The 53,641-nt window shown below is 58.6% G+C and carries 61 protein-coding genes and 2 pseudogenes (1 of these 63 cut by a window edge); 47 read left to right on the top strand and 16 right to left on the bottom strand.

Translation table 11 applies throughout. The features are described from left to right. The 6 genes and pseudogenes from UCMB321_RS09750 to UCMB321_RS09775 all read left to right on the top strand — a co-directional run. Positions 1–552: pseudogene (locus UCMB321_RS09750) on the top strand (urocanate hydratase); the annotation flags it as partial. A gap of 295 nt (positions 553–847) precedes the next feature. Continuing rightward, positions 848–1,612 carry a transporter substrate-binding domain-containing protein gene (locus tag UCMB321_RS09755; RefSeq protein WP_209437152.1) on the top strand — a complete coding sequence of 255 codons (765 nt, stop codon included), beginning with the start codon at positions 848–850 and terminating at the stop codon, positions 1,610–1,612. A gap of 67 nt (positions 1,613–1,679) precedes the next feature. After that, positions 1,680–2,396: an ABC transporter permease gene (locus UCMB321_RS09760; protein WP_040065879.1), complete on the top strand. Its 717-nt coding sequence runs from the start codon at positions 1,680–1,682 to the stop codon at positions 2,394–2,396. A gap of 18 nt (positions 2,397–2,414) precedes the next feature. Then, complete coding sequence (locus tag UCMB321_RS09765; RefSeq protein WP_040065882.1) at positions 2,415–3,152, top strand: ABC transporter permease; 738 nt, start codon at positions 2,415–2,417, stop codon at positions 3,150–3,152. A gap of 18 nt (positions 3,153–3,170) precedes the next feature. Then, positions 3,171–3,962: an ABC transporter ATP-binding protein gene (locus UCMB321_RS09770; protein WP_040065884.1), complete on the top strand. Its 792-nt coding sequence runs from the start codon at positions 3,171–3,173 to the stop codon at positions 3,960–3,962. Between the two features lie 300 nt (positions 3,963–4,262). Continuing rightward, positions 4,263–4,535 carry a DUF2790 domain-containing protein gene (locus UCMB321_RS09775; RefSeq protein ID WP_040065886.1) on the top strand — a complete coding sequence of 91 codons (273 nt, stop codon included), beginning with the start codon at positions 4,263–4,265 and terminating at the stop codon, positions 4,533–4,535. Positions 4,536–4,600: 65 nt separating this feature from the next. Here the strand turns inward: UCMB321_RS09775 and UCMB321_RS09780 are convergent, their stop codons facing one another. From UCMB321_RS09780 to UCMB321_RS09800, 5 genes are all read right to left on the bottom strand, one after another. Continuing rightward, entirely contained in the window at positions 4,601–5,536 is a 936-nt protein-coding gene (locus tag UCMB321_RS09780; RefSeq protein WP_040066080.1) for a LysR family transcriptional regulator, read from the bottom strand. 103 nt (positions 5,537–5,639) lie between these two features. Continuing rightward, positions 5,640–6,581 (bottom strand): aldo/keto reductase, encoded by a 942-nt coding sequence (locus tag UCMB321_RS09785; RefSeq protein ID WP_040065889.1) that lies wholly within the window; start codon positions 6,579–6,581, stop codon positions 5,640–5,642. 74 nt (positions 6,582–6,655) lie between these two features. Beyond that, positions 6,656–8,122, bottom strand: a complete 1,467-nt coding sequence (locus tag UCMB321_RS09790; protein ID WP_040065891.1) for an efflux transporter outer membrane subunit — start codon at positions 8,120–8,122, stop codon at positions 6,656–6,658. Positions 8,123–8,141: 19 nt separating this feature from the next. Beyond that, positions 8,142–9,641 (bottom strand): MFS transporter, encoded by a 1,500-nt coding sequence (locus UCMB321_RS09795; protein ID WP_040065893.1) that lies wholly within the window; start codon positions 9,639–9,641, stop codon positions 8,142–8,144. Further along, the gene (locus tag UCMB321_RS09800) at positions 9,638–10,777 is read right to left on the bottom strand and encodes an HlyD family secretion protein (RefSeq protein WP_040065896.1); all 1,140 of its coding nucleotides are present in this window, start codon (positions 10,775–10,777) and stop codon (positions 9,638–9,640) included. The genes UCMB321_RS09795 and UCMB321_RS09800 overlap by 4 nt, the downstream gene beginning before the upstream one ends. A 254-nt stretch (positions 10,778–11,031) precedes the next feature. Between UCMB321_RS09800 and UCMB321_RS09805 the strand changes: the two genes are divergently transcribed. From UCMB321_RS09805 to UCMB321_RS09845, 9 genes are all read left to right on the top strand, one after another. After that, on the top strand, positions 11,032–11,655 hold the full coding sequence (locus tag UCMB321_RS09805) for a TetR/AcrR family transcriptional regulator (RefSeq protein ID WP_040065898.1): 624 nt from the start codon (positions 11,032–11,034) through the stop codon (positions 11,653–11,655). Positions 11,656–11,700: 45 nt separating this feature from the next. After that, complete coding sequence (gene mug / locus UCMB321_RS09810; RefSeq protein WP_052451122.1) at positions 11,701–12,258, top strand: G/U mismatch-specific DNA glycosylase; 558 nt, start codon at positions 11,701–11,703, stop codon at positions 12,256–12,258. A 177-nt stretch (positions 12,259–12,435) separates the two neighbouring features. Beyond that, positions 12,436–13,854 carry an efflux transporter outer membrane subunit gene (locus tag UCMB321_RS09815; protein ID WP_052451118.1) on the top strand — a complete coding sequence of 473 codons (1,419 nt, stop codon included), beginning with the start codon at positions 12,436–12,438 and terminating at the stop codon, positions 13,852–13,854. After that, positions 13,854–14,987, top strand: coding sequence for an ABC transporter permease (locus UCMB321_RS09820; RefSeq protein ID WP_040065902.1), 1,134 nt, complete (start codon positions 13,854–13,856; stop codon positions 14,985–14,987). The genes UCMB321_RS09815 and UCMB321_RS09820 overlap by 1 nt, the downstream gene beginning before the upstream one ends. Positions 14,988–14,996: 9 nt before the next feature. Then, complete coding sequence (locus UCMB321_RS09825; RefSeq protein ID WP_040065904.1) at positions 14,997–15,749, top strand: ABC transporter ATP-binding protein; 753 nt, start codon at positions 14,997–14,999, stop codon at positions 15,747–15,749. Further along, complete coding sequence (locus tag UCMB321_RS09830; protein ID WP_040065906.1) at positions 15,746–16,648, top strand: HlyD family secretion protein; 903 nt, start codon at positions 15,746–15,748, stop codon at positions 16,646–16,648. The genes UCMB321_RS09825 and UCMB321_RS09830 overlap by 4 nt, the downstream gene beginning before the upstream one ends. Positions 16,649–16,742: 94 nt before the next feature. Then, a complete protein-coding gene (locus tag UCMB321_RS09835; protein ID WP_040065908.1) occupies positions 16,743–17,933 on the top strand; it encodes a cyanate transporter in 1,191 nt (396 codons plus the stop codon). Between the two features lie 140 nt (positions 17,934–18,073). Further along, a complete protein-coding gene (locus UCMB321_RS09840; protein ID WP_040065910.1) occupies positions 18,074–18,994 on the top strand; it encodes a LysR family transcriptional regulator in 921 nt (306 codons plus the stop codon). A gap of 202 nt (positions 18,995–19,196) precedes the next feature. Then, on the top strand, positions 19,197–19,409 hold the full coding sequence (locus tag UCMB321_RS09845; RefSeq protein ID WP_040065912.1) for a DUF1059 domain-containing protein: 213 nt from the start codon (positions 19,197–19,199) through the stop codon (positions 19,407–19,409). A gap of 27 nt (positions 19,410–19,436) precedes the next feature. Here the strand turns inward: UCMB321_RS09845 and UCMB321_RS09850 are convergent, their stop codons facing one another. Both UCMB321_RS09850 and UCMB321_RS09855 read right to left on the bottom strand, forming a co-directional pair. After that, positions 19,437–19,802 carry a nuclear transport factor 2 family protein gene (locus UCMB321_RS09850; protein ID WP_040065914.1) on the bottom strand — a complete coding sequence of 122 codons (366 nt, stop codon included), beginning with the start codon at positions 19,800–19,802 and terminating at the stop codon, positions 19,437–19,439. A gap of 53 nt (positions 19,803–19,855) precedes the next feature. Next, the gene (locus UCMB321_RS09855; RefSeq protein WP_040066084.1) at positions 19,856–20,488 is read right to left on the bottom strand and encodes a glutathione S-transferase family protein; all 633 of its coding nucleotides are present in this window, start codon (positions 20,486–20,488) and stop codon (positions 19,856–19,858) included. A gap of 159 nt (positions 20,489–20,647) precedes the next feature. Here UCMB321_RS09855 and UCMB321_RS09860 point away from each other — a divergent pair, with 159 nt between their 5' ends. Beyond that, positions 20,648–21,586: a LysR family transcriptional regulator gene (locus tag UCMB321_RS09860; protein ID WP_040065916.1), complete on the top strand. Its 939-nt coding sequence runs from the start codon at positions 20,648–20,650 to the stop codon at positions 21,584–21,586. 182 nt (positions 21,587–21,768) lie between these two features. On the opposite strand, the gene UCMB321_RS09865 is transcribed toward UCMB321_RS09860, so the two are convergent. The 3 genes from UCMB321_RS09865 to UCMB321_RS09875 all read right to left on the bottom strand — a co-directional run bounded on the left by UCMB321_RS09865 (position 21,769) and on the right by UCMB321_RS09875 (position 25,171). Further along, positions 21,769–23,133, bottom strand: a complete 1,365-nt coding sequence (locus UCMB321_RS09865; RefSeq protein WP_052451119.1) for an ArnT family glycosyltransferase — start codon at positions 23,131–23,133, stop codon at positions 21,769–21,771. Positions 23,134–23,382: 249 nt separating this feature from the next. Beyond that, positions 23,383–23,901, bottom strand: a complete 519-nt coding sequence (locus UCMB321_RS09870) for a GNAT family N-acetyltransferase (RefSeq protein WP_040065919.1) — start codon at positions 23,899–23,901, stop codon at positions 23,383–23,385. Between the two features lie 367 nt (positions 23,902–24,268). Beyond that, positions 24,269–25,171 carry a helix-turn-helix transcriptional regulator gene (locus tag UCMB321_RS09875; RefSeq protein WP_040065921.1) on the bottom strand — a complete coding sequence of 301 codons (903 nt, stop codon included), beginning with the start codon at positions 25,169–25,171 and terminating at the stop codon, positions 24,269–24,271. Positions 25,172–25,303: 132 nt separating this feature from the next. Here UCMB321_RS09875 and UCMB321_RS09880 point away from each other — a divergent pair, with 132 nt between their 5' ends. Continuing rightward, entirely contained in the window at positions 25,304–25,792 is a 489-nt protein-coding gene (locus UCMB321_RS09880) for a hypothetical protein (protein WP_040065924.1), read from the top strand. 175 nt (positions 25,793–25,967) lie between these two features. On the opposite strand, the gene UCMB321_RS29950 is transcribed toward UCMB321_RS09880, so the two are convergent. Beyond that, positions 25,968–26,663, bottom strand: a complete 696-nt coding sequence (locus tag UCMB321_RS29950; protein ID WP_084614868.1) for a transposase — start codon at positions 26,661–26,663, stop codon at positions 25,968–25,970. A gap of 330 nt (positions 26,664–26,993) precedes the next feature. Between UCMB321_RS29950 and UCMB321_RS09885 the strand changes: the two genes are divergently transcribed. Then, complete coding sequence (locus UCMB321_RS09885) at positions 26,994–27,560, top strand: hypothetical protein (protein ID WP_040065926.1); 567 nt, start codon at positions 26,994–26,996, stop codon at positions 27,558–27,560. Between the two features lie 228 nt (positions 27,561–27,788). On the opposite strand, the gene UCMB321_RS09890 is transcribed toward UCMB321_RS09885, so the two are convergent. Then, on the bottom strand, positions 27,789–28,256 hold the full coding sequence (locus UCMB321_RS09890) for a cupin domain-containing protein (protein WP_209437150.1): 468 nt from the start codon (positions 28,254–28,256) through the stop codon (positions 27,789–27,791). 1,193 nt (positions 28,257–29,449) lie between these two features. Between UCMB321_RS09890 and UCMB321_RS09895 the strand changes: the two genes are divergently transcribed. Next, on the top strand, positions 29,450–30,199 hold the full coding sequence (locus tag UCMB321_RS09895) for a hypothetical protein (RefSeq protein ID WP_040065928.1): 750 nt from the start codon (positions 29,450–29,452) through the stop codon (positions 30,197–30,199). A 44-nt stretch (positions 30,200–30,243) separates the two neighbouring features. After that, the gene (locus tag UCMB321_RS30655) at positions 30,244–30,681 is read left to right on the top strand and encodes a hypothetical protein (protein ID WP_157015889.1); all 438 of its coding nucleotides are present in this window, start codon (positions 30,244–30,246) and stop codon (positions 30,679–30,681) included. A 47-nt stretch (positions 30,682–30,728) separates the two neighbouring features. Here UCMB321_RS30655 and UCMB321_RS09900 read toward each other — a convergent pair whose 3' ends face one another. From UCMB321_RS09900 to UCMB321_RS09910, 3 genes are all read right to left on the bottom strand, one after another. After that, a complete protein-coding gene (locus UCMB321_RS09900) occupies positions 30,729–31,523 on the bottom strand; it encodes a DNA adenine methylase (protein ID WP_040065932.1) in 795 nt (264 codons plus the stop codon). 156 nt (positions 31,524–31,679) lie between these two features. Further along, a complete protein-coding gene (locus tag UCMB321_RS09905; RefSeq protein WP_040065934.1) occupies positions 31,680–32,732 on the bottom strand; it encodes a phage portal protein in 1,053 nt (350 codons plus the stop codon). Next, complete coding sequence (locus UCMB321_RS09910) at positions 32,732–34,489, bottom strand: terminase ATPase subunit family protein (protein ID WP_040065936.1); 1,758 nt, start codon at positions 34,487–34,489, stop codon at positions 32,732–32,734. The genes UCMB321_RS09905 and UCMB321_RS09910 overlap by 1 nt, the downstream gene beginning before the upstream one ends. A 151-nt stretch (positions 34,490–34,640) precedes the next feature. Here UCMB321_RS09910 and UCMB321_RS09915 point away from each other — a divergent pair, with 151 nt between their 5' ends. The 27 genes and pseudogenes from UCMB321_RS09915 to UCMB321_RS10035 all read left to right on the top strand — a co-directional run bounded on the left by UCMB321_RS09915 (position 34,641) and on the right by UCMB321_RS10035 (position 53,444). Then, positions 34,641–35,519 carry a GPO family capsid scaffolding protein gene (locus UCMB321_RS09915; RefSeq protein ID WP_040065939.1) on the top strand — a complete coding sequence of 293 codons (879 nt, stop codon included), beginning with the start codon at positions 34,641–34,643 and terminating at the stop codon, positions 35,517–35,519. 45 nt (positions 35,520–35,564) lie between these two features. Beyond that, entirely contained in the window at positions 35,565–36,572 is a 1,008-nt protein-coding gene (locus UCMB321_RS09920) for a phage major capsid protein, P2 family (protein ID WP_040065940.1), read from the top strand. An 11-nt stretch (positions 36,573–36,583) separates the two neighbouring features. Further along, on the top strand, positions 36,584–37,291 hold the full coding sequence (locus UCMB321_RS09925) for a phage terminase small subunit (protein ID WP_040065943.1): 708 nt from the start codon (positions 36,584–36,586) through the stop codon (positions 37,289–37,291). A 104-nt stretch (positions 37,292–37,395) separates the two neighbouring features. Further along, complete coding sequence (locus UCMB321_RS09930) at positions 37,396–37,857, top strand: head completion/stabilization protein (protein WP_040065946.1); 462 nt, start codon at positions 37,396–37,398, stop codon at positions 37,855–37,857. Then, positions 37,857–38,069: a tail protein X gene (locus UCMB321_RS09935; protein ID WP_040065947.1), complete on the top strand. Its 213-nt coding sequence runs from the start codon at positions 37,857–37,859 to the stop codon at positions 38,067–38,069. The genes UCMB321_RS09930 and UCMB321_RS09935 overlap by 1 nt, the downstream gene beginning before the upstream one ends. A gap of 45 nt (positions 38,070–38,114) precedes the next feature. Beyond that, a complete protein-coding gene (locus UCMB321_RS09940; RefSeq protein ID WP_209437151.1) occupies positions 38,115–38,438 on the top strand; it encodes a phage holin, lambda family in 324 nt (107 codons plus the stop codon). Then, positions 38,435–39,277: an N-acetylmuramidase domain-containing protein gene (locus UCMB321_RS09945; protein WP_040065951.1), complete on the top strand. Its 843-nt coding sequence runs from the start codon at positions 38,435–38,437 to the stop codon at positions 39,275–39,277. The genes UCMB321_RS09940 and UCMB321_RS09945 overlap by 4 nt, the downstream gene beginning before the upstream one ends. After that, a complete protein-coding gene (locus tag UCMB321_RS09950; protein WP_040065953.1) occupies positions 39,274–39,480 on the top strand; it encodes a hypothetical protein in 207 nt (68 codons plus the stop codon). The genes UCMB321_RS09945 and UCMB321_RS09950 overlap by 4 nt, the downstream gene beginning before the upstream one ends. Further along, positions 39,477–39,842 (top strand): annotated as a pseudogene (locus UCMB321_RS09955) (Rz-like lysis system protein LysB); the annotation flags it as partial. The gene UCMB321_RS09950 and the pseudogene UCMB321_RS09955, both read left to right, overlap by 4 nt. Then, entirely contained in the window at positions 39,808–40,020 is a 213-nt protein-coding gene (gene lysC, locus UCMB321_RS31375; protein ID WP_342430216.1) for an Rz1-like lysis system protein LysC, read from the top strand. The pseudogene UCMB321_RS09955 and the gene lysC, both read left to right, overlap by 35 nt. Further along, positions 40,017–40,493: a phage tail protein gene (locus UCMB321_RS09960; RefSeq protein WP_040065957.1), complete on the top strand. Its 477-nt coding sequence runs from the start codon at positions 40,017–40,019 to the stop codon at positions 40,491–40,493. Before lysC ends, UCMB321_RS09960 begins: the two co-directional genes overlap by 4 nt. Further along, positions 40,490–40,951 carry a phage virion morphogenesis protein gene (locus UCMB321_RS09965; protein ID WP_040065959.1) on the top strand — a complete coding sequence of 154 codons (462 nt, stop codon included), beginning with the start codon at positions 40,490–40,492 and terminating at the stop codon, positions 40,949–40,951. Before UCMB321_RS09960 ends, UCMB321_RS09965 begins: the two co-directional genes overlap by 4 nt. A 232-nt stretch (positions 40,952–41,183) precedes the next feature. Further along, complete coding sequence (locus UCMB321_RS09970) at positions 41,184–41,447, top strand: CopG family ribbon-helix-helix protein (RefSeq protein WP_040065961.1); 264 nt, start codon at positions 41,184–41,186, stop codon at positions 41,445–41,447. After that, positions 41,410–41,700: a type II toxin-antitoxin system RelE/ParE family toxin gene (locus tag UCMB321_RS29955; RefSeq protein WP_084614870.1), complete on the top strand. Its 291-nt coding sequence runs from the start codon at positions 41,410–41,412 to the stop codon at positions 41,698–41,700. The genes UCMB321_RS09970 and UCMB321_RS29955 overlap by 38 nt, the downstream gene beginning before the upstream one ends. Positions 41,701–41,795: 95 nt before the next feature. After that, positions 41,796–42,368: a phage baseplate assembly protein V gene (locus tag UCMB321_RS09975; protein ID WP_040065963.1), complete on the top strand. Its 573-nt coding sequence runs from the start codon at positions 41,796–41,798 to the stop codon at positions 42,366–42,368. Continuing rightward, positions 42,365–42,709, top strand: a complete 345-nt coding sequence (locus UCMB321_RS09980; protein ID WP_040065965.1) for a GPW/gp25 family protein — start codon at positions 42,365–42,367, stop codon at positions 42,707–42,709. Before UCMB321_RS09975 ends, UCMB321_RS09980 begins: the two co-directional genes overlap by 4 nt. Then, complete coding sequence (locus tag UCMB321_RS09985) at positions 42,706–43,617, top strand: baseplate assembly protein (RefSeq protein WP_040065967.1); 912 nt, start codon at positions 42,706–42,708, stop codon at positions 43,615–43,617. Before UCMB321_RS09980 ends, UCMB321_RS09985 begins: the two co-directional genes overlap by 4 nt. Beyond that, positions 43,617–44,237, top strand: a complete 621-nt coding sequence (locus tag UCMB321_RS09990) for a phage tail protein I (RefSeq protein WP_040065969.1) — start codon at positions 43,617–43,619, stop codon at positions 44,235–44,237. The genes UCMB321_RS09985 and UCMB321_RS09990 overlap by 1 nt, the downstream gene beginning before the upstream one ends. Beyond that, positions 44,230–45,789 carry a phage tail protein gene (locus tag UCMB321_RS29960; RefSeq protein ID WP_084614872.1) on the top strand — a complete coding sequence of 520 codons (1,560 nt, stop codon included), beginning with the start codon at positions 44,230–44,232 and terminating at the stop codon, positions 45,787–45,789. The genes UCMB321_RS09990 and UCMB321_RS29960 overlap by 8 nt, the downstream gene beginning before the upstream one ends. A 9-nt stretch (positions 45,790–45,798) precedes the next feature. Then, entirely contained in the window at positions 45,799–46,224 is a 426-nt protein-coding gene (locus tag UCMB321_RS10000; RefSeq protein WP_040065972.1) for a phage tail assembly chaperone, read from the top strand. A gap of 130 nt (positions 46,225–46,354) precedes the next feature. Beyond that, positions 46,355–47,524: a phage tail sheath protein gene (locus UCMB321_RS10005; RefSeq protein WP_040065974.1), complete on the top strand. Its 1,170-nt coding sequence runs from the start codon at positions 46,355–46,357 to the stop codon at positions 47,522–47,524. 56 nt (positions 47,525–47,580) lie between these two features. After that, positions 47,581–48,096: a phage major tail tube protein gene (locus tag UCMB321_RS10010; RefSeq protein ID WP_040065976.1), complete on the top strand. Its 516-nt coding sequence runs from the start codon at positions 47,581–47,583 to the stop codon at positions 48,094–48,096. Positions 48,097–48,144: 48 nt separating this feature from the next. Next, positions 48,145–48,474, top strand: a complete 330-nt coding sequence (locus tag UCMB321_RS10015) for a phage tail assembly protein (protein ID WP_040065978.1) — start codon at positions 48,145–48,147, stop codon at positions 48,472–48,474. An 8-nt stretch (positions 48,475–48,482) separates the two neighbouring features. After that, positions 48,483–48,602 carry a GpE family phage tail protein gene (locus UCMB321_RS29965; protein ID WP_040065981.1) on the top strand — a complete coding sequence of 40 codons (120 nt, stop codon included), beginning with the start codon at positions 48,483–48,485 and terminating at the stop codon, positions 48,600–48,602. Continuing rightward, positions 48,592–51,696 carry a hypothetical protein gene (locus UCMB321_RS10025; protein WP_040065984.1) on the top strand — a complete coding sequence of 1,035 codons (3,105 nt, stop codon included), beginning with the start codon at positions 48,592–48,594 and terminating at the stop codon, positions 51,694–51,696. The genes UCMB321_RS29965 and UCMB321_RS10025 overlap by 11 nt, the downstream gene beginning before the upstream one ends. Before the next feature lie 6 nt (positions 51,697–51,702). Continuing rightward, complete coding sequence (locus UCMB321_RS10030; RefSeq protein ID WP_040065986.1) at positions 51,703–52,143, top strand: phage tail protein; 441 nt, start codon at positions 51,703–51,705, stop codon at positions 52,141–52,143. Then, complete coding sequence (locus tag UCMB321_RS10035) at positions 52,140–53,444, top strand: phage late control D family protein (protein ID WP_052451120.1); 1,305 nt, start codon at positions 52,140–52,142, stop codon at positions 53,442–53,444. Before UCMB321_RS10030 ends, UCMB321_RS10035 begins: the two co-directional genes overlap by 4 nt. Positions 53,445–53,452: 8 nt before the next feature. Here the strand turns inward: UCMB321_RS10035 and UCMB321_RS10040 are convergent, their stop codons facing one another. After that, positions 53,453–53,641 carry the end of a hypothetical protein gene (locus UCMB321_RS10040; protein ID WP_040065989.1) on the bottom strand. It continues 270 nt past the right edge of the window, so 189 of the gene's 459 nt are visible here — the last part of the coding sequence; its start codon lies off the right edge, out of view; it ends in the stop codon at positions 53,453–53,455.

Raw genomic sequence — 53,641 nt, forward strand, 5'->3', positions numbered from 1 at the left:
AAGACCGACGCCAAGGTCAAGGAACTGATCCCGGACGACGCCCACCTGCACAACTGGCTGGACATGGCTCGCGAGCGCATCAGCTTCCAGGGTCTGCCGGCGCGGATCTGCTGGGTCGGCCTGGGCCTGCGCGCCAAGCTCGGCCTGGCGTTCAACGAAATGGTCCGTAGCGGCGAGCTGTCGGCGCCGATCGTGATCGGCCGCGACCACCTGGACTCCGGTTCCGTGTCCAGCCCGAACCGCGAAACCGAGTCGATGCAGGACGGTTCCGATGCCGTGTCCGACTGGCCACTGCTCAACGCCTTGCTCAACACCGCCAGCGGTGCGACCTGGGTCTCGCTGCACCACGGCGGCGGCGTCGGCATGGGCTTCTCCCAGCACTCGGGCATGGTGATTGTCTGTGACGGTACCGACGAGGCGGCCGAGCGGATTGCCCGCGTACTGCACAACGACCCGGCCACCGGGGTCATGCGTCACGCCGATGCCGGTTACCAGATCGCCATCGACTGCGCGAAGGAGCAAGGCCTGAACCTGCCGATGATCACCGGTTGATCGGTCGGCCAGGGGCACATGGAGAGGGGACAGCCGTCCGGGCTGAGTCCCTTATGGGTGCGAATTAACCGGCTGAACAGGCAGGTTGGCTTTTAGGGTTTTGTCCGGTGTGCACGGCAACCGTTGTGCACACCGGCAAAGGAGATTCGGCCTGAGCCGGATCAGTTCGCAACATTCCATTGATTAGGCAGGAAGTATCAAGATGTCGAAAAAATCAAGCTGGTTGGGTTCTGTAGCGCTCAGTGCACTGGTTCTGGCCTCGGCTTCGGCTGTGCAGGCCAAGGAATGGACCTCGGTGAATATTGCCACCGAGGGCGCCTATGAGCCCTGGAACCTGACGCTGCCAGGTGGAAAGATCGGCGGCTTCGAACCGGAACTGATGGATGTCATCTGCCCGCGCATGAAGCTCAAGTGCAACTTGGTCGTACAGAACTGGGACGGGATGATCGCCAGCCTCAATGCCGGTAAATTCGACGTGCTGATGGACGCCATCGTCATCAACGAAGAGCGCCAGAAGGTCATGGCCTTCTCGACACCTTACGCCCAGACACCAGCCAGCTTCGTCGCGCTGAAAACCGATCTGTTGCCGGGCAAGACCGGTGCCGAATCCGCCATCACCCTGGGGACCGATGCCAAGGAAGTACGTGCCGGCGTTGAAGAGCTGCGCAAGGCGCTCAAGGGCAAGACCATTGGTATCGCCTCCGGCACCATCTACACCACATTCATCGATCAGAACTTCAAGGATGTGGCGACCATTCGTGAGTACGGCAGCTCGGCCGAAGCCATTCTCGACCTGCTCGCCGGCCGCATCGACGTCGCGTTCGACGATGTGACCTTCTTCAACTCGGTAATGGACAAGCCTGAGAACAAACCGCTGGTCTTCACCGGCCCGGTCATCAAGGGCCCGATCTGGGGTGAAGGCGAAGCGCTGGGCTTCCGTCAGAAGGACCCGGAGCTCAAGGCCAAGTTCGACGCCGCTCTCAAGGAAGCCATGGCGGATGGCACGATCAAGAAATTGAGCGAAAAATGGTTCAAGGCAGACCTCACCCCTAAGCAGTGATTCTGGATGGCCCGGCACCCTGAAGGTTGCCGGGCCGTGTTAACCCTTTTCATAAGTGGGACCCTCTATGAACCTCTTGCAGCTACTCAGTTTCGGTGACTCAGGCTGGGGAATGGCGCTGCTCCAGGCAGCGGGCATGACCGTGGTATTGACCCTGGCAGCCCTGCTGGTGGGTGCGGTATTCGGCAGCCTGGTCGCGGCTGCCAAGCTCTCCCGTCGGCGCAGCCTGCGCTGGCTGGGGGACCTGTATTCGATCCTGTTCAGGGGCATCCCCGAGTTGCTGGTGATCTACCTGTTCTACTTTGGCGGAGCCAGTGTGGTGACGGCGGTCGGCCACTGGTTCGGCGGTGAAGGCTATATCGACGTACCGCCCTTCCTGGTCGGTGCCTTGGCGGTCGGGCTGATTTCCGGCTCCTATCAGGCGGAAGTCTACCGTGGCGCCTTTCTCGCGGTATCGCGGGGCGAACTGGAAGCCGGACTGGCCATCGGCATGAGCCGGGCCATGCGTTTCAAACGGATTCTGATTCCCCAGGTGCTGCGCTTCGCCTTGCCCGGGCTGGGCAATGTCTGGCAAATGAGCCTGAAAGACTCGGCACTGATTTCAGTCATCGGCCTGGTGGAATTGATGCGGGCCAGCCAGGTCGCGGCCGGGTCCACTCGTCAATATTTCACGTTCTATATCATCGGGGGCGCCGTGTACCTGATTCTCACCGGCCTGTCCGGTCGGCTTTTCAACATCGCCGAGGCTCGCGTGCGTCGCACGCGGCAACGCAGCCCAGTCTAGGTTCGAGGAGCGCCACCCATGATCGATTTTCCGTTCCTCGCTGACACCATGCTCAAGCTTCTGGCAGCGCTGCCCACAACGCTGACACTGTTTTTCAGTTCATTGGTGATCGGCCTTACCCTGTCGGTAGGCATTGTCAGCCTGCGGGTCAGCCGCTGGTGGTTTTTCAGCTATCCGGCGCGCTTCTACATCATGTTGTTTCGCGGTACGCCGCTGCTGATTCAAATGTTCCTGATCTACTACGGCCTGGGCCAGTTCCCGGCCATTCGCGACAGCTTCGCCTGGGTCCTGCTCAAGTCGCCCTACGGCTGCGCGGTGATTTCACTGGCCTTGTGCACCGCCGGCTACACCGCCGAAATCATTCGCGGCGGGCTGCTCAGCGTGCCACAGGGGCAGATCGAAGCGGGCAAGGCCGTCGGCATGTCGCCCTGGGAACTGCTGCTGCGGATCATTGCACCGGTCACCCTGCGCCAGGCCCTGCCGGCCTACTCCACCGAAGCGATTCTGCTGGTCAAGTCCACGGCGCTGGCCAGCCTGGTGACGGTCTGGGACGTCACCGGCGTCGCGCAACAGATCATCCAGCGCACCTATCGCACGATGGAAGTGTTCATTTGCGCGGCCCTGATCTATCTGGTGCTGAATTACCTGGTGGTCCGCGCCGTCGCCTGGCTCGAATATCGTCTCTCGCCGCACTTGCGCGAGCGGCCGGTCGACGTCATCAAAAAAGCCAGCCCTTCGCTGCCTACCCATTCCTGATTTGATACGGAGCATGCCATGAGCACTCAGCCCGCTTCAGCCTTGTCGCTGACCAATATTCAGAAGTCCTTCGGCAGCGCACACGTCCTCAAGGGTATTTCCCTGGACGCCCACAAGGGCGACGTGATCTCGATCCTCGGTGCCAGCGGATCGGGTAAAAGTACCTTCCTGCGTTGCATCAACCTGCTGGAAACACCCGATCAAGGCATCATCAGCGTCAACGGTGAAGTGATCGAAATGAAGCAGCATGCCGACGGCCGCCAGACCCCGAGCAACGCCCGCCAGGTCGAACGCATGCGCAGCTGCCTGGGCATGGTGTTCCAGAGTTTCAACCTGTGGTCGCACATGACTGTGCTGCAAAACGTCATCGAAGGCCCGATGCGGGTGCTCAAACGCTCCCGCGCCGAATGTGTCGAGGAAGCGGAAGCCCTGCTGCACAAGGTCGGCCTGTACGAGCGCCGCGATTATTACCCGGCCCACCTGTCCGGTGGTCAGCAGCAGCGCGTGGCGATCGCCCGCGCGCTGGCCATGAACCCCCAGGTGATGCTGTTCGACGAACCGACCTCGGCACTCGACCCAGAGCTGGTGGGCGAAGTGTTGCGCGTGATGCGCTCCCTGGCCGAGGAAGGCCGCACCATGCTGGTGGTCACCCACGAAATGGGCTTTGCCCGCCACGTGTCCAACCGGGTGGTGTTCATGCACGGCGGCCTGATCGATGTCCAGGGGACCCCGACCGAGCTGTTCGAGGGCTTGCCTACCGAGCGCTTCCGGCAGTTCGTCTCCAGCCATCACGAGAGAAGCGCCGAGTAAGCAAACCCGGCGAAGCCGACTCGCGGAAAAGACAACGGCCCCTGCTTCGGGGCCGTTGTCTTTTCTGCGCGGTCACTCCGCATAGGCGGTCAGTGCACGCCTGCATTCAGGTGGAATCCGGCAACAGTGTTTGTCCGGTGAGCCGCTATATCAGCGGGTGCCAAACACCTAGCATCGTCTCTACCCAAGGAGAAAGTCGAGAATCCCTCAACTGACTCACGAGGTAAAAAATCGGAAACCCGATATGCGCTTTACGATCATTTCGATCGCCAAGCCCCCCCAGACGATACGGTGAATATCATGAACTTCTCGAAAATGGCGCTGACTCTTGTTCTTGGCAGTGCAACTGCGCAGGCGTTTGCCGACGACAGTCATTCAACGGCAGCGACCAGCAAGATCGCCGTCGAAACCTACACGTACGAAGCGAAACCCGATATCGAAAAAGTCATTGCCATCACAGACGCCGCGGATCAATGCGCACCAACGCCCGTGCAAATGACCTATGAAGACTCCCACGGCCAACGCCACATCCTGCAATACGACGTGATGGGGACAGGCTGCTCTAACGGCTGAGTGCTCTTGTGGACGATGGAGGGTCGACACTCCTTCCCCGCAGCACCGGACACACTCAAAAAACCTTATCGCTTTTGTGAACCTGCAACTGCCTCATCGGATGCCAACAAGCGTGGCATCGCGTCTTTAAGAAACTCCACCCAGGTCTTTATCTTCGCATCGACGAATTTCCTGGAAGGGTAGATTGCAAACAGACTCAACGCCTCAAGGTGATAGTCTGGCAGTACCCGCACCAACGCTCCGCTCCTCAGCCCCTCGACGGCAGAAGCAATCGGTTGTATGCCAATCCCCATCCCGCTTCTTATCGCCACGGACATGCCGTCTGCGGTATTGATATGAAAGGGAGACAAGGGGGTATTGACGATCTCCATGCCTTCGGGCCCTTCAAATGTCCAGCTTTCCCCCGGCATGACGGTATTCACGATTCTCAAGCAATCATGTGCGCAAAGATCGCCCGGCACATTGGGGCGCCCGCGTTTTTCCAGGTAGGCTGGCGAGGCACAAAGAATGCTGTAGGTGCTACCGAGACGCTGAGCGACAAACCCTGAGTCGGGTAGATCCCGCGCCAGAACAATCGACATGTCATAGCCCTCCTCCAACAAATCCGGCAATCGATTGGTCAGTACCAGGTCAAACATGACCGAAGGGTGCGTCTCTCTATATTTGGCAATGGCCTGGATCACATAGTGATTGCCAATGGCCGACATGGCGTGAATCTTGAGCCGGCCGACCGGCATGACTTGAGCCGTACCGGCCTCGTCTTCCGCCTCACGCACCTCCTCGAGAATTTTTTCGTAGCGCTGCAGATAACGCAGGCCGGCTTCGGTCAATGCCAAGCGACGGGTCGTGCGGTTGATCAGCCGTGTCTGCAGCCTGGCCTCAAGGCTGGAGATGGCCTTGGAGACGTTGGCGGTGGTGGTGTCCAGTATCCCGGCCGCCGCCGTGAAGCTACCACTCTGCGCGACCACCATGAAAAAACGCATGGTCTGGAACACATCCATCATTTTCCCCTCGGCAATCCAGTCAAAAATTATAGGCCCGGCCTGAAGCGTTGCTCGCATGAAAAAGGGGCGGCCCTGGAAAAGGCCGCCCCTTGCGCATGGGTCACTTCTTGCGCGGAATAAACCCAGGCACCCCGGTTTCCACCACCGAATTGAAGCGTATCCGGGTCTGGATCTCCTCCCGAATTTCAGCCATGGCCCGGTGAGGCAAGGTAGAAATATCGAAGTTCTCCTGGATATGAGCCGGTGTCGCAGAAGTGGTCAGGAAAGCCGTCCCCCGCTGTACCGACCAGGCCAATGCGACTTGAGCCGGGGTCTTCTGCAAGCGCTGGGCGATGCCGGTAATCACCGGTTCCTCCAACACGTTCGGTTCCATGCCATGTCCGAGTGGCGCAAAGGCCAGGAGGATAATTCCATGCTGCTGGCAAAACTCGAGCAGTTCCCACTCAGGCAGGTAAGGGTGGGACTCGACCTGCACGACGGCCGGTTTTATCCGGGCCACAGCCACCAGCGCTTTCAACGCCTCCAACGTGATGTCCGACACGCCGATGGACTTGCATCGACCTTCATCCACAAGGCGCTCAAGCGCCCTCCACGTCTCGATCAAGGTCACGCCCGAGTCGTAGATGACTCGCCCCTGCTCGTCTCGCGGGTCCTGGTCATCGCCGGGTTGAAAGGCAAAGGGCGTATGGATCAGGTAGCAATCGATATAGTCGACTTGAAGACGTCGGCAGCTGGCTGCCAAAGCCGGTTCGACCCGCTCGGGACGATGGTTGGTATTCCACAGCTTGGTGGTGATGAACAGCTCTTCTCGTCGAACCTGGCCGGCCTGCAGTACTTCCTGCAGGGCAATGCCCACCTGTTCCTCGTTTCGATAGCGTTCCGCACAATCGAAATGACGAAACCCTGCCTCCAATGCAGCCTTGACCGCTTGGGTGGTCACCGACAGGTCTCGAAACAGTGTTCCAAAGCCCACCGCGGGCATCTCACCCGTTCCGTGAGCAAGAGGAAACCGGGTATCGCGAAGCGTATCGTAATAGGTCATGCCTTTACTCCATTGCCTGGGGCCACAACCGCAACCGCGCCGGTGACCGTTCATAAAATGTCGGGAGGCCGCGCTCAGCGAGAGGCCACTTTCTGCTCGAGAACACCCACAGAATTACCGCCGAGCGCCACGAACAAGCGCACCGTGTCGAGATACTGCGCGGTCTTCACGCGGATCTGTCCCAGCAACGCCTGCTCATAGGCGCGCTCCGCCTCCAGCACCTGCAGAATGCTGTTCTCGCCTTGCGCGTAGGCTTGCTGGTTCAAGCGCAAACTGGTTTCGGCAGCGCCCAATGCGTCTTGCTGCGCCTGGTTTTCCTGCGCGTCATGGTTGATCGCCTGCAGCGTGTCGGCGACCTGACCGAACGATTTGATGACGGTCTGCTGGTAGCCGGCGAACGACGCCTTGTAGCCATCAACGGCGGCCTGGCGTTCGGCCCTGAGGGTTCCGCCATCGAAGATCGGCCCCGCCAGGCCCGCGGCGAAGCCCCAGAGCGCGGCGCCGCCATTACCCGAAGCCGCCTGCGCCAGGGACGCGGAAAGCGACACGTGCGGATAAAGGTTCGCGGTCGCTACGCCAACGGCAGCACTGGCCATGTGCAAGTCCGCCTCCGCTTGCAGGATATCGGGCCGGTCATGGGCCATTTCAGAGGGCAAGCTGACCGGGACGTTGGCCGGCAATACGAATTCGGCCAGCGCGAAGTCAGGTGCAATCCAATCCGCCGGGCCTTTTCCCGCCAGGATCGACAGTGCATGGCGTGCCGAATCGCGTTGCTGGGCCAGTGGCGGCAATAGCGTGCGGTCCTGCGCCAAACGCGTCTCGGCCAGTGAAACATCGATCTGCGTGGTGCTGCCATTGAGGTGGGCCATGCGCACCAGCTCGAGATTCCTGGCGTCATTGGCCAGCAGTTTCTCGACGGCTTCCATCTGCGCGTTGGCAGAAGCGAGCAACAGCGCCTGGCTGGCAACATCGCCGGTCAGGGTCAGGTAGGCCGCCTCGTAGCGATGCTTCTGCAGATCGGCAAACGCCTCTTGCTGCTCGACCCGCCGCTTGTTACCGCCAAACGCATCGAGGTCGAAGTCGACCTGCGGCCCGACCGTGTAGAAATTGGCCACCGAAGGATCGGCGGCCACGTGTACCCGCTGGCGACCGGCCTGGGCGCCGAAACCGACCTGCGGATACAACGCCCCCTCCGCCGCCGCCACGGACGAAGCCGCTTGCCGCAGGGTGGCATCCGCCGCCACCAGCTCGAGATTGCCGTCGATTGCCCGACGGACAAGCTGGTCGAGCTTGGGTGAATGAAAGGCCGACCACCAGTCACCGTTGAGCTTCTTGCCCAGGTCGATGTGCTGCTCACCGGGCGGGTTGCCAGCCACGCCAAGACGCTGCTCGGCCTGTTGGTCATAGTGCTGCGACAGGCTGGCCGACGGCGCCTTGTAGTCAGGGCCGACAGCACAGGCGGCCAGGAAAAGAACCGCCGATACCGCACCGACCTTGGCGGGGAACAGGTGTCTGTTGAGGACGAATGCATTGGGTTTCATTTGCCAGACTCCACGAAAGCTAGTTGGTCGGAACGGGTTTGCGAAGAAAAATCACCAACGGACTCACCAGCAGCATCGCCCACATCAAAATCTTGAACTGGTCGATGATTGCGATAAGGGCCGCCTGGCCGGTGATCATTTCGTTGAGCCCGGCCAGTGCCGGCAAGGACATCGATGCCGTCACCGAGTGGGCCGCCGCGCGGTACGCGGTCAGGTGGCTGGCCAGCGCCAGGTGCATCGCTTGCGTGCTGTTGAAGAAGAACAGCTGCACCACCGCAACACCGAGCGTGCTGCCGTAGACACGGGTCAGATTGAAAAAGCCGGTGCCTTCCGGGCGCAGCTTCGGGTCCAGGGTGCTGAACGCCACTTTGCCCAGCGACGGCATCAACACACCGAGACCGGCGCCCTGGAGTGCGCCGGCAACCGCCACCGACCGCCAATCCATCAAGGGCGAATAGCCCAGCATCCGCCAGTTGGCATAAATCACCAGGGCTACGCCTGCCGCCACAAAAGCCCGGTGATCGAGCCCCTCGCGCACACGGCCCATCAGGATGAAGGCGCCGACCAGCCCTACACCCCGCGGTATCGTCAAACTGCCGGTCATGATCGGTGGAAAGCCGAGCAACTCATCCAGCATCGGCGACGTCAGCGCCATGGTCGACAGCAGCACGAAACCGAGGGCGAAGAAGATCAGCGTCGACAGCACGAAGTTGCGATCCTTGAGCAAGCCCTTGCTGACGAAATGCACCTTCGCGGTCAGCACATGCACCACGAACAGGTAGAGCCCCAGCGCACAGGCCAGCGCTTCCAGCCAGATCTCGGGCGAGGCAAACCAATCGAGGCGTTCACCACGGTCGAGCAGCATCTGCAACCCGATCATGCCCAGGGTGAAGGTGCCGAAGCCGAAGAAGTCGAACGGCGGGCTTTTCTCGGCCTTCTTCTCCTGAAGCAGGCGGTTCACCACGAGAAAGATGAAGGCCGAGAGCGGAAGGCTGATGTAGAAGATCGAGCGCCACCCGTAATACTCGCCAACCCAACCGCCGATACTCGGGCCACTGGCGATCCCCAGGAGCACGATGGCCGTCAACACCGCGCCAAATTTTCCTCGCCGCGCAGGCGCCAAGGTCTCCAGGGCAATGCCCATCGAGAGCGGTGCCAGCACCCCACTCGCGGCGCCCTGGACAATACGCGCACCGACGAACGCCAGCGGCGTCGTTGCCAGCGTAGTGAGCAGCAGGCCGAGGACGAAGATGGCGATTGCCGCTTGATACACCACCTTCAAGCCATGGCGCCCGGCAAGCCACTGCGCGATAGGCAGGGTGATCGCGCTCGCCGCCAGGTATGAGGTGAACACCCAACCTGCCTGGTCATCGCTCATCGACAAGGCGCCCTGAATAAACCTGAGTACCGCGTTCGGCAAAGGCAGGTTCGCCGACTGCATATAGGTCGCGAGCAGAGCGGCGAGCCTCAACGTGCGCGTCCCCCCTCCCCCGGCACTTCCCGCTGGCTTGGCGTTCATTGGTCAGAACCTGCGGTCAGCAGCGCCTTGAGCGGGTGCCACCAGGGCGCGCGATAACCGGTATCGACCTTGACCGTGGCGCTGGTGCCGGAGAACAGCGGCAGGTGCGGATCGACTTCATCGAGTTCGAGGCGAACCGGTACCCGCTGCACCACCTTGACCCAGTTGCCGGTGGCATTTTCAGGCGGCAGCAGGGCGAAGTCCGAACCGGCGCCCGGGCTCATGCTCGTGACGTGGGCCTTGAACAGGTGATCAGGGTAGGTATCGATGCTGATGGTCGCTGCCTGGCCTGGACGCATATGGGTCACCTCCGTTTCACGGAAGTTGGCCTCGACCCAGGTCCGTCGATCGGCGATCAAGGCAAAGGCCGGCGCACCGTTGCTGACGTAGTTGCCCACCTGCAAATCGTCGACCTTGGCCACGATGCCGTCGTCCGGCGCATACACCGTCGCGTACGAAAGATAGAGCTGCGCCTCGTCGAGCTGAGCCTTGGCCTCACGGATCGCCGGGTGGCTGTCGACTTCGATGTCCGGGTTACCGTTCAACGCAACTACGGTGCTGGCCATCTGTTGTTCAATCGAGGCGACGTGTTGCCGGGCCACTTTGAGGTCGGTGTCCGCACGCTCGTAAGCCGAGCGCGAGACGAACTCGGTCGCCACCAGCGCCTGCTTGCGGGCCAACTCCTTCTGGTCGAAGCCGGCCGACTCCTTGGCCGATTGCAGTTCAGCCTGTTGCTGCCGGTAGCTGGCCTTGAGCCCCTGGATACGCAGCCGCGCCACGCTCAGTTGGGCTTCGGCCCGGTTGACCGCGATCTGGAACGGCTCCGGGTTGATCCGAAACAACACCTGGCCCTTGCGCACCGGCTGATTGTCCTCGACCGCGATTTCCACGACCTGCCCGGAAACGCGAGCGTTGATCGAGGCTTTCGCCACCCGGGCGTAGGCGTTATCGGTCGAAACATAGGGTTCGCCCGCCAGATAGCGTGCATACCCGACCACCGCGAAGAGCGCCGGGACACCCACCATCAGCAGGGGCCGTACTCGCTCCTTGAAGGGTTTGCGGATCCGCACGCCGGCCGGGTTCGGCCCTGGGTGCTCGAAAGTCTGCGAAGCGGGAATGTCGAACGGTTGAGTCATGATCGAAGGCACCTTTAAACCGGGAATCGAGTCCGCAGAAACGGACCTGCGGCCTTGAGATCGATAGTTGCTATGAGAAAGCAGTCCATGCGCGGTTGAGAGGATCGCTCCACCGCACCTGTTTCATCGCAGCACCACCCGGTTCGAGCTCCGCCACAACAAACCTGAAATCCAGGAACTTCTGGTTCCTTAATTTTGTGCGATGGTGTAAGAATATCCCCACACCGGCTTTCACTCAAGGATTTTTGTACAACATGGCACAAAATAAAATCAGCGAGGGCAAAGGCCGCGGCCGGCCCCGCGCGTATGACCCGCAGACAGCGTTGCAGCAAGCCCTTGGGGTGTTCTGGAGCACCGGGTACTCCGGCGCATCCCTGGACAGCATCGCCACTGCCGCGGGCATGAACCGTCCCAGTCTCTACGCGGCGTTCGGCGACAAGCACGCGCTCTATATCAAGGCGTTCGAGGAGTACTGGGCGCAGGCCTCGGCTGCCGTGCACGAGGCGCTGATGGACAGCAAGCTGACCTTGCGCGAGGCACTGATGGGTTTCTACGAGGGGCAGTTGTCGATCTACTTCTCGGGCGACGGTCAGCCCCGCGGCTGCTTTGCGATCGGCACCGCCACCACCGAGGCGGTCGAGGATCCTGAAATACGCGACATCCTTGCCGATCGCCTCGACCGGCTCGACGCCGATCTCGAAACGCGTTTGCGAGCAGCCGTCGACTCCGGAGAATTGAATGGCGATGCCGACCCGGAAGCCCTCGCGGTGCTCGCCTCCTCCCTGCTGCATAGCCTTTCGATACGGGCGCGGGCGGGCAAATCCCGGGCTGAACTGACGGAACTGGCACGCCAGGCGGTCAAGGTGATCTGCGGGTGAAATCGAATGGATCGCCCGGCACCTGCCGGGATGATGAGGTGTGCGGTGGCTGAAGGACTCGACGATATTCTTGCTGAACAGCTTGCGGTGATTTTCTGCGGCATCAACCCGGGGCTGATGGCTGCTGCCCAGGGGCATCACTTCGCGGGCAGAAACAATCGCTTCTGGCGCACCTTGCATCTCGCCGGCTTTACGCCGGAGGAAGTCCGCCCGGAAAATGATCGGACGATCCTGCAACATGGCTGTGGATTGACGGCCGTGGTTGAACGGCCGACGGCGCGGGCCGATCAGCTGTCTGCAAATGAATTCATTGCTGCCACCGCGACCTTCGAGCAAAAGATCGCGCGCTATGCACCACGCTACGTGGCATTTCTCGGCAAGGCCGCGTATTGCGGGTTATCCGGCCAACGAGAAGTCGCCTGGGGGCTTCAGTCAAAAACCTTTGGCAATGCCGCGGTATGGATCCTGCCCAACCCCAGTGGGCGCAACCGTGCATTCAGTCTTGATCAACTGGTTGTCGCGTACCGCCAGCTCCATTTGGCCGCAGGCGAAGCGCAGTCGCGTTTCAAGCACCCCTCGGTCCTGGAGAACGCCCGCCCCTGATTTCTCGATAGCCTGCGCTATTTATCCAATCGCTCCCGCACACCTCAGAAATACAAACTTTTACATTCTTCATACAGAACCATACACCGAAGTGCGGGAAAGTATCGCACGCCCCCTATTCATGCCTGATTGCTGCTCCGAAGCAATCTCATAGAATAAAACCTGCACTTCGTGGTGATGACTATCAAACCTTTTAGCCGACTGGATTCCGGTCAGAGTCTGTGCGCTCTATCACTAGTGCTAATTTTGCTTACCGGTTGCTCGGTAGCCCCGTTGCCTCAGCTGAAACCTCCGACACCCGACGCTTGGCGCAATGCGCCGCCCAGTGTTTTGCCTCTACATCCGGAACTGAATAAATGGTGGCAGGCATTCGGCGACCCGGAGCTGGACGCGCTGATTGAGCGGGCATTACAAAATAATCTGGACGTTGCCCAGGCAGTGGAGCGATTACGTGCAACAAGGCTGCTGAGTCAACATGCCCAGGACCCGTATCTGCCTTCGCTGGGTATCCGGACCAAGGACGCCGTAAGCCCTGACACCAGTACTTCTTACTTCCTGATAGGTTTCGACGCTCAATGGGAACTTCCATTGTTTGGTGCGAAACAAAGTGCCGATCGCCTCGCCCTGGGAAACGAGGAACGGATGAAAGCCGACCTGCGCTTGGCACAGGTATCGTTGGTTGCAGAAGTCAGTCGACGCTGGATCGAGCTGCGCTCGGCGCAACAGATGGAAAGTTTCCTGGGCGATATCCAAGAGGCCCAGCATGAAAAACTGAGGCTGTTGCTTGTTCGCGAACGACTCAAGCTGGCGGCACCCTCCGAGATCGCAGGCGCCCAGGCTGAGCTGGCTCAGGCGCAGATGGCTCTGACCGAGCCGCGACAGGCGATAAACAGCAATGCGCAACAGCTGGCCGTCCTGTTGGGCCAGAACGCGCCGGACCCTCGATGGCTGCGTCCAAGACCGCAACTGAAACTCGGCCAATGGCAACTGAACAGTGTTCCGGCCGACTTGTTGCGTACGCGCCCGGAAATTGCCGGCGCCGAGGCAGAGGTGATCCGGGCTGCGGGAGATCTCGGCATGAGCCGGGCCGATATTTACCCTCACATCAGTCTGGGTAGCTCACTGCAGTGGTCGCTGAACATTGCGAGCAATCGCAAACACGCCCGTAGCGGCGATAGCATCTTCTCGTATGGACCGGGGATCAGTATCCCCTTGTTCGACTGGGGCCAACGCCTGGCCAATGCAGAAGCCAAAAATCACCAGCTGCAAGCGGCGGTCCTGGCCTATCGGCAGGCCGTATTGCAGGGCGTAGCCGAAGCCGAAACAGCCCTGGGAGACCTGGAGCAATTGCGCCTGCGCGAGCAATCCTCCCTGGAGGCTTGCGCTGCCGCTCAAACCCGCCTGGATGCGTTACAGCAGCGAGCACGACTGGGGCTGCTGAGCCAGCTGGAGCTGGAGAATGTCCAGATTGAAAAGCACCGTGCCCTGCTGCAGGTCGCCCGTGCCAGTGCCGATCGTAATATTGCCTACGTCGCCTTATACAAAGCACTCGGGGGCGCGCCGTTGCCGACCGAAACCATGAAGGAAACCCACTGATGGTCGCGCTCGCCCGCCAAACACTGCTTTATGAGTGGCGCCGCTTCCTGCCCGCGATGATTGCCGTCGGCTTTGCCGGTTTGCTGCAACTGCTCCAGGCGGCACTGGTACTCGGTATCTTCGGCAGCGCCAGCGTTTATATCACCGGCTCCTCGGCCGACCTTTGGGTCGGTTATCCCGGTACGCAAAGCGTCAATCTCGGCCGGTCGATTGATAGCGGTGTGGAGATGCGCTTGCGCATGGATCCGGATGTGCTTCGGGTGGAACCTTTCCGCTGGGTGGATGCCGACTGGCGCGGCGCACGCGACACCGGTGGCGTGTCCGTATTTGTCTCCGGTATCGATGCCAGCCCCCAATGCCTGATGTTTGAGCACGTACTGCCTGCCGAACTACGCGCGCGCTTGAACGAGGCGGACGCGGTCATCGTTGATCGAGCCGATCTCGACAGCCTGGGTGTCAGCATAGGTGATACAGCGGCTATCAACGGTCGTCGCGTGCGCGTGGTAGGCGTCACCAATGGGCTACGGGCGCTGGGCGGCGTGAACGTCGTGACCTCATTGTCGACGGCTCGCCAACTCGATACCTCCGCAACCATTGGCGATCGTATTACCTATCTGGTGGCCAAGGTACGCGACCCTGACCAGGCGGATGCGGTTGCCGCCCGCCTGCGCGACGCCACGGCGTTCGGCAGCTACGACGTGTGGACCGCGCAAAGTTTCGCCCACCGCTCGCAGATGTATTGGATGTTCGATACCGGTGCCGGTGCCGGCGTACTGTTCCTGGCCGCCATCGTGTTCCTGGTCGGTGCCGTGATCACCAGTCAGACACTGGTTGCCGCCGTCATCGGCTCGATCCGCGAATACGCGACATTGAACGCACTTGGCGTAGGCGTAGGCGCCTTGCGCAGAGTCGTGATGGAGCAGGCGTTCTGGGTCGGAGCCCTGGGCCTGCTGGGCAGCAGCCTTGTGGCTTGCGTTCTGTTTGCCCTTGCCGGGCGCTACAACGTACCGGTGGCGCTCTCCCCTGTCGTGGCCATCGCTTGCCTGGCCCTGAGCATGGGATTGGTGGTGGTATCCGGTCTTGCCGCCATCCGTACATTACGCCACGCCGACCCGGCGAGCCTGTTGAGATAAAGAGAGATCATGTCAAACCCACCATCGGCAACACCGATCTCGCTTCAGGCCAGGGGCATCAGCAAATCGTTTACCTCGGGGCGCGTCGTCAGCACCGTACTGCACAACATCACACTGGACATACGGCCCGGCGAGTTGACCCTGATATCGGGGCCTTCCGGCTGCGGGAAAAGCACCTTGCTTGCCATTCTCAGCGGTTTGCAAGCACCCGACCAAGGCGGCGTTACGGCATTGGGTCAAAATCTGGAGGGGCTCGATGCACGGGCGCTGGAACGCTTCCGCCTGCAGCACACGGGATTCGTCTTCCAGGGATTCAATCTGTTTCCGGCCTTGACCGCACTGCAGCAGGTCGAACTGCCCCTGAGCTACCTCGGACTGACCGCAAAGGATGCGCAAAGGCGTGCCATACAGGCGCTGGAAGAGGTCGGCCTGGGTCCGCGCATGCGACTGCGCCCGGCCGAGCTGTCCGGTGGCGAAAAGCAGCGCGTGGCCATTGCCCGCGCGGTGGCAAAAGAGCCTGAGTTGCTGTTTGCCGACGAACCGACCAGCGCCCTGGACGCCGCCAACGGCCAGATCGTCATCGATATCTTGCACAGAATTGCGCGCACGCACGGCACGACCGTGCTGTGTGTCAGCCACGACCCTCGCCTGGTCAGTCATGTCGACCGTGTCTTGAGCATAGAGGACGGCCGCATCCTGAACGACCATACCCCGCCCCCCCGACCGGCCAATGCTGCCGGTATCAAGGAACATCTCGCATGAACTCGCGTTCGTTTTGCTCATGGCTCGTTGTGCTGACCGCTACCTCGTTGCTGACAGGCTGCCCCCGTGACGACGCACCTTCAAAGGCCATTTCCGCCACCTCGACACCTGTGGCGGTTGCACGCGGTCGTATCGATGTTGAAGGGGGCTTGCTCAAGCTTGGCATGGCCCGCGAAGGCGTGGTGACCGATATCAAGGTGCGCGAAGGCGACCACGTCCGCAAAGGTCAGTTGCTCGCCTCGCTGGACAGCGATCTGGCAAGCCTGGCAGTGAGTGCGGCGCAGACCGAGCAACAACAGGTCCAGGTTCAAGCGAAGCAGCTGGAGAGACGAATCAAGTTTACCGAGCTGAAAGCCAAGCGACTGGCCGATGCCGCGGCGGCGGGTGCAGGCGACAGCCAGAGTGCCGATGAGGCTCGCGAAGCCGCGCAACAATTGCGCGACGAAATTGAAAATAATCGCACGGACGCCGCAGTAGCGGCACGAAAGCTCACTGCCGCGCGCTATGAACTGGCGCAACGCAGCCTGCATGCCCCTATCGACGCCGAGGTGGTCCGTCGCCTGATCCAACCTGGTGCCACCGCGTCACCACAATCGGGGCCAACCTTCGTGCTGTTGCCGGACGAAGCGCGCATCGTGCGGGCCGAGTTGAACGAGTCTTTTACTGGCGCGGTACTCCCCGGAATGAAAGCCGAGATCACGGACGACAGCGGCAGCGGTCTACCGCCGCTGTCCGCCCATGTGCTGCGCATCAGTAGCGTATTGGGTAGCAGCACGCTCGAAGAGGATCCGCTGATACGTGCCAATATGCGCACAGTCGAATGCGTATTGGCTTTCGACCAGCCACCGCCACCGTCGCTACGCGTAGGGCAGCGCATGCTGGTGCGTTTCGGGTCCTGATCATCCTAATTTCTCGATAGCCCGCGCGACTTATCAAATTGCTCCCACACCCCCGGGATGGCCTAATCAGCGCTTTATCGACCAAGGCTCACCCATGGAAAATGTTCGAGCTTCAAGCACACACGCCGCCTGGCTGATGGTCAGTGTGGTGTTGGTTGCCCTCAACCTGAGGCCTTCCATGGCCGCTGTCGGGCCCCTGCTATCGGCGATTCGTGGGGATATCCCCTTGAGTTTCAGCGCCGCCTCGTTGCTGACCATGCTGCCGGTCATGGCGATGGGCCTGGCGATGTTCCTCGGGATGCGCATCGCCCTGCGCTTCGGCGAGCACCGCACCATCGTCCTGTCCTTGCTGGTCATCGGCCTGGCGACGGCTTCGCGGCTGTACCTGGACAGCACCGTCGGGCTAATCCTGAGCGCGGTCCTGGCGGGACTCGGCATCGCCCTGATCCAGGCGGTGATGCCGGCGCTGATCAAGTCACGCTTCGGCAACAACGTGTCGCTGTTCATGGGGCTCTACGTCACCTCGATCATGGGCGGCGCGGCGGTCGCGGCGTCGTTCTCGCCGTTCGTCCTGGCACAGACCGGGAACTGGCGGATCAGCCTGGCCATCTGGGCGCTGCTGGCGCTGGTGGCCCTGGTCATCTGGTTCGCCCAGCGCTCGACGGTCCCGCCCTTGCCGGAGGCACCGACGGGCAGCCGCCAGGAGTCGTTCGTCGGTAACTCACGGGCCTGGTTGCTGGCGGTCTTCTTCGGCCTCGGCACGGCCTCCTATACCTGTGTGCTGGCCTGGCTGGCACCCTATTACGTGGAAAAAGGCTGGAGCGAACAGAGCGCGGGTCTGCTGCTGGGCCTGCTGACCGCCATGGAGGTCGTGTCCGGGCTGGTCACCCCGGCGATCGCCAATCGCAGCCAGGACAAACGCCGAGTGCTGGCGGTGTTGCTGGCCCTGATCATCGCCGGTTTCTGCGGACTGATCCTCAGCCCGGAACGCTTTACCCTGCTGTGGCCGTGCCTGCTGGGCCTGGGGATCGGCGGGTTGTTCCCGATGAGCCTGATCGTCTCCCTCGATCACCTGGACAACCCGCGCCGTGCCGGTGGCCTGACCGCCTTCGTACAAGGTATCGGCTACCTGATCGCCGGGCTCTCACCGCTGATTGCCGGGGTGATTCGCGACCAGTTGGGCAGCTTCGAGTGGGCCTGGTGGTCACTGGCCGCGGTGATGGCGGTGATGATCGTGATGGTCCTGCGCTTCGACCCGAAGCATTATGCACGGCATATCCAATAGTCGTCGCGGGTCCTTATATATTGAGGCGGTCCCCCAGAGGTCATTTAAAAAATAAATGTCATCCACTAATATACAAATAGGCGGCTTTCTATAAACATGAACAAACGTAGCGCTTATGGATTTTTATCGAGACGGATTTTATGCTCAATAGCAATTTGCTCAGAAAACTGGACATGCAGGACCTGATGGTATTCGTCGCAATCTATGAGCAAAGCAGCGTTACCGAGGCCTCCGAAACCCTTTGTGTCAGCCAGTCCACCGTGAGCTACTGCCTGAAAAAGCTGCGCACCAGCTTCGAGGATGAGCTGTTCATCAACACCCGCAACGCCATGTGGCCAACCAGCAAGGCCACCAGCATGTACAGCCATGTGACCCACATCATAAATAGCATCAACCTGTGTCATTCCGAAGCAAAAGCATTTGACCCGACTCAAAAAGAGATCACTTTCAATATCTGCGCCCCTGAATATTTCGAACTACTGATTCTCCCCAACCTGTTGAAGGGCTTTATCAAGGACAACCTCCCCATCATCGTAAACACGCATAAATTCCACAAAGATGTTCCCGTCGAAAAACTGGTGGATGGTCGTATTGACCTGGTTATTTGTGCCGGCCCTAACTTTCATCAAGACGCCAAGGGTTTCAAATCAAAAATATTGCTGGATGACGACCTGGTCTGTGTCGTCGACAAGCGCTTCACGCCGCCCGATAACAAGTTCAATCTGGAAACCTTTGTTGCGCGCCAGCATATTTTCCCCACGCCTTGGACGTCAGATACCAATATGGTGGATGGCTGGCTCGGCAAACAGGGTTATACCCGGCAGATTGTCGCCCGTACCAACAGTTATGTGGCGGCCCTCAAGATGATCAACGGGACCGACCTGGTGCTCACCTTGCCCCGGCGCATCCAGCGATTGATTGGCGACGAGACCCGGTTCGTCTCTTGTAAAGCGCCGGCGGGCTTGCCCAGTTTCACAATAGACATGCTATGGGACAGGAACGCCGGACAAAACAGTGCCAATACCTGGCTGCGCGAGCAGATTGCCAAGGTCTGCGCCTAGGTGTTCAGTCCCCGGCGCTGGCCGAAAAACACCAGGCAACCCCACTGAACCAGGCGATATGAGCCCGGCAGCAGACCTATACTAGTCTTTACGAATCGGCCCATTCGATGCGACAGGCAATTGCGTTTGGTCCAGGGGGTGGCGCGTCGAGTGATCGTTCACGCAGGCCACGGCCTGCCTTCATCGTAGGGAGAAGAGGATCATGGCGCGCAAATACATCGACTGCCGCGAGTTTCCAAGCGCTTCCAAATGCTCGGTCGCGCTGTCCGCGGACTCTGAAAGCGAACTGCTCGAGGCCGCTGCACAGCATGCGGTCAGCGTCCACAAACACACCGACTCACCGGAACTGCGGGCCCAACTGAAGACGATGTTTCACGACGGCACCCCGCCTGTTGAAGCACCGCGTCCCGCTTAACATGGCCCGCGCCGACGCTACCGGGTTTCAGGTGGGAGAGGTATCGAGAAAGACATAGAGCGCCGCTATCTTCCCATCGCGAGCGATGATCACATCCCACCCCGTGTAGTCCGGTGACTCGCCGCGCGGACCGGAACCCCAAGCCAGGCGCCCACCGTTGTGGAGCGCCTGCGGCTTGCTGTGCGGGGTGTACACGAAGTGCGGGTGCGTCGCGCGAAGATCTCCGGCAAATTGATCGAGCGCGTCGTGCCCGACCAATACGCCCGGCGGCACGTAGATCTGGCAATCCTCCGTGTACAGCGCCTCGATGGCCTCACGGCGACGACGCGCGTCGCCTTCACCAAAGACTTCCTGAAGGTTGCGAAGCAGCAGTTCATTGATGCGAGCATTCATGATGGTTTTCCTCAGTGATTGACTGTTGACCCGATTCCGGAGGTAGTGCGGAGTTATTGAGCAAGCGCCAAGGTCTTGTTGATGGCCGTCACGACTGCGGGTCGCGCCGAGATTTCTTCGTACCAGCGCGTCACGAACGGGAACTCGGCGAGAGAGGCGCCGATTGCCTGGTGACGCCACACCCAGCCGAAATGGGCGATATCCGCAATGCTGTAGGTCTCGCCAGCCACATAAGGACGCTGCTCAAGGTGCTGGTTGAGCACCCCAAGCACTCGATTCACTTCCAAGAGAGCACGCGCCTGGGCCTCGGGTTGTGGTGGCGACTGCAGATTGGCCAGGAACGCCTGCAGGAACGCGGGACTCACACCGGACGCATGGAAGAAGAGTTGTTCGAACACCTTGCCGCGAGGAAGACCCTCCTTCGCCAACAGTTGCCCGGTTTTCTCCGCGAGGTAGACCAGGATGGCGGCGGACTCGCCGAGCACCACATCGTCGACGCCTGGCTCGGAGGAGCGGTCAACCAGAACGGGCACCTTGGCGTTGGGATTCAAGGCTCGGAAGGTTTCGCCCTTCTGCTCCCCCTGACGCAAATTGACGGGGACGAGCCGGTAGTCCAACCCCAACTCCTCCAGCGCGATGGAAACCTTGAGGCTGTTGGGCGTGGCAAATGCATACACTTCAAGCATGGTCATATCCTCTTTCATTTGATTGACGAACCCGCCGCCGCCGAAGCGCTTCGTAGTCGCGATGCAGGCTGCGTCAAAGGCCGTTGGGTGAGACAAATCTATGGCCGTGCGCTATTTTTCGAAATAGAAATGAATGAAAACCATCGTTGCAGGAATGCCATGTCCAAGCTGCCAGATTTCGAAGGGTTTGCGATGTTCGGGAAGGTCGCCGAAGAAGGTTCGTTTGCGGCGGCGGCGACCGCCATGGGGGTCTCGGTGGCGACGGTCTCGCGGGCCGTCAGCCGTCTTGAAGAGCGGTTGGGAGGTCGATTGTTCAACCGCACCTCCCGACGACTTGCGCTCACGGACTATGGCCGCTCGCTCGCCGAGCGAGCGGCAAGCCTCTACGCGCAGGCCGAGGAAGCCGAGGACTTCGCCCGTGAGACCGCGAGCCGCCCCCGTGGCCTGGTAAAGCTCGCGGTGCCGCTCTCCTTCGGAGCTCGCTGGGTCGCCCCGTTGCTGCCCGAGTTCTTTCGGATCTATCCGGACATCTCCATCGACCTGCATTCCACGGACGCGCAAGCCGACTTGATTGGCGAGGGCTTTGACGCCGCCCTGCGCATCGCCGTCATGGAAGACTCGTCACTCGTCGCGCGTCTCATTGCCCCGGTGCGCAGGTTCCTGGTCGCGTCCCCTGACTACCTGTCCCGCCATGGTCGCCCCCAACACCCGAGCGAGCTGGGTGCCCACCCGTGCCTGAGCTACATCAACAGGAACAGACGTGACGTCTGGCGCTTTACTCACACCAGGAGCGCCGAGGAATGCACGGTCGTGCCCACCGGCGGCTTGCGGGCAACGAGCGTGGAAGCCTTGTTGCCCACCGTCCTTGCCGGACAGGCCATCACCGAGATCCCCGAGTTCATCGCCACACAGTATTTGCGCGACCAGCAGCTCGAGCCGCTGTTGACCGATTGGCGCTTGCCTGAAGGGGGACTTTATTTCGTGACCCCCACGGCTCGTGCACGGCCGGCGAAGGTAAGCGCCTTGGCCGATTTCTTTACCTCCAGGCTTGCCGCGGCGCAATGGAGAGCCGAGACGGTTCTGGAGCAGAGGCCATAAAGCCGGTGCAGAGACGCGGTTTCTGGAATCTATCGAGCAACAAGGGCTGATCGCTTACAGCAGCTTGTTGCGTCGACCGGTTGAGCCCGCCGTCCCCTTCCCTCCTTTTCTAGAAAGACTCGACTGGCTTTTTTGCTGCCTCAGCCACTTTATGCCCTGTCTGTACCCATGACTGGATACACTTACCAAAACCAATACGGAAGAAACTTTGGCGTCGGCTCGCTCGCCAATTCAAGGTGATAGGTGATGGAGTTAAAGAAAAAAGCATCCAACGAGAGAAAGGCAGCAACCCCGAACAGCAGGGTTATCAGTTCACGAGACGAATGCCCGGAGTAATATTTACTTACAACATTACGAGCGCCCACAAGAACGACAAAACTGACAAAAACACCCGTGTAGTTTGGTAACAGCGGACGCTCCGCATAGAAATTATAAATAAAAACAATTAAAGTCAAGCCCAAGCCCACAACCGGGAGCACCAGACAAAACTTTAAAAACCATTTTTTGGCACCGGAAAACACGTTTCCCTTATCAATAAAAATATAGGCCGCCAACAAAGAAACAGCCGGCGTGATGGATAGTATATAGCGCATCTTTTTCGAATACGGGATCGTAAAAAATACAACAATGGCAAAAAGACACGCCGTGAGATACAGCAGCATATTGGTGTCCGGCTGTCGGGGAAAGCAGAAGAATTGCCTGTGTTTTTTAGCGATCACGATCAACGCAAAAAAAGCTGTCACCCCGTAGGCAATCAGCCCGCTGGTAAAATAAAAATAATAGCGCGGCGAATGCTCATTCACCACTCGTCCCAAGCCTTGCATCACCAATACCTCTTGCATGAAAGCCGTGCCGCCCTGCAGATAAGCAGCCCATGCCAACAACACAACGCCTGCAATGAAAAGCAAGCCCGCCAACAACGAAAACAAGAATAAAGCTCGCCACTGCCGACTCAATAAATAATAACAGCCCACGACAATCGCAGGAACGACCAAGCCAATAGGGCCACGAAACACAAAGCCAAGCGCCAACCCTACAAACACAAAGGCCAAACGTGACTTGTCGTTTTTTAATTCCGCAGAATACGCCGAGTAAAAACAGGTCACCGTAAAGAGCGCGGGATAAATATCAAGAGCCCAAAAATTGACACTGTCTAGAAACGCCCAGGTAAACAGCGAAAAAAAGACACCATACAACCCCCATTTTTTTTCGTGCAATGCCCCTAGTTTGTAGACAAAAACCAACATTAACGCCGCAGCGATGCAATAGGGCAACCCCATCGAGAGAATGGAAAGCCGACCAAAAGGCAAAGAAAACAAATAAACCAAGAAAGTATGCGCAATCGTATAATCGGGATAAGGCTGCAAGTCCTCCGCAATGGGGAACAGCGTCACACCGTGATGCAACATATACTCTGCAAAATCAACAAAACGCGTTGTATAGTTGGTGATGGACGCCTTGTATTGCAACCCCATGAATATAATGAGCGTTACCAGAAAAATACTTAGGCTGGGCTTTCTAATGACTTGTTTTATTAGAATATCCATATATTCAATACTTCCAAAAAACCGTTAACAACATAGCACCCCATCACAAAAACCACTGAGCAACGCTGACTAGCTGTCTGCTCACATAAACCGATTCAGCACAATGCTGGACCTGAGGATAATCATAGCCCCTATCGAGCTTCTCCGACGTTTAATATTACACCACCCACGAATGAAGCAAGGCGTGGCAGAAACCTGGAGCAACCGTTTACGAGCCGTTCACTTGAGAACTGAAACAAGCGCATTCCGTTAGTCGTCCAGGCGCAACATCATATGCTCCTCATCATAAAAGCGCTCACCGACCCGAAGTGTCCGCGACTCGATGCCGAAGGGATCGAACCCGAGCGACCGATAGAAACTTCTTGCGCGGATGTTCTCAGTATTGACACACAGATGGATCTGAATGACGCCAGTCGCCTTGGCGTGCACGAACACCGCGTCGAAGAGTCTTCTGGCCACTCCATTTCGGCGATATGCCGGGTCGACAAAGACGCCCCACACAAGCCCTTTGTGCTCAACCTGCCGAAGCGGCTCACGCCGAAGGCCGGCGATCCCCACCAGGGCTTGTTCCGCAAAAGCACCGAACACAATCTGATGCGCCGTTACACGAAGCCGAGCCTCGATGTCTGCCACTGGCCTCGCCTGCTCTTCTTCAGTCGTTGGCCAGATGGCGGTTGGGGAATCCGCAATCGCACGAAGGCGGATTGTTCTGTAGGTCTCGGCATCGCTCTCCGACAGCGGCCTGATTGTGATATGGCTAACTTGCATAGGCGCGAAACCTCTTATCGTGTCCTGGCACGGAGCGTTACTGCGGGCTCTTGGCTGTTGAGTCTGATGGCGACTTATATTGACTAGGTGACTGCTTTTCCAGCGAAAACGGTGCGAAAAGGCGACAAATATAGTTTGCCCTGTAGATAGCGATCAAGCATCAGCAGTGAACAGCAGGGAGAAATAAATCTGTTGTGGGAGCAATCGATCGACGCTCCCACAGTGGACGGAGGCGCTATCAGCTTCTTATGCGCTGCTCGACGACTCGCAGCCAACAAGCTTCAGTAGTAGGCAATGGGGAAAATAGATCCGTCTCCATTCCCCCCCTCTCAAATCAATCGAGAACTGAGCCGCCAAAAGCCTCGATTCAATTTTGACCTTCAGGGGCAGTCCAGGTGTTATCGTCACGGGGCGAGCGACCGAAAAAAGCTTTGTAGGCACGACTGAAAGCAGCTTCCGATTCATATCCAATCGCAAAGCCGACCTCACCAACACGACTGCGTCCCTTCAAAAGCATGTTTTTGGCTAGCGTCAACCGCCACTCATTCTGATACCGCAAAGGGGGACGTCCGACCAGCGTGTTGAACCGCTCGCAGAAGTTGGACCGTGACATGCCAGCAATCGCCGCCAGCGCATTGATGCTCCACTGCTGACCGGGCGCTTCGTGGATTGCTTTCAAAGCACGAGCGACACGCGCATCAGACAAGGCCCTCAGCCATCCTGAAGCAGCACCTTGCTGAACCCACGTTCGCAGTATGCGAATGACCACAAGGTCGATGAGGCGTGACACCATCAATGCTCCGCCCGGCTGTGTGTCATTAGCTTCGAGCAACATGAAATGCAGGATGCCTTCCGACCAAGCCACGGCGTCGGCCTGTCTAATGTGGATCATCCATGGCAGGGCAAATACCATCGCTTCAAAGCTGCTCGCATCGAACCAGAATCGGCAGATAACAACCTCTGCCAGCTCCGTGCAAGCCGAGATCTTCAACCCTGATGGAGTGTGCGGCAGCAGAAGGATATCACCCTGCCCAATCGTCATTACCTGCTGATCATCGCTCTGGATCTGCAGTTCTCCCTCCCGCAGCATACAGACATGAGCGCTTTTCTCATCCAACACAAGCTCATCGGCGCTCTCAAGCGCGCATGAGTAGACACGATCGCCCGTCAGACGAATTTTCGCCAGTACCTGGGAGAGCAGGTCGGCTGCAGCAAACCCTTCCAGTTGCATTTCTGGAAGAATGATCAAGTTTTCCAGGGATTTCATCATGTCCGATTGGCCGTGCCGTCGCTAACCTGAGCCTGTAAGCATATCGCGTCACGACCACTGGGCCATACGCTTCTTGCGCATTTGTCGCGCAGGCGCCTATGCATATCATCCAACCAGACGGAAAATATTTACATGTTCGGGATCTCACCCCTTGGCTGGTTACACACCCTCGGCAGTCTGCCAGCGATTCCGCTGGCCGCTTATATGTTCGGGCGCTACGGACGTATTGTTCCTCGGTCTACACCTGGCTTGCTCTACCTGGCTTCAATGCTGATCGGTGCCTGTACCGTGTTTCTCGTAGCGCATCAACCCGTCAGCAAAATTATTGGTGCAGTGACGATTGCACTTCTGCTTGCAGGCTACGGGATAGGATTATTACGTTGGCTGGGTAGAGCCGGCGTTTACATTGAAACCATTCTCTTGAGCCTGACGGCATTCTTCCTGATGGTGCCCACCGTCTCTGAGACATTACGCCGAGTGCCGGATGGCCACCCTATAGTGACTGACCTGCACTCGCCATTGTTGATTGGCGCGCAAGGCTGCCTCCTCATGGTGCTGATTATTGGCATCATCGCGCAAGTTCTTTACTTACGTAACGAAAAAAGGCGCACAAACACCTAGGGGGGTTGCTTGAAGTTTGGTTAGTCATTGAGCACCTCTCGTGAAAACTTGTGACAGAAAGGGGACAGATTTATTTAACCTCGCAGATGCCATTAAACATCAGCCGCGAGCAACTGGAAAAAATAAATCCGCCCCCCTTCGTCCCCTTTCCGCTCAAAAAGGGGGCAAATTTATTTTAGATACGTCTGACGGGTCTTCCTTGCCCACGCCGCTCTATCCGCAAGCCCATAACCGCCTCAATCTCGTCAACAAAACAAGTATTTCCAGTCAGTTGACCGCGCTGTAGCGCTTCTCGAATCAATGTCAGCTCTTCAGATGAAACATTCTGGTTCACAAAGGTTCGATATTTAAGTCTCCGGTCCTCCAAGGTATGACCGAGAGCGTCAAAACAAGGGTCCGTGTCGAGCCAATTATCGCAAGCCTGCTCACTAAAACGTAATAGGTAACTTGACCAGGCATAATCTTCGGGTTGAGAAACCATTTTGGCCCGAACTGGATTTAGCTCGATGTAACGACTGCATGCGAGCAGATAGCAATCCGACTGCACAAGGCTTGATTTGTAACGACCCTCCCATAACGTGCCGGAACACCCTTCAAGCTTATTGCGATAGCGAGTCATTCGTGCAGCCAAAGCTTTCATCAACTGCCCTAGACCAGTAGTAGACTCATCGGGAGCTAGTAACAGATGCACATGATTAGTCATGAGACAGTACGCGTAGACCTTGACCCCGAACACGTCCTTGAGCTCACGTAAATTGTACAAATAGCGCTGAAAATCACCAGCTTCCGCAAATACAGCCTGACGATTGTGCCCTCGCTGAACAATGTGATGAGGGTAGTTCGGTAAGACAACTCGTCCCATTCTTGGCATAAAACCTCCTTCCGTGGAGATATCAGCATAGCAAATGGAGGAAAAATAAATCTGTCCCCTTTTCTCGCTTTTCTCGTAAATAAATCTGTCCCCTTTTCTTTGTCCCCTTTTCTTTTTCTTTATAAATAAATCTGTCCCCTTTTCTATTCTTAATCTGTCCCATTTTTTCTTGTCCATTTTTTATAAAATTAGTTGCAAGCACTTGCAGGCTGTGCTTTAAAGAAGGGACCGCGAGTCGAGGAATTCGTGGTGTGCCCCTGGAAGGTGCGCTGGTCGAGTGAGGCGCAATGTCTCCAGGTTTTTTTTGCAAAACCTAAAAGGACTTTAGTTATGACCCTGTCTCTTCAAAACATTAAACCTGAGCAGATCGATGCGCTCAAAAAGCAATCACAGGCTGCCTTTGACTCACAAATCAAGAGCCTGCGAGAGCTTTCCAATACGAAGCCGGCGCTAGAAGAGGTCCTCCATCAGAACGTGCACCCGCAATCGTTGTGTGGATGCGGATGCCAGCAGTACATTTGCGGTTACTTCTCCTTCGAAGGTTGCGGTTGCGGTTGTTATCCTCAGACCGAAACCATCCAGATTACTGCGTCACCTGCCGATATCGGACCCAATGCTCCTCAGCAAGGAACAGCAGTGCGGTTCGTCGGCCAGGTGACAGGTACGGGCACCAATATCAACATTCCCAATATCTACCTGCAGGGCACGGTGCCTGATGCTGAGAACCTCATCGGCGTGTCGTTGTCGCTGCAATTGTCGATTAGTCCAGGTTCGCTCACCTTGTTCATTTCTGAAGGGCAGCGCTTGCTGACCGTAATGGTCCATCCATCGCAATATGCCGCGAACATTAGTGGGCAGTTCTCCGGCAGTGGATACGGCATATTCCAGCTAGCGTAATGTAGTCGAGCAGGAGTCATCAGCTCGACGCCAGGCAAGAAAGCCCTAGCCTTAAATGCTAGGGCTTTTTTTGGTTTTTGTCCTGTCCTGAATAAGATGTCTAGCCCCAAAAGGGAACAAACTTGAATGGCACTTACTTAACCTTCTTCGGATGTCCATTAAGTGTCGCGAGCACACAGGACCTTGTTTGCCTGACTCAACGCTCAAACTGTAGTGTCAGAGTGAACGCTATTTTTTTCTTGGATCGTCTGCGGGGTTGACGTAGTCAATCCCGGCTGGGCCGGGGCCCTCCACCTGAAGGATGACCTCTGCGCCTTTGCTTGCCCCAAAATGCCTCATGTGACCCTCGCCATAAATGCTTCCGGCCGGAAACTCATGCAATTTTGTCGCATCGAATTTATCCCCATAGCCGTGATACCACGTCCCCGAGATCACGGTGACTGTGCGCTCGTCGGGATGAGTATGGGCGGGAATAATATAGTTCGGCGGGAGTTTTACTCGCACAATATATTGGCCAACGTTGGGGTCGCCCTGAAGGACGGCGATTTTTGCACCCTTTGGTAAAGCAGGGTTATCGACCCACTTGATGTCCTTTGGGGTAACCATCATGTAAGCGCCAGGCTCAGCCCAACCCGTTGACGCCCCAAGGCAACCCATCGCAAAGACAATAGATAACGCCGCGAGTTTGTTGTACATCGTATTCTCCTCAGAGCGGTTTGAACGAGGTCGGGCTATTGAGCACGCAGGCATCGGCCTCCCAAGACTGTCTGCTTAACTGATCATAGTTGAAGACACACCGAAGCACTCGACACCGCTCACCCCTTTCAGCCATGCCCCCCCATTCCTGATAAACTCCCCCTTTTGCCCCACCTATTCCAGAAACGCCAATGCCCCTACTCACCGCCCCACCCGCCCCCCTCTCCCGGCGCTTCTCCGTCGCCCCGATGATGGATTGGAACACCTGATTCTACAGGCCATGTAATACGTGCCTTTCAGCGCACATCAGAAACCCTCTTACCACTTTCGTACCACCGGCCGGCGAAACAAACTTCCCAACTGGGCCAGCAGGGCCCGACGCGTCTTCCTGTAGCGATTGTCTGTCGCTCCAATCCCGACACTATCTACACACCTCCCCAGCACCTGATATCGCCCCAACAAATCATCACGGTCGATAACTGCCGCTCGTATGCGCACACCTGCACATAGGGGAACCTGAGACCTAAAATTTTCTGGGCTAAAAAAAAGAGTAACATCAGTAATCTTGGCTTAAAAAGCCTCTCAACCCTTTGAAAATCAATGGGTTTATCTTTCGAGCAAAAGGTAATCTTTAAGTAATATTGAAGTAATCTGATTACCCTTTATAAATGCAACTCCATATCTTTATAAAACCCTTTAAAATCAATAGCTTGAGAAATAATTACCTTTTCAATTACTTCTCTATTACTCCTTTTTGTAATCTCAAACCCCACGGAATACGTGGCCTCCAGCCCATTTACTGGAGCTGGTTACTGAAATTACTCTTTCTCAGACCTCCCCCCTCCGTTCACAGCAGAGCCTCCAGCCCTTCCCCGAAATACCACCCACCGTGCAGGGTTCCGCAGGCTTCTGCCCACCCCACAACGCCGAGGAGGCCCCCAGCCTGAGCCGCCCCGAGGTACCTGCAGGTGCGCAGAAAAAACGACCCATTTAGCCCGCAGGCGAGGTGGGGGGACGACGGCGCGCGCCAGGTTGAAAGAAGCCACCACCAGTGGCGGCGCACCAAATCAGTGCATTTCAAGAAGCGCCCACGCCTAACGTTTTTTTGCGTCCACAAAGCACACAACCTGTCCCTCGTCGCCGAGTTCGTGGTACTAGTCGATCAACAAAGGAACCTGTAATAGGGAGAGGGTATGAGCAGGATATTTTTCAACATCAAAGTGTGCGGAAAGGAAGAGCATCGCGACGGATTTCTTGATGGCAATCTATTCATGAACCCGCTTGGGTTCTTCAGACAGTACGAGGAAGACGAGGCAGCAAACATCGGGGATCGTCACGAGGCGACTGTCACGCTCCTCCAGCCGGGCCAATTCACAATGACAATTAACGACTATACAATCCCGGCGGAGGACTTTGCTGAAGCGTCAGTTATCCAGTACAACGGCTACAACACTTTGAACTTGCTCTGCCTCTACGCAGTGCATGAGCAAGGGCACTCCTTCGGCTCGGAGGAGGATTTCGAGAGCTTTGTTGAAGCTCAAATGTTGAAGCCGGAGGTCGACGGACTCGGGGACTATGCCGCTGTTGTGGTCAATACCAAGGCCTTTCAAGAAAGAGTATTTCAGGCCATACGACGAGAGGGCTTCAAAGCTAAGGTCTCCCTCGTGGACTACTACGACCCCACTACATTCAACGGCACATTTGATACTGACCGGGCAGTATTCAATAAGCGTGACACGTATTCCCATCAGAGGGAGTACAGGGTTGCGCTTGACCGAGGAGTGGAGGGTGAGATCCCCTACACTCTCGAGGTTGGGTCACTGCACGACATCTGCGTGGGATGCCATACATCGGAGGTCAACGAATTAATCCGTACGTACCTTTACCAGATGAAGGCCCAAGGGATTTTCGGCATATTGACTGAAAAACACATCACCAAGTGATAGCATTTAGCCCCCAGACGATATCACTAACAAGGAGTAGGAGAATGGAACTGTATGATGACGCTCACACAGCAGTTAACGACTTTTCAGTCTTTCAAGGGAGATTTTTGAAAGTCAGGAACGGTTTTGAAGATTTTTTTGCAAACTTCAATCCTGAGAAGCTAAACATTCGTGGTATTTCAGCCGAATTGGATACTGTGGCAGGAACCTGTGTGTTCAATGCTTATGGCAGAAAATTCATGGCAACACTTACGCCACTTTTAATTAACAAAACACCATACGGAAACATTGAGTTTTTAGAAGTTATTGAAAAGAAACGAATTTCAATCGAAAGATTTCTTATTACTTATCAACAAAATATAACGACGCTCGCAGGCGAAACACTTATGCCTGCAAGCGATTTTAGTAATGTTCAAACTTGCTACATTCTTAACCTTCTCAATCGCGGACTCAGTCGCCCGATTACCTCAGCGGACTACTGAGGCAATTCAGCAGGTGGCTCAGCTTATGAGCTACCTGCCACCCGTTTCTAAAACAGTCCTCCGAGCGCCGCCGGCTCCCAGTTCATGATCACCAGTTCCCCGCTGACTTCAGCCTTCCCCTGCCGCTGGTTCGCCGTGCTGTAACGGATATCCACCGTTTCGAAGTGGAAGCCCTCAAACACCCTTCGAATATCTGGATGATCGTTGATGCTAACCATCACCTTGCCCTTACATCGTCGCATGAAGTCGGCCATGCGTTCGTAGTTCTCAAACGGGAAGTCCACGCCATACCCAGCGGTCTGCCAGTAAGGCGGGTCCATGTAGTGGAAGGTGTGCGGCCGGTCGTAGCGTTCCGCGCATTCAAGCCAAGCCAGGTTTTCCACGTAGGTGCCGGACAGACGCTGCCAAGCCGCTGACAGATTTTCCTCAATCCGCAGCAGGTTGATGGCGGGACCAGTTGTCGCCGTGCCGAACGTCTGGCCGCTGACCTTCCCCGCGAACGCATGATGTTGCAGATAGAAAAACCTGGCGGCGCGTTGGATATCGGTCAGCGTTTCCGGCCGGGTCATCTTCTGCCATTCGAATACCTGCCGGGAGCTGATCGCCCATTTGAACTGGCGCACGAACTCTTCAAGGTGGTTCTGGACCACGCGGTATAACGTCACCAGATCGCCGTTAATGTCATTGAGCACTTCAACAGGTGCAGCCTGTGGGCGCATGAAGTACAGCGCGGCCCCACCGGCAAAGACTTCGACGTAGCATTCATGGGGTGGAAACAGCGGGATAAGACGATCAGCCAGGCGACGCTTGCCGCCCATCCACGGAATTATTGGTGTGCTCATAAGTGATCCTTGTTTCAAAAATTGGATTCGCTTAGGCTTCGCACCCCCTGCGCAGTGGGGCGAGGCCTTGGTTGGAGCACTCGGCACGTTCGAGTGATTCAGCGTCGAGCGGGTGTTAGCGCACCAGCTCGTCGCCTCGTTTACTGCGCGGGGGTACTACTTTCCCCCCGTTGGAAGCTCAAATTCCTTGAAGCCGACAACCTCTTCACCCAGCCACTCGTTGACCTGAGCCAGCCTCGCCTGCAACGGCTCCAGCTCGTTGACCGCCCAAACCTCAGCAGCCTCCCGCAACGATCCAAAACCGCCCGCGTTCTGCGGCACGATGCCCATCAACTGCGGCGGAATACGCAAAGCCGCAAGCAGGTCGTCGCGGCTAATGTTCTTGATCGAGCTGAATTCGTCCTTGGCAGCAACCTCACTCACCGGAATGAGCTGAATTCCATCCTTCTTCCCGGCGGGCGCGTACACGAACAGGTTGCGAAAGTTGCCAGGCCCTTTGGAGTTCTTCAGCGCGGTGCGCAGTGAGTCGATGTCCTCTTCTTTCTGCGCCGCATCGGTCATGTAGAGGATGAAACCGGCGTGACTGCCGTTGTTGTAGTACTTGCGACGGAACAGGGTGGCGCTCTCGTTGAGCAGAGCGCTTTGTAGTGCTGCGAGCCACTCCGGCAGGCCGTAAATTTCCTGATTGATATCGGCTTCACGCAGGTGACAGATCGAGCCTGGCGCAAACTCGTGCTCATCCTTCCAACCACGTACCTGGTAATAGGTCTCCAAGTCGACACCTCGGCGCATGTACTTCGCCAGCGGCGGCAGCAGGCCCAGGGTATTGCGAAGCATGTTGTTGCGTTTTTCCAGATAGCAATTGCCGCACCAGAGCCAGTCCAGGGCGAACTGCTCAAATGCCTGCCGACTCAACAGCCGATGGGGAACGAACGTGCGGGCAAGCATGTTGCGCTTGAAGTTCAACCCGGACTGTAGGTACACACTGGCCCGTGTCGTCTTGGCCAATCCGTCCATAGACATGGGTGTCTCAAACCAACGCCCATTGGCCCAACACTCCAGGTAGTCAAGGATCTCCCGGCCATCGAGGACTGGCGTGGGGTCACCAAAAGTGAACGCCTCAACAGGTCCAGATTCAGGCGGCAGCAGATCGCCCTCAATGGGGGCAGGGGCGTTGGCCATGTGGTTTCCGCGCTTACGCTTGCTCATCAATAGGACTCCATAAATCCGGTATTGGCCGTGGTCTGCCCTTCGAGGGGTTCGTTGTGCAGCGCGTGGAACGTCGCCCACGCCAAATCGGCATGGCCGGTCTCGTCGGTGCGACCGGCGGTGTAAGTGAACTGGCGCCCGGAGGCGGTGACTGTTTTGCGGATCGCCATCAGCGACTGCGCCATGTCGATCCAGCCGGCGTCGAACTCCAGGCGACCGTTTTTGATGACGTCGTAGGCCTTCAGCACCAATTTTGTTTTGACTTCGGGCGAATAGCTGAAGGTGGTGATGTTCGGGAAAAACTGCTTCACCAGCTGGGCCACGCCAGATCCCATGCCAGTGATGTCAATCCCGATGTAGGTCACCCAATAGCGCCTGGTGATCTGGCGAATGGCCTCGGCCTGAGCGGCGAAGTCCATACCACGGAACTGGAAGCGCTCAAGGATCCGGAACTTGCCTCCGGGCACCAACGGCGGGGCGATCACCACGAGACCTGCACTATCACCACTCTCGGCAGGGTCGTAGCCAACCCAGACCTGTCGATCGCCAAACGGCCGCGCGGCAAACGGCTTGTAGTCCTGGGCCCAAAGATCCCAACTGTCGACCATGCAGGGCTGCAACATGGCCAGCGGGAAAATGCTGGCCCCGTCGTCAACGAACTGGCACATCAGCAGGTTCTGGAAGGCCTCGGCATCGTATTCCTGACGCAGCTCGTCGAGGTCAAACAGATCGCAGCCACGATCTTCCGCGTCCAGAATGGTGACGATCTGCCGCCAGACCCGATCCTCACACAGCCGCCCCTGTTGCAGCGCGTTGTGGGAAACGTCGATTTTGACCCGCTGCGCCGCCGGCTTGCCCTTGTTGAAACGCTCACCAGTCCAGAACGTATAGGCCTCGTGCGCCATGCTGGAGGGCGTCGAAAAGTAGGTCCGGCGATACTGTTTCTGCATCGCCATGCCGCTGGCTACCTTGTTCAGCTCCTTGAACTTGAACGTCCAGAAGAACTCGTCAAAGTAGAAATTCCCGTGATAGCCCTGGGCCGTGCGGGCGTTGGTGCCCAGGAAGTGCAGTTCCGCACCATTCCCCAGAATGATCGGGTCGCCCGTCAACTCGACACCGACCACCTCGCGAGCAAAGGCCTGGATGTAAGCCTTGAAGATATGCGCCTGATTTTTCGATGCCGACAGGAAAATCTGATTACGCCCGGTGGTCAGCGCATCAATCAACGCCTCCCGAGCGAAATAGAACGTCGCACCGATCTGCCGAGACTTGAGGATTGCACGGGTGCGCTGATTGCCCGCTTTGTACCAGTCCAGCTGATAACCGAAACAGCCGTCGATGAAAGCCTCAGTCAGCTTTTCAATATGCTCTTCGTCGAACTCGTTGCGTTTCGGCGCCTTCTTCGGCCCCTCATTACGCTTGGCCAGGTTCGGATTCAGCTCGGTTTCGGTACCGCCATCGTTGAAGCGCTGAATGCGAGCCTGCCGCTCCAGCTGCCGGTGCAGCAGGTCAATTTCCTTGTAGTCCGATCCTGACTTGGGGTCTTTGAGGATCAGTTGTACCAAGCGGGCTTCAGTCGCGGCCTGGATACGCTCCAGCGGTGTAGCCCGGTCCCACTCGTCGCGGGCCTTCCAACTGTGCAGTGTCTTTTCCTTCTCCCCGATCAGCTCGGCGATCTCGCACACGCGATACCCCTGCCAGTACAGGTGCTTGGCATGGCGGCGGTGATCGGTGGGCAAATCGACGATGGCATTCATGGCGCAGATCCTGCCGCCCGCGCGCGAACAGTTCTCGCGTCGGCCCTTGTAGTCCCTGCCCCTACAACAGCGCCTCGTTGCCCGTCGCGCTCGCGCTCAACAACATGCGCTCATCGCCAAGGCACACAGCCACCGCACTGAGGATTCACGCATGGCCGGCAAAACCGACACCCCAGCCAAGAAACACCGCTCCAAGTTCTTCCGCGTCGCCGTCGAAGGCGCCACCACCGACGGTCGCCAGATCGAACGGCAATGGCTGGTCGATGCCGCCGAGACCTACAGCCAAAACACCTACGGCGCGCGGGTCTGGATTGAGCACATGCGCAGCTTGCTGCCAGACAGCCCATTCCGTGCTTACGGCGATGTGGTCGCGCTGAAGACTGAGGAAGTCGAAATCGCCGGGACCAAAAAGCTCGCCCTGTTTGCCCAAATCGAACCCACTGCCGACCTGGTCACCATGAACAAGGCGCGGCAGAAAATGTTTACCAGTATCGAGATCCGCCCGAAGTTCGCCGACACCGGGCGCGCTTATCTGGACGGCATCGCGGTCACCGACACCCCGGCAAGCCTGGGCACCGAGATGCTGACCTTCAGCGCTCAGTACCCAGACAAGAACCCACTGGCAAACCGTAAACGCGATCCCGGCAACCTGTTTTCCGAGGCCATCGAGATCGAACTTGAATTCGAAGAAGTCGAGGACGAAAGCGGCAAGGGCGCAGGCCTGTTCAGCCGCGTTCTCGATCTCCTCGGCAAGAGCAAGGACAAGGAAGGCAAGGACGCCGCTCTTTTTACCGAACTCGGCGAGGCCGTTGAAGCAATGGCCGAGCATGTAGCCGGCCAAGGCGAAGCTTTCGCCGCCGAAAAATCGGCTCGTGAAAAGCTACAGACCGCCCACGACAAGCTGTCCACCGACTTCACGGCTTTGGTCAAAAAGCTCGAAAACACCCCGGATACCACCGGACAAAAACCGCAGTTCTCCGTTCGCCCGCCGGCTACGGGCGGTGACGGCGCACTCGTCACCGACTGCTGATCCACACCACGGACAACACCCAGCCAAGGAACATCGGAGAACACCATGCGTAACGATACCCGCGTCCTGTACAACGCCTACTTGCAACAACTCGCGCAACTGCACGGCGTGAGCGACGTCACCACCAAATTCACCGCTGCCCCGAGCGTCGCCCAAACTCTGGAAACCCGCATCCAGGAATCCAGCGCTTTCCTCAGTGCTATCAACGTGTTCGGCGTCTCCGAACAGTCGGGTGAAAAAATCGGCATCGGTATTGACGGCACCATTGCCAGCACCACCGATACGACCCTCAAGGACCGTGAGCCCCGCGACCCGAGCGGCCTGGACAATCGTGGGTACACCTGCACCCAGACTAACTTTGACACCGGCATCCGTTACCAGAAGCTGGACCAGTGGGCCAAGTTCAAGGACTTCCAGGCGCGTATTCGCGACGCCATCATCAAGGCCCAAGCGCTCAACCGGATCATGATCGGCTGGAACGGCACCAGCCGAGCAGCGACCTCCAACCCGGCCACGAGCCCGTTGTTGCAAGACGTGAACATTGGCTGGCTGCAAAAAATGCGTCTGGAGAACGCCGCTCGCGTGCTGCACGAAGTGGTCGACGGCAGCGGAAAAATCCAGATCGGCGCTGGCAAGGACTTCGAAAACATCGACGCCCTGGTCGTCAGCATGGTCAACGAATTCATCGAGCCCTGGTATCAGGAAGATACCGACCTGGTAGTGATCTGTGGTCGCCAGCTGTTGGCAGACAAGTACTTCCCGATCATCAACAAAACCCAGGCGCCGACCGAAATGCTCGCGGCCGACATCGTCACCAGCCAGAAGCGCATCGGTAACTTGCCAGCCGTGCGCGTGCCGCACTTCCCGGCCAACGGGCTGCTGGTGACCCGTCTCGACAACCTGTCGCTCTACTGGCAGGAAGGCACTCGCCGCCGCACCGTCGTCGACAACGCCAAACGCGACCGCATCGAAAACTTCGAGTCGGTCAATGAAAGCTATGTGATTGAAGACCTGGGCTGCGCTGCCATGGCCGAAAACATCACACTAAGCTGAGGCCGGCAATCATGACCAATCCTTGCCGCCGTCACTTCCAGCGCACCACAGCAGCGGTTGCAGCTGCTGCCGTGGCCGGCCCCGCCATGACCATGGAAGGCGCAACTGTTTACGAGCTGCACCTCGCCAAGCTCCAACAGGACTACCTGCGCCTGAAACAGGTGCAGTCGACCGAAGGAAAGGCGGAGCTGAAACGGCAATTACTGCCGGAGTACACCCCCTATGTGGAAGGTGTTCTCGCCGAGGGTAAAGGCGCGCAAGACCAAGTGCTCACCACCCTGATGGTCTGGCGGATGGACGCCACCGACTTTGCCGGCGCCCTGGACATCGCCGATTACGTGATCACCCACTCGCTTTTGATGCCGGATCGCTTTGAGCGCACCACCGGCACCATCGTGGCGGAAGAGATCGCCGAAGCGGCACTGAAGGCGCAGAAAGCCGGCGGTACCTTTGACCTGGATCTGTTGCTACGCACCGAGCAAATCACGGCCAAGGAAGACATGCCCGACCAAGCCCGCGCCAAGCTGCACCTGGCCATTGGCAAAGCGTTTTCAGCGCAGGTCACTGATGACGCTCCGCCGAGCGACGCCCTGGAGCCGCTGGAGAAGGCCAAGACACACCTGGCACGCGCCATTGAGCTGCACACCAACTGCGGCGGCAAGAAGGATTTGGAGCGCGTCGAGCGCCTCCTGAAGAAACACACTGCCCCAGGCAGTTAACCGAGCGTCCCCACGCACCCCGCCGGCTCGGGGCGGATCGGCCAGGCCGCTCCTCCTGAACGTGAAGCCCCGACCACCGGCGATCTATTACAGAGCGCAGTTTCATGAGCGGATTCGTTGCCGGCGGCCCAGTGCCAAGCGGCCATATCAACACCGACACTTTCTGGCCCTCGATTGACCTGGAGAATCTACGCGCAACCCTGCGAATCGATTCCAGCGTGACCGCCCCCCGCCTGGAAACCGCCGTCATTGCCGCCGCCATCACGGTCAATCGTGAGTTGGAGGACTGGCGCTCCACCCAGCAAGCAGCAGGTTACGCCGAGCTGGTCGACGTGCCTGGGCCGAAAATCAACGATGTTTCCGCTCAAGTGCACCTCTACCGTCGGGCCATTGAAGCGGCAACCGGCGCCGAAGTCTGCGAGCGCTATCGTTCCTTCGACACCACCAACACCGGCAGCCACAAGGCCGACGAACTAACACCGACCATTGACGAGTACCGCCGCGACCAGCGCTGGGCCGTCCGCGACTTCCTCGGTCGCAGTCGCACCACCGTGGAGTTGATCTGATGGCAACCACCGTCCGAGCCTTCCAGAACGATACGGTCGACGCGCTGTGCTGGCGTCACTACGGGCGCACCGCTGGTGTCACCGAAGCCGTCCTCACCACCAACCCAGGCCTTGCCGACTACGGCCCCACCCTGCCACAGGGGCTGGCTGTCACGATGCCAGATGCCCAGGCGCCCGCCCCACAGCGGCAGATGGTGAACCTATGGGACTGACCGGCCTGCAACGCGCCATCGAACCCACCCACTCTGGACCATGGAATGAAGCGAATGCCTGAACGTCCTGACACCTGGGCCTGGCTTGCTGCCTGGCTCGAACAGAACTGGCCGACCCTGTACGCCGGCTTCCTGGCCCTGATCATCGCTGCGCTGCGGATCATGTACGGCGGCGGTACGTTGCGCCGCATGGTGATCGAGGCCCCGCTGTGCGGTGCCCTGGCGCTGGCCGCCAGTCATGGCCTGGCATTACTCGGTATCCCTGCATCCACCGCCCCCTTTTTCGGCGGGGTCATCGGCCTGCTCGGCGTCGAAGGCACCCGGGCCGCTGCCAGGAAGTTTTTCACCCGCAAGGTAGAGCAACTATGACCACACTACGCCACGGCGACCGCTCGCAAGCGGTGCGCGACCTGCAAAAAAAACTGAACAGCAACGGCGCCACGCTCGTGATTGACGGCGACTTCGGTGATGCCACTGAGCGGGCAGTAAAGGCCTATCAGTTGAAAATCGGATTAGTTGCCGATGGCATCGTCGGCGCCAAGACCCTCGCGGCTCTGGCCGGTAGCGACTGTCAACAATTGTTGAAGAACGCCGACCTGGTCGCCGCTGCCCAGCGCCTCGACTTGCCGCTGGCGAGTGTCTACGCGGTCAATGAGGTGGAGTCCAAGGGTAAAGGCTTCCTCGACAACGGCAAGCCGGTGATCCTGTTCGAACGACACATCATGTACCGCCAACTGATTACACCGCGACACGACGGTGACGACCCTGCCGAACTCAAGCGCCAGGCCGATCAGCTCGCCATCACCAACCCAGCCATCGTCAACCCGAAACCCGGCGGCTATGTCGGCGGCACCGCCGAATACCAGCGCCTGAGCGCGGCCAGGCTGATCGATGACACCGCCGCCCTCGAATCCGCGTCCTGGGGCGCCTTCCAGATCATGGGCTTTCACTGGCAGCGCCTGGGCTATGCCAGCGTGCAAGACTTCGTCGCTACCATGTCCGCAGGGGAATCGCAGCAGCTCGACGCCTTCGTGCGCTTCATAGAATCCGACCTGGTGTTGTACAAGGCTCTCAAAGCCCGCAAATGGGCGGAGTTCGCCAAGCTCTACAACGGTCCCGACTACGCCCGGAACCTCTACGACGTCAAATTGCAGCGTGCCTACGAACGGCATGCCGACTGTGGCTGTGGTCAGGAGATCGCCGCATGATCGACCTCAACGGTGTGCGCAAACTCAGGGTGCAGGACGGCGACCTACTGGTGGTACCGGAAAACACCGAAGACCAGGGCATGCAGGATCTGGTCGTCGCACTGGGCTACCTGATGCCCGATGCAAACGTCATCATCGTGCGCGGCCCAGTCGAACAACTCGACGTCGGTGAGATGAACAGCCGCGGCTGGTACCGCGCATGAGCCCCTTGCGCCAGGCCCTGTATGGCATCGCCCTGCTCGGTGCTCTGACGCTATTGCTCTGGGGCCAGGACCAGCGCATCAAAGTCGCTGACGGTGCGACCGAGCTGGCCCAGCTGAACGCCGCCAACGCCCAGGAAGACAGCGCCCGTAACCTCACCACCGCCAACGCCCTGCAAAGCGCCCTACAACAGGAACGCGCGGCCCAGGCGCTATTGCGCACCCAACAAACCCAACTGCGCCAGGGCCTGGCCCAGCGTAAACAACAGATCGAGGCCCTGAAAAGTGAAAATTCCGAACTACGCGATTGGGCTGCTCAGCCTTTGCCTGATGCTGCTCTCCGGCTGCGGCAGCGTCCCACCCTCACCGGCGCAGACGCTTATCGTCAGTGGCTGTCCAGCGGTAGTACCGTGCCTGCTTCCGGCGACCAGCCCCAGCGATAACGGCTCCTTGCTAATCGATCAGGAGCGTGTTGAGGCCGCCTGGGCCGAGTGTGCGGCTCAGGTTGACATGGTCTACAAACACCAGCAGGCCCTCCAATGAACAAACCCGATAGCCTACGTGCCCATCTGCTGGCCGCCGTCCCGGAACTCAGGCACAGCTCCGACCGCTTGCTGATCTTCATCGATAACGGCAAGGTCAGGTGCACTGCCGCTGCCAGCCTGTCGTTCGAATACAGCTTCGACCTGCAGGTCATCCTCACCGACTTCGCCGGCCACCCCGACAGCGTAATGCTACCCCTCCTTGGCTGGCTGAGCGTGCACCAATCCGAACTGCTGGAAAACCTCAATAAGTCCGCTGAAGGCATCCAGTTCGAAGCCGATATTCTCGACAACAGTAAAGTCGACCTCAGCCTCACCTTGCCGCTGACTGAACGCGTTGTAGTGGGCAAAGACGCCGATGGCAACACCACCATCCACCACCCTGGCGAGCCGCAGCGTGTCGCCGATTTTCTCGACCCAGCATGGACTCCAGGCGCCCAGGGCACCGGCAGTGAATGGGTTGTCCCTCAATGACCAATCGACTGGAAGCGCTGGAAGACTGGGCCGCCGGTTTGCTCCGACAACTGGAACCCGCAGCAAGCAACCAGATTGCTCGTAGTCTCGGCCAGGCATTGCGTCGCAATCAGCAGCAGCGGGTTATCGCCCAACGCAACCCGGACGGCAGCAAATACGCACCCCGTAAGAAACGAAACCTGCGGGGCAAGCAGGGTCGGGTCAAGCGCAAGGTGCAGATGTTCCAGAAGCTGCGCACTGCGCGCTTCCTGAAGGTCAAAGCCGACAGCAACGCTATCAGCATTGGATTCACGGGACGCATAGCCCGCATTGCTCGGGTGCACCAATACGGACTGAAAGACCGCGCTGAACGAGGTGCACCGGATGTGAAATATGAACAGCGGGAGGTACTGGGCTTTACAGATGTCGACATTAATCTGATCCGAGACGGGCTACTCACACACCTGGTGAACCGCTGACGTAATCGATTCGCTCGCCTCCCGACGAACGGTCTCGGCCCTTTTCCGCAGAATAGGTTTGATACAAAGCCCGGATGCACATAACTTTTTCGACCGTTTCCATGTCTCGCCCCGTATCTGCAGCGTTCAGGCCACAAGGAAACACAATAAAATTATTGTTTTTCTGCCCGTCAATAGTTTACAGTGTTTACTGCTGTTTACGCTGTATACAGATGCGTTGGAGGGATATATTATGGCTTCGCCTGTGCTGTCGTTTCGTGTTGAAGAGGTATTGGTGGAAAAGCTTGATCGGTTGTCGGAAGCAACCGATCGAGATCGCCAATATCACCTCAAGCGCGCCTTGGCCCGTTACGTTGAGTCCGAGTCATGGCATATCAACGCAATCGCTGACGGTATCGCTGACGCTGATGCAGGTAACCTCACAGATCTGAAAGCCGTTAAGGCTAAATGGGTGAATCGTGCCAAACATCGCATTGACGGGCAAAGCGGAGAGTGATTTAGACTCGATTCATGAGTACTACGCATCTCGTTTGGGTGCGGGCTCAGCAGATGCCGTGATAGCTCAAATTTTTGAGTCGCTCGAAAAATTAGAAATGTTTACGGGCTTGGGCAGACCCTCTCAAACGCCAGACATCAGAGAGCTGGTGCTGTCCAAATTCCCTTTCATCGCCCCGTATCGACTAGTCGGGGACGAAGTACAAATTCTGCGCATTCTTCATCAACGCACTGAACGCTCTGAAGATTGGTGAACGTTGTCTTGAAATGACAATGCGAACTTTGTAAAAGCCAATCCTACAAAGCTCAAAAGCTGCACGCCCCTCTACGTGGCGCCACCATCGGCGCCATGAACGACTTAGCCACCCTCGCCCGCCTGATCGAAAACCTCATCCGCTTCGGCACCATCGCCGAAGTCCAGATGAAGCCCCCCCGTGTGCGGGTGAAAACCGGTGAACTCACCACCGACTGGCTGCCATGGTTAGCCCCGCGAGCCGGTGCGGACAAGGAATGGGACCCACCTACCGTCAACGAGCAGGTCCTGCTGCTCAGCACATCGGGCCAGCTCGGCAACGGTGTTGCGTTGACCGGCCTGTACAGCGACAACAACCCAGCCAACGGCGACCGTGCCGACCTACATCGCCGTACCTACCGCGACGGCGCAGTCATCGAATACGACAGCATCGCCCATCATCTGCGAGCTGTCCTGCCTGCAAACGGCACCACCGACCTGATCAGCCTCGGCGGCATCCACATCGTCGGCCCGATCACCCACGAAGGTGATTACACCCAGACCGGCAACCAGAACATTACCGGCACCGTCACTGCTTCGGTCGATGTCGTGGCCGCCAACATCAGTCTGGTGAAACATCCACACGGAGATGTCATGTCCGGTAACGCGAAGACAGGAGCCCCGGAATGAACCGAGAAACCGGCGCCGCCATCAGCCTCCCGGAACATATCGTCCAGTCCATCGCCGATATCTTGACCACCCGTCTCGGTACTCGCGTCATGCGTCGCGAATACGGCTGCCTATTGCCCGAACTAATCGACCAGCCCTACAACGATGCCACCCGCCTGCGAGCCTACGCGGCCACCGCCATGGGGCTGATGCTGTGGGAGCCTCGTATCAGCGTCAGCCGCGTGCAGTTCCTCGGCGGCAACCTGCAAGGCAAAGCGGTGCTCGACCTGGAAGGCACGCTGATTGACAGCAACGAGCCCTTCAGCTTGAGCATTCCCCTGCAACTGGGGGGCAGCGCATGAATACCTTCAGCATCATCGACCTGAGCCAACTGCCGCCGCCGCAGATCGTCGAACAGATCGATTACGAGCAGATCCTGGCCGAGCGAAAGGCCTACGCCATCAGCCTCTGGCCGCCAGAGGAACAGGCCGAAATCGCCGCCCGCCTCGCTTTGGAGTCTGAGCCACTGACCAAGCTGATTGAGGAGAACGCCTACCGCGAAACGATCTGGCGGCAGCGGGTCAATGAGGCCGCCGTCGCCAACATGCTCGCCACCGCCGAACGTAGCGACCTGGATAATCTGGCCGCCAACTTCAACGTCCAGCGCCTGGTCGTGCAGGCCGGCAATGCCGCCGCCATCCCGCCAATTCCGCAGATCATGGAGAGCGACGAAAGCTTGCGTGAACGGGCGCAAATGGCCTGGGAAGGCCTGAGCACCGCCGGCCCGCGCAACAGCTACATCTTTCACGCCCGGGCTGCGGATGGCCGCGTGGGCGATGCCACAGCAGAGAGCCCATCGCCTGCCGTCGCCGTGGTTACGGTGCAGGGCCTGCTCGGCGATGGAAGCGCAGATCCTACATTGCTGACTGTGGTGAACACCTACCTCAGTGACGACGACCGGCGTCCCGTTGCCGACCGCCTGACCGTCCAGAGTGCGCAGGTCATCAATTACCAGGTCAATGCCACGCTCTACCTGAACACCAGTGGCCCCGAGTCCGAGCCAATCCTTGCCGCCGCAGAGAAGCGCCTACTGGCCTACGTCCGACAGCGTCGTCGCCTGGCGATGGAAGTGTCGGAGTCAGCCGTGCACGCCGCACTGCACGTCGAGGGCGTGCGCAAGGTGGTTTTAACCGACTGGATCGATATCAAAGCAACGGCCTATCAGGCGCCCTATTGCACTGACGTGAATATCGTTGCGGGGGTTGAGTAATGGCCGAACCCTCGCTGCTCCCGCGCACCGCCACCGAGCTGGAGCGCCTGGCCGCTGAAGCCCTGGCACAGATCCAACGTGTACCGGTTCCTCTGCGACAGCTCTACAACCCCGACACATGCCCCGCTGCCCTACTGCCCTACCTGGCCTGGGCCTTCTCTGTTGATCGCTGGAACAGCAACTGGACCGAAGCCGCCAAGCGAGCGGCGATCCGTGCGGCCTACGCCATCCACTCACGCAAGGGCACCATCGGCGCCCTGCGCCGGGTTGTCGAACCATTGGGCTACCTGATCGAGGTGCTGGAGTGGTGGCAGACAGTACCTTTGGGCGTGCCCGGCACATTCGCCCTCAAGGTCGGAGTACTCGATACCGGCATCACTGAAGAGATGTACCAGGAACTGACCTGGCTTATCGACGACGCCAAACCCCTCACACGCCACCTGATCGGGCTCGCCATCAGCCTCGAAACGCATGGCAGTTTGAACATCAGCGTCGCCCTGTACGAAGGTGACGTCATCGACATTTACCCACCGGTGATGCGTGACATCGAGGTCACGGGCCGCTTCGGAGCGGTCGGTCGCGAACACTCCATCGATACCCTGGACGTTTACCATGATTGACGCTAACTCGCAGTTTTTCGCCATCCTGACCCAAGTCGGCGAGGCCAAGCAGGCGAACGCCGACGCGCTCGGCCGCCCTTGGCTGATCACAGACATGGGCGTCGGTGATGCCAACGGCACCGACCCTGTGCCGGATCGCCTGCAAACCCGCTTGATAAACGAATGGCGCCGCCGGCCGCTGAACCAGCTCAAGATTGACCCGGTCAACCCGGCGGTGATCATCGCCGAGCAGATTATCCCCGCCGACGAGGGTGGCAAGTGGATACGGGAGATTGGCTTGTACGACGCCGACGGGGACCTGGTGGCGGTAGCGAACTGCGCACCCAGCTTCAAGCCGGTTCTGTCGCAAGGCTCCGGCCGCACGCAAATTGTGCGGATGAACCTGATCGTCTCCAGTGCCGGCAACATCACTCTGAAGATCGATCCGGCGGTAGTGCTGGCGACCCGTGAGTTTGTCGAACAACGGATCATGGAGGAGCTGTACAAGCTTGACAGCAAACAGTCGGTTCGCGTGGCGACCACTGCCAATATCGTACTGGCCGGCCTTCAAACCATCGATACTGTCGCGCTGGTCGCCGGTGATCGGGTGCTGGTGAAGAATCAGACGGTTGCCAAGGATAACGGTTTGTATATCGCGGACGCCGGTGTATGGAAACGCTCGCTCGATGCCGACACCAGTGCCAAAGTCACCTCAGCGCTGCTGGTGTCTATCGAGCAAGGCGCTACATTGGCCGATAGTCGCTGGCAATTGGTGACAGATGGCTCGATTGTCCTGGGCACCACCGCTCTGACTTTTCAGGACGTTACCTTTGGATTAGCACCGCTCAGATCCCCCGCTTTTCTGGATAATCCAACGACCCCCACTGCGGCTCAGTTCGACAGTAGTAAATTGTTGGCGTCGACGGATTTTGTGCAGAGGGCAATAGGCAGCTTCGCTAAAAGTGAATCGATAGAAGGGGGCAATGTAACGCTGACTGCTGCGCATATCGGTGCTCGGATTGAAATGTCTTCGGGCGGCACCCTCACGCTACCCAACGCGAACTTGCTGCCTAAAGGCTCCTCGATCCTGATTACGACCTCTCTCGGGGCCGGAGTGGTAAATCTAGCAGTTCAAGCTGGGGGTGTGCTCGCACTGAATAACGTTAGCGTTGTGACTCCATACTCAATGTCCAGTGGGTCGGACCTCCTGCTGGTATCCGATGGGTCTGTATGGCGTGGCCATGCAAGTCTTGAGTGCCTGAGAACTTCACAACTATTTGCCGCCACTTTTGGTATCACTGGCATTCAAAAACTACCTAGTGGTGACATTGAAATGTGGGGGATAACGGGCGGAGCTGCGGCGGGAGTAATCGCGCCGGTCACGTTTCCGATGGCGTTCCCTAACGCTTGTACGAATATCCAGATGACCTATGTCGACGCGGGGACACAGTCTCCTGCGTCGCGTGGCGGCCCCGTTCAGGTCGGTAATTTTACAAATACGGGGTTTAACTATTCCCATTCGGGCAGCAGTAGCGGTGCCGCTCAGCACTTCTGGCGTGCCAAGGGTAATTAAGGGGGATCTATGTATTACTGCGCAACCGACGGCGGTTTCTACGATTTAGAGTTTCATGGCGCCATTCCAGAGGGCTCAGTGGAGATCACTGATGAGGTCTATGCAGCCTTGAAGACCGGTCAGGAAAAGGGCAAATGGATAGTGGTGGGGGAGCAGGGTTACCCGGCACTCATTGACCCACTACCACCGACTGATGAGGTTCTAAGGGCCATTGAACGGCGGTGGCGTGATGCGCGCTTGTTGGAAACGGACGGCGTTGTTTCGCGGCACCGCGATGAGTTAGAGCAAGGTTCAGAAACAACATTAACGGCCACGCAGTATGCCGAGCTTCAGGTATACCGACGTCAGTTGCGCGACTGGCCACAAGGGGCCGAGTTTCCACTTGCGGATCATCGCCCAGCCGCACCGCCCTGGCTGGCTGAACAAGCCCAATAACGCCCTGACCGGGCGTTTTTTTATTCAAGCGTTCTGTAGCCCCACCCGCTACAAGCCTTCACGCTCGCTCATCCGGCGCGCGCGCGGCAGCCTGTGCACTGTCACTCCATTCACTGCGCAGGCAAAACCCATGGCCGACTATCTTCACGGCGTGCGGGTCATCGAACTCAACGACGGCACCCGCCCCATTCGCACCATCCCCACCGCTGTCATCGGCCTGGTTTGCACTGCCGACGACGCTGACGCCACTGTATTTCCGTTCGACACGCCGGTGCTGCTGACCAACGTACAAACCGCCATCGGCAAAGCCGGTGTGAAAGGTACCCTCGCCGTCAGCCTGCAAGCCATCGCCGACCAGACCAAGCCTTACGTCATCGTGGTGCGGGTCAAGGAAGGTCCGACCGAAGCTGAAACCACCAGCGCCCTGATCGGCACCACCACCGCAGACGGCAAATACACCGGCATGAAAGCCCTGCTCGCCGCCAAGGCCAAAGTCGGCCTGGTGCCACGCATTCTCGGCGTGCCGGGATTGGACAGCCAACCGGTGGCCACCGCCCTGGTCGCCATCGGCCAACAGCTGCGCGCCTTCAACTACGTCAGCGCCTGGGACTGCAAAACCAAGGAAGAGGCTGTCGCCTACCGCGAAAACTTTGGTGCACGGGAAGTCATGGTGATTTGGCCGGACTTCCAGAACTGGGACACCGTCACCAGCAAAACCGTCAACGCCGCCGCTGTGGCCCGCGCCCTCGGCCTGCGCGCCAAGATCGACCAGGAAACGGGCTGGCACAAAACCCTGTCCAACGTCGCCGTCAACGGCGTGACCGGCATCAGCGCCGACGTGTTCTGGGATCTGCAAAACCCGGCCACCGACGCCAACTACCTCAACAGCAACGAAGTCACCACGCTGATCAACGAGGGCGGCTTCCGCTTCTGGGGCAGCCGCACCTGCAGCGACGATCCGCTGTTTGCGTTCGAGAATTACACCCGCACCGCGCAGATCCTTGCCGACACCATGGCCGAAGCACACATGTGGGCCATCGACAAACCAATGCACGCCTCCCTGGTGCGCGACATCATCGAAGGCGTCAACGCCAGGTTCCGCGAGCTGATCGCATCGGGTTACCTGATAGGTGGCAGTTGCTGGTTCCCCGAAGACATCAACGACAAGGACACCCTCAAGGCCGGCAAGCTGTTCCTCGACTACGACTACACGCCCGTGCCACCGCTGGAAGACCTCACCCTGCGTCAGCGCATCACCGACCGCTACCTGATGGACTTCGCTACCAAGATCAATAGCTAAACCGGGTCTCCCCGTAAGGGGAGCAACCCCGTGCCAGGACACCGGAGAACACCGCCATGGCAATGCCTCGCAAACTCAAAAACCTCAACCTGTTCAACGATGGCAACAACTACTTGGGTGTCGTCAAGTCCGTCACCCTGCCCACCCTTGGCCGCAAGATGGAGGCCTATCGCGGCGGCGGAATGAACGGCGCGGTCAAGGCCGATCTGGGCATGGGCGACGACGGTATCCAGTTCGACTGGAAAACCGGCGGCCTGGACTTGATCGCGTTGCGCCAATTCGGTTCTGTGAACGCCTCCGGCGTCATGTTGCGCTTTTCCGGCGCCTTCCAGCAGGACGACACCGGCGAGATCAGCACAGTCGAGGTCGTAGTGCGCGGTCGCCATGAATCCATCGAAATGGGCGAAGCCAAACCCGGCGAAGACACCGAACACAGCATCAAGACCACGTGCAGCTATTACAAGCTCACCGTCGACAACGAAGAGATCATCGAAATCGACCTGCTGAACTTCATCGAGAAGGTCAACGGCGTGGACATGCTGGAAAAACAACGTAACGCTCTGGGCATCTGACCCGCAGCGCTCTCGATCGAAATCCCATAACACCATCAGGAGCACATCATGCTGGAAGAAGAAACCAACACTACATCGTCAGCCGTCGACGACAACATCGTCACCTTGGACAGCCCCATCAAGCGTGGCAAAACCGAAATCACCGAGGTCACCCTGCGTAAACCGCAGTCCGGCGAGCTGCGCGGTGTTCAACTGGTCGAACTGCTGAACATGGACGTCGCCAGCCTGATCAAGGTTCTGCCGCGCATCAGCACCCCCAGCATCACCGCCATTGAAGCCGCCGGCATGGACCCCGCCGATCTGCTGGCCTGCGGCAGCAAGATCACCGGTTTTTTGTTGCAGAAATCGGTGAAGACGGAGGCATCCCTCGTTGCGTAGAAGACGCCATGGCCGACCTGGCCGTGGTATTTCACTGGGCACCCGCTGACATGGACCAGTTAGGCCTGCAAGAACTGATGGACTGGCGCGAGCGCGCCAGGATAAGGAGTTCCGCCGATGGCGAATGATTTAAAACTGCAGGTTCTGCTCAACGCCGTCGACAAGGCCAGCGGCCCCTTGAAGAAGATCGGCGCAGGTGGCCTGGAGAGCGCCCGCGCACTCAAGGCTGCCCGAGACCGCTTGAAGGAACTCAACGCCCAGCAAAAGGACGTCAGCGCCTGGCGCGAACTGCAAGCCGCCTCTCGCGAAACCGCTGACGCACTGGCCGCCAACAACAGGAAAGTCGGAGAACTTGCCCGCGCCACCGCCAAGGTTCGGCAGCAGCTCGCACCCACTCAGGCACTTTTCGAACAATCCCGACTCAAGGTCGACGCCCTCAAGAACAGTCAGTTTGGACTCAAGCGTGAACTCACCGGAGCGCGCAATGCGCTCGGGCTACTCAGTGATGAACACCGTAAGGCCGGCGGCCGGATCACCTCGCTCAACGCGGTCATGCAAAAGGGCAACGCCCTGACTCGCGAGCAACATACCGAATACAACCAGCTGGTGGCGGCCCAACGCGAACGAAAGGTGCAGTTGGACCAGCTCGCAGCCAAAGAAAAGACCCTGGCCGACCGTTATTCTTTGAGCACCACCCAACTGCGCAGTATGCGGGTGGGCCACTCCAACCTGCGAGAAGAAATCCGCCGCCTGGAGATGCCGTTTAAAGCCCAGCTCACGCAGCTCAAACAGCACACCGCCGAGTCAAAACGCCTCGGTGAACAGTACGGTTTACAGAAAGGTAAGCTCACCAGCCTGGGCGCACAGCTCAAGGCAACGGGCATCAGCACCAACGCCCTGGGTGCAACCGAACTCAAGCTCAAGCGCGACATAGACAGCACCACCCAAGCGATGAAAACTCAAATGGGCCGGCTCGACGCACTCAAGCGCAAGCAGGAAAGCCTGGCCAAAGCTCGCAGCGTTTATGACAAAACCCAGAGCGCCGCTGGCAGCATGGCCGTATCAGGTGCTGCCGGTATGGGTGTGGCCTACGGCATTGGTCGCGGGATCTATGCCCCGCTGCAAGAGGGCAAGCACTTTGCCCTTGAGGAACAACGTGTTGCTGCCCTGGGGCTGGGCAAAGAAGACACCGGCAAGGCCATTCAATTTGCCAAGGAAATGAAGACTTACGGCACCAGCGTCACCGAGAACCTGACGCTGGTCCGGGACGCCATGACGGTGTTTGCCGACGAACACGAAGCCGAAATGGTCGCCCCGACACTGGCAAAAATGAAGTTTGCCAACCACGCCATGTACGGCGAGGAACAGGGCGCAGACAACGAACGTAAGTTCATGGACATGCTCAAGGTGATTGAGTTGCGTGGCGGGCTCGCCAGTAAGGAAGCCTTCGTCAACCAGGCAGATATCGTGCAGCGCGTCCTCACAGCTACCGGTGGCCGCGTCGGTCCGAACGAATGGTTGAACGTCATCAAAACCGGTGGGGTGGCAGCCAAGGGCATCAAGGACGAAGCCTTCTACTACCAGATGGAACCACTGGTACAGGAAATGGGCGGACACCGCGTCGGTACCGCGATGATGAGCGCCTACTCCAACATCTACCAGGGCAAGACCACAAAGCGCGCCGCCAACAACATGGAGCGACTGGGGCTGGTCGATCCCAAAAAAGTGAAACACGACAAGGCCGGGCAAATCTCGTTCCTGGACGTCGGCGCCATCAAGGGCAGCAAGATATTCCGTGAGAACCAGTTCGAATGGATGGAGAAAGTCCTGCTCCCTCAACTGAAGGCCAAGGGCATCACGGAAAAGAGCCAGGTACTGGACACCATCGGCAGCATCTTCTCCAACCGCACGGCATCCAACCTGTTCGCACAGATGTATTTGCAGCGCGAACAGATCCACAAAAACGCCAAGCTGAATGCCGGTGCCGATGGCATCGACCAACTGTATGAAAAAGGCCAGGGCAGCGCCCAGGGGCAGGAACTGGAGCTGCTCGCCCAGCGTGCAAATGCCTACCGGGAAATGAGCAACGCAATTCTGCCAACCTACGTCGAAGCCCTGAAAAGCATCACCGCCGCCATCAAGGAAGTCACGACCTGGATGAAGGAAAACCCCGCTTCGGCAGCGATCATGATGAAAACATTGATGGTGGTTGGCGTCCTGGCGGCGGCCTTCGGTGCCCTTGCCCTGACGCTCGCCAGCCTGCTCGGGCCGTTTGCCGTCATCAACTTCGGTTTGGGCTTGTTCGGGCTCAAGGCCGGCGGCGCTGGGCGAGTGGTGCAAGGCCTGTTCCCGACACTGACCGGCCTTGCCCGCAACGCCCTGCCGATGCTCGGCCAGGGCCTTCGTGTGCTCGCCAGCACCCTCGGCGGTGCACTGATTACCGCATTGCGCGCCGTCAGCATCGCGCTCTGGGGCCTGGCGGCCAACCCGATAGTTTTGATTATCGGGGCAGTGGTCGCCGCCTTGGCCGGCGCGGCCTACCTGATCTACCAGAACTGGGACGCGGTGAAGGCTTACTTCGTCAACGCCTGGACCGAGATCAAAGCCGGCTTTAGCGGTGGAATCGGCGGCATCCTGACGGTAATTGCCAACTTCAGCCCTATCGGGCTGATCTACCAGGCCTTCTCGGGTGTCTTGAGCTACCTGGGCGTCGACCTGCCAAACCGCTTCACCGAGTTCGGCAACATGATCGTCAACGGCCTGGTGAATGGCCTGTACGCCGGTCTGGGGCAAATCAAGAGCGCCATCACCTCGATCGGCGACTCAACCATCAATTGGTTCAAGGAAAAGCTCGATATTCATAGCCCGTCACGGGTGTTCGCCGAACTGGGCGGCTTCACCATGGCTGGCCTGACACTGGGCCTGGAGGGCGGAGCCAAAGGCCCGCTCAACGCCATGACCAACACTGCCAAACAACTGACCGCCGCCGGCACCCTGGCGCTCGGCGCGACCTCCATTCCCGCACTGGCAGTCGACAACCGCGCGCCGATCACTGGCACAGCCGCATCAGCCTATGACAGCCACGACCACTACGAAATCAATATCCATCCGACCCCTGATATGGACGCGCAGGCCATTGCCCGTGCTGTGCGCGCCGAACTGGCCCGTATCCAGAACGAAAAAGGCGCCCGACAGCGCAGCAAACTGTCTGACCTGGAGTAACCCACCATGATGCTTGCCCTCGGCATGTTCGTTTTCAGCCTGTCGACCCTCGCCTACCAGGAACTGCAACGCCAGACCGAGTGGCGCCACGCCAGTAACAACCGCATCGGCGCACCGCCAGCACGCCAGTTCCTGGGCCGTGGCGAGGACACCATCACCCTCCCCGGCATCCTGCTGCCCGAGCTGGCCGGCAGCATGTTCAGCCTTGACGCCCTGCGTCTGATGGCGAACACCGGGAAAGCCTGGCCGGTGATCGAAGGCAGTGGCCGGCTCTATGGCCTGTGGGTTATCGAAAGCCTGAGCGAAACCAAGACCATTTTCTTTCGTGACGGCACACCACGGCGGATTGAATTCAGCCTCACCCTCAAGCGTATCGACGATGACCGTATCGACCTGCTCGGCGCCGGTACCGCTACGGGCGTCAACATCCTGCGAGCCTTGCTATGATCGATGCCGCCATCTCCCGCGTCACCGGTTATCTCAAGGACGCCGTTGACCGCTACAAACGCGATGCGGCCTACCCTGTCCCCGCGTTCCGGCTGACCGTCGACGGCCATGACATTGCTCAGTTGATCAGCCCGCGGCTGATGAGCCTGGACCTGACCGACAACAGGGGAGTCGAAGCCGACCAGCTCAGCATCACCCTCAGCGACCATGACGGCTTGCTGGCGATTCCGCCAAAGGGTGCGGTGCTCCGGTTGTGGCTCGGTTGGACTGACACCGGCCTGGTGGACAAAGGCACCTACACTGTCGACGAAACAGAACACAGCGGCGCTCCCGACGTGCTCAGCATCCGCGCTCGATCGGCAGACCTGCGCAAGGGACTGAAGGTCAAGCGCGAGCGTAGCTGGAGCAGTAAGACCCTGGGCGACATCCTGCGCGATATCGCCATTGGCAATGGTCTCACCACGACCATCGCCGCCGCCCTGGATAGTCTGGGCATTCCCCATCTGACCCAGGCCAACGAGTCGGATGCCAACCTGCTCAGTCGCCTGGGCGAAGACTTCGACGCCATGATCAGCGTCAAGGCCGGCTGCCTGCTGTGCCTCCCCGCAGGTGGTGGCAAGACCGCCAGCGGCCTGGACCTGCCACACATCACCCTAACCCGTGTCGAGGGCGACCAGCACCGCTACTTACAAGCCGAGCGCGACAGCTATGACGGTGTACGGGCCTACTTCTACGACGTGAACAGCGCGAAAAAGCAGGAGGCCATTGCCGGTGGCGGCAAGAACCTCAAGGATCTGCGCCACACCTACAGCGACAAGCAGTCCGCCCTGCGCGCCGCCCGGGCTGAATTCAATCGCCTGCAACGCGGCAGCGCGACCCTCAGCTACACCCTCGCCATGGGCCGGCCCGACTTGATTCCCGAGCTGACCTACACGCTCCAGGGCGTGAAAGCCGAAATCGACGAAATCATCTGGTACGGCGGCAACGTGCAGCACACACTTAGCGCCGATAACGGCTACACCGTGAACCTGTCCCTGGAAAGTAAGCTGCCAGAAGACACTGTCGATGGCCTGGCGGAAGAAAACCAACAGGATTACACCGGCATCATCGCCTATTACCGCGAAGAGAAAACCGGCAAGGAAAAGACTCGAACGGCTGGCGACCAGACGAAGCCGAAGCGGTTGCTATGGCTCTATGCCAACAAGTACACGGCGAAACGGGCTGTGGATCGAGAGTGGAAGCGGTTGCAGGAGGCGAAGGCAAAAGCAATGCGCCCCGTGCAAGACGGGGCGACATCGTAGAAGCAGGTTTACTCAGCGAACACGGAAATGGTCGTGCCACCACCATCACGGGCGAAGGCCTGACATTCAAGGGCAAGACCTTTCTGCTCGATCGCTGCAATCTCGCTGTCGTCCTTCAGCGCCTGTTTGCGGCATTGCTTCGAAAACTTGACGATATCGGCGGCAGGCCGAGGGGAAACCAGGCTGCCGGCACGACC

It is taken from the genome of Pseudomonas batumici (genome assembly GCF_000820515.1).
In the GTDB taxonomy this organism is placed as follows: domain Bacteria; phylum Pseudomonadota; class Gammaproteobacteria; order Pseudomonadales; family Pseudomonadaceae; genus Aquipseudomonas; species Aquipseudomonas batumici.

Bases quoted from the DNA above. Each gene is read 5' to 3' on its own strand.
- UCMB321_RS10005 (WP_040065974.1), top strand. From the start codon at position 46,355: ATGGCCGACTATCTTCACGGCGTGCGGGTCATCGAACTCAACGACGGC.
- UCMB321_RS09805 (WP_040065898.1), top strand. From the start codon at position 11,032: ATGGCACAAAATAAAATCAGCGAGGGCAAAGGCCGCGGCCGGCCCCGC.
- UCMB321_RS09930 (WP_040065946.1), top strand. From the start codon at position 37,396: ATGAGCGGATTCGTTGCCGGCGGCCCAGTGCCAAGCGGCCATATCAAC.
- UCMB321_RS09785 (WP_040065889.1), bottom strand. From the start codon at position 6,581: ATGACCTATTACGATACGCTTCGCGATACCCGGTTTCCTCTTGCTCAC.
- UCMB321_RS09795 (WP_040065893.1), bottom strand. From the start codon at position 9,641: ATGAACGCCAAGCCAGCGGGAAGTGCCGGGGGAGGGGGGACGCGCACG.
- UCMB321_RS09915 (WP_040065939.1), top strand. From the start codon at position 34,641: ATGGCCGGCAAAACCGACACCCCAGCCAAGAAACACCGCTCCAAGTTC.
- UCMB321_RS09790 (WP_040065891.1), bottom strand. From the start codon at position 8,122: ATGAAACCCAATGCATTCGTCCTCAACAGACACCTGTTCCCCGCCAAG.
- UCMB321_RS09865 (WP_052451119.1), bottom strand. From the start codon at position 23,133: ATGGATATTCTAATAAAACAAGTCATTAGAAAGCCCAGCCTAAGTATT.
- UCMB321_RS09990 (WP_040065969.1), top strand. From the start codon at position 43,617: ATGGCCGAACCCTCGCTGCTCCCGCGCACCGCCACCGAGCTGGAGCGC.
- UCMB321_RS09820 (WP_040065902.1), top strand. From the start codon at position 13,854: ATGGTCGCGCTCGCCCGCCAAACACTGCTTTATGAGTGGCGCCGCTTC.
- UCMB321_RS09910 (WP_040065936.1), bottom strand. From the start codon at position 34,489: ATGAATGCCATCGTCGATTTGCCCACCGATCACCGCCGCCATGCCAAG.
- UCMB321_RS09940 (WP_209437151.1), top strand. From the start codon at position 38,115: ATGAAGCGAATGCCTGAACGTCCTGACACCTGGGCCTGGCTTGCTGCC.
- UCMB321_RS09765 (WP_040065882.1), top strand. From the start codon at position 2,415: ATGATCGATTTTCCGTTCCTCGCTGACACCATGCTCAAGCTTCTGGCA.
- UCMB321_RS09885 (WP_040065926.1), top strand. From the start codon at position 26,994: ATGACCCTGTCTCTTCAAAACATTAAACCTGAGCAGATCGATGCGCTC.
- UCMB321_RS30655 (WP_157015889.1), top strand. From the start codon at position 30,244: ATGGAACTGTATGATGACGCTCACACAGCAGTTAACGACTTTTCAGTC.
- UCMB321_RS09900 (WP_040065932.1), bottom strand. From the start codon at position 31,523: ATGAGCACACCAATAATTCCGTGGATGGGCGGCAAGCGTCGCCTGGCT.
- UCMB321_RS29950 (WP_084614868.1), bottom strand. From the start codon at position 26,663: ATGCCAAGAATGGGACGAGTTGTCTTACCGAACTACCCTCATCACATT.
- UCMB321_RS09925 (WP_040065943.1), top strand. From the start codon at position 36,584: ATGACCAATCCTTGCCGCCGTCACTTCCAGCGCACCACAGCAGCGGTT.
- UCMB321_RS10035 (WP_052451120.1), top strand. From the start codon at position 52,140: ATGATCGATGCCGCCATCTCCCGCGTCACCGGTTATCTCAAGGACGCC.
- UCMB321_RS09775 (WP_040065886.1), top strand. From the start codon at position 4,263: ATGAACTTCTCGAAAATGGCGCTGACTCTTGTTCTTGGCAGTGCAACT.
- lysC (WP_342430216.1), top strand. From the start codon at position 39,808: ATGCTGCTCTCCGGCTGCGGCAGCGTCCCACCCTCACCGGCGCAGACG.
- UCMB321_RS09870 (WP_040065919.1), bottom strand. From the start codon at position 23,901: ATGCAAGTTAGCCATATCACAATCAGGCCGCTGTCGGAGAGCGATGCC.
- UCMB321_RS09890 (WP_209437150.1), bottom strand. From the start codon at position 28,256: ATGTACAACAAACTCGCGGCGTTATCTATTGTCTTTGCGATGGGTTGC.
- UCMB321_RS09800 (WP_040065896.1), bottom strand. From the start codon at position 10,777: ATGACTCAACCGTTCGACATTCCCGCTTCGCAGACTTTCGAGCACCCA.
- UCMB321_RS09895 (WP_040065928.1), top strand. From the start codon at position 29,450: ATGAGCAGGATATTTTTCAACATCAAAGTGTGCGGAAAGGAAGAGCAT.
- UCMB321_RS10010 (WP_040065976.1), top strand. From the start codon at position 47,581: ATGGCAATGCCTCGCAAACTCAAAAACCTCAACCTGTTCAACGATGGC.
- UCMB321_RS09985 (WP_040065967.1), top strand. From the start codon at position 42,706: ATGAATACCTTCAGCATCATCGACCTGAGCCAACTGCCGCCGCCGCAG.
- UCMB321_RS09960 (WP_040065957.1), top strand. From the start codon at position 40,017: ATGAACAAACCCGATAGCCTACGTGCCCATCTGCTGGCCGCCGTCCCG.
- UCMB321_RS09780 (WP_040066080.1), bottom strand. From the start codon at position 5,536: ATGGATGTGTTCCAGACCATGCGTTTTTTCATGGTGGTCGCGCAGAGT.
- UCMB321_RS29960 (WP_084614872.1), top strand. From the start codon at position 44,230: ATGATTGACGCTAACTCGCAGTTTTTCGCCATCCTGACCCAAGTCGGC.
- UCMB321_RS09770 (WP_040065884.1), top strand. From the start codon at position 3,171: ATGAGCACTCAGCCCGCTTCAGCCTTGTCGCTGACCAATATTCAGAAG.
- UCMB321_RS09975 (WP_040065963.1), top strand. From the start codon at position 41,796: ATGAACGACTTAGCCACCCTCGCCCGCCTGATCGAAAACCTCATCCGC.
- UCMB321_RS09945 (WP_040065951.1), top strand. From the start codon at position 38,435: ATGACCACACTACGCCACGGCGACCGCTCGCAAGCGGTGCGCGACCTG.
- UCMB321_RS09950 (WP_040065953.1), top strand. From the start codon at position 39,274: ATGATCGACCTCAACGGTGTGCGCAAACTCAGGGTGCAGGACGGCGAC.
- UCMB321_RS09815 (WP_052451118.1), top strand. From the start codon at position 12,436: ATGACTATCAAACCTTTTAGCCGACTGGATTCCGGTCAGAGTCTGTGC.
- UCMB321_RS09935 (WP_040065947.1), top strand. From the start codon at position 37,857: ATGGCAACCACCGTCCGAGCCTTCCAGAACGATACGGTCGACGCGCTG.
- UCMB321_RS09860 (WP_040065916.1), top strand. From the start codon at position 20,648: ATGTCCAAGCTGCCAGATTTCGAAGGGTTTGCGATGTTCGGGAAGGTC.
- UCMB321_RS09905 (WP_040065934.1), bottom strand. From the start codon at position 32,732: ATGAGCAAGCGTAAGCGCGGAAACCACATGGCCAACGCCCCTGCCCCC.
- UCMB321_RS09840 (WP_040065910.1), top strand. From the start codon at position 18,074: ATGCTCAATAGCAATTTGCTCAGAAAACTGGACATGCAGGACCTGATG.
- UCMB321_RS10030 (WP_040065986.1), top strand. From the start codon at position 51,703: ATGATGCTTGCCCTCGGCATGTTCGTTTTCAGCCTGTCGACCCTCGCC.
- UCMB321_RS09760 (WP_040065879.1), top strand. From the start codon at position 1,680: ATGAACCTCTTGCAGCTACTCAGTTTCGGTGACTCAGGCTGGGGAATG.
- UCMB321_RS09825 (WP_040065904.1), top strand. From the start codon at position 14,997: ATGTCAAACCCACCATCGGCAACACCGATCTCGCTTCAGGCCAGGGGC.
- UCMB321_RS09875 (WP_040065921.1), bottom strand. From the start codon at position 25,171: ATGATGAAATCCCTGGAAAACTTGATCATTCTTCCAGAAATGCAACTG.
- UCMB321_RS09920 (WP_040065940.1), top strand. From the start codon at position 35,565: ATGCGTAACGATACCCGCGTCCTGTACAACGCCTACTTGCAACAACTC.
- UCMB321_RS09850 (WP_040065914.1), bottom strand. From the start codon at position 19,802: ATGAATGCTCGCATCAATGAACTGCTGCTTCGCAACCTTCAGGAAGTC.
- UCMB321_RS09965 (WP_040065959.1), top strand. From the start codon at position 40,490: ATGACCAATCGACTGGAAGCGCTGGAAGACTGGGCCGCCGGTTTGCTC.
- UCMB321_RS09830 (WP_040065906.1), top strand. From the start codon at position 15,746: ATGAACTCGCGTTCGTTTTGCTCATGGCTCGTTGTGCTGACCGCTACC.
- UCMB321_RS09845 (WP_040065912.1), top strand. From the start codon at position 19,197: ATGGCGCGCAAATACATCGACTGCCGCGAGTTTCCAAGCGCTTCCAAA.
- UCMB321_RS09855 (WP_040066084.1), bottom strand. From the start codon at position 20,488: ATGCTTGAAGTGTATGCATTTGCCACGCCCAACAGCCTCAAGGTTTCC.
- UCMB321_RS09835 (WP_040065908.1), top strand. From the start codon at position 16,743: ATGGAAAATGTTCGAGCTTCAAGCACACACGCCGCCTGGCTGATGGTC.
- UCMB321_RS10025 (WP_040065984.1), top strand. From the start codon at position 48,592: ATGGCGAATGATTTAAAACTGCAGGTTCTGCTCAACGCCGTCGACAAG.
- UCMB321_RS09970 (WP_040065961.1), top strand. From the start codon at position 41,184: ATGGCTTCGCCTGTGCTGTCGTTTCGTGTTGAAGAGGTATTGGTGGAA.
- UCMB321_RS09880 (WP_040065924.1), top strand. From the start codon at position 25,304: ATGTTCGGGATCTCACCCCTTGGCTGGTTACACACCCTCGGCAGTCTG.
- UCMB321_RS10000 (WP_040065972.1), top strand. From the start codon at position 45,799: ATGTATTACTGCGCAACCGACGGCGGTTTCTACGATTTAGAGTTTCAT.
- UCMB321_RS09980 (WP_040065965.1), top strand. From the start codon at position 42,365: ATGAACCGAGAAACCGGCGCCGCCATCAGCCTCCCGGAACATATCGTC.
- UCMB321_RS29965 (WP_040065981.1), top strand. From the start codon at position 48,483: ATGGCCGACCTGGCCGTGGTATTTCACTGGGCACCCGCTGACATGGAC.
- UCMB321_RS10015 (WP_040065978.1), top strand. From the start codon at position 48,145: ATGCTGGAAGAAGAAACCAACACTACATCGTCAGCCGTCGACGACAAC.